This window comes from Oceaniglobus roseus, from assembly GCF_002869745.1.
GTDB classification, from domain to species: Bacteria; Pseudomonadota; Alphaproteobacteria; order Rhodobacterales; family Rhodobacteraceae; genus Oceaniglobus; species Oceaniglobus roseus.
On sequence record NZ_PNOS01000002.1, the window covers coordinates 1 to 57,671 of the forward strand.

Genomic DNA, 57,671 nt, shown 5'->3' on the forward strand with positions numbered 1-57,671 from the left:
CCGCCTACCTGCCGCTCGACCCCGACCACCCAGACGAGCGGCTGGCCTTCATGCTGGCCGACGCCGCCCCCGCGCTCGTCGTCGCCGAGGCGGACCGCCACGCCCGCCTGTCCCGCCTCACCGACGCGCCGCTCCTCACCCCCGACCCCGACCCGACCCTCCCCGCCACGCCGCCCGCCCCCACCGCGACCCCCGACACCCTCGCCTACGTCATCTACACCTCCGGCTCCACCGGCCGACCCAAGGGCGTCATGGTCGGGCACGGGAACGTCGTGCGCCTCTTCACGGCGAGCGAGGCCGCGTTCGGCTTCGGCCCCGAAGATGTCTGGACGCTGTTCCATTCCCACGCCTTCGACTTCTCTGTCTGGGAGATCTTCGGGGCGCTCCTTCACGGCGGCACCCTGGTGATCGTGCCCTGGCTGACCTCGCGCGATCCGCGGAGCTTCCACCGCCTCCTGGTCGAGGAGCGTGTGACCATCCTGAACCAGACGCCGTCGGCCTTCCGCCAGCTGGCCGACGCCCGCCTGTCGCAGCCGGACCCGGCCCCCCTCGCCCTGCGCCGGATCGTCTTCGGGGGCGAGGCGCTGAACATCGCGACGCTGGCGCCCTGGTTCGCGGCCCACGGAACGGCGCGCCCCACACTCGTCAACATGTACGGGATCACCGAGACGACCGTGCATGTCCCCCACCTGGCGCTGGACGAAGGGACGGGGCCGGGCGCCATCGGCGACCCCCTCGCCGATCTGGCGGTGCGCGTGCTCGACGCCGGGATGAACCCGGTCCCGCCGGGGATCACGGGCGAGATGTTCGTCGCGGGGGCGGGGCTGGCGCGCGGCTACCTGAACCGGCCCGACCTGACCGCCGAGCGCTTCGTCCCCGACCCCTACGGCCCGCCGGGCAGCAGGCTCTACCGCACCGGCGACCTGGCGCAGGTCACGGCGGACGGCGGCCTTCGCTATGTCGGGCGGAGCGATGCCCAGGTGAAGGTCCGCGGCTTCCGGATCGAGACGGGCGAGGTGGAGGCCGCGATTCTCGCCGTCGAGGGCGTGGCCGAGGCCGTGGTCGACCTGCGCGACGGGCGGCTGGTCGCATGGCACCGCTCGTCCCGCAGCGACACGGACCTGCGCGAGGCGCTGGCCGCCCGCCTGCCCGGCTACATGGTCCCGGCCGCGTTCGTGGCGGTCGGGACGATCCCGCTGACGCCGAACGGCAAGGCCGATCGCGCCGCCCTGCCCGATCCGGCGCCGGAAACCGACCGTCCCTACACCGCCCCCCGGACCGCGCGGGAGACGACGCTGGCCGCGATCTGGCAGGAGGTGCTGGGACTCCCCCGCGTCGGGATCGACGACAACTTCTTCGCCATCGGCGGCGATTCCATGCGCGCGGTCACCGTCGCCGCGCGGGCACGGGACGAGGGCATTCCGCTCGGTCTCGACGACCTGTTCCGCCACCAGACCATCGCCCGGCTCCCGAGCCCCGGGGCGGAGGCGCCGCAGCGGGACACCGACCTGCCGCCCCTGCCCCCCCTGCCGCCATCCGATGTCGCCCTGCTTCCGCCGGGGATCGAAGCCGCCTGGCCGATGACGCGGCTGCAGCTCGGCATGATCTTCCATGCCGAAGCCGACCCCGACGCGGCGCTCTACCATGACGTCTTCAGCTTCCGCCTGGCGATGGCGTGGGACGAGCCGAGCTTCCGGCAGGCCCTGGCCGTCATCGCCGGGCGTCATCCGATGCTGCGGGCGGAGTTCGACCTCGCGCGGTTCTCCCGCCCGCTGCAACTGATCCACGCGCGTCTCGACCTGCCGCTGACCGTCACCGACATCTCGGCCCTGCCGCCGGAGGCGCAGTCAAGCGCCATCGCCGAGGCGATCGCCGCCGAGAAGGCCACCCCGTTCGAGATGCGAAGGCCGCCCTACCTGCGTCTCATGGTCCACCTGCGCGGGCCCGGCGATGTCCAGATCACGCTCGGCTTCCACCACGCGATCCTCGACGGCTGGAGCGTCGCGTCGTTGCAGGTCGAGCTGCTGGACACATGGGCCCGGCTCAGGGCCGGCGAGGACGCGGGGGCGGCGCCCCTGCGCTCCGATGTCTCGGCCAGCATCGCGGCCGAGCATCACGCGCTTCTCGATCCCGCCCAGTCCGCATGGTGGCAGGCGGCGCTGCGGGACCAGACCCCGTTGCAGCTTCCGAAACCGCTGGACGGCCCGGCCCCGGCCGGGCCGGTCCGGATCGCGCTCGATCCCGATGCCGCGCGCCGCCTGCGCGATCTGGCCGCCGGGATGGGGGTGCCGCTGCGCTCCGTCCTCCTTGCGGCGCATGTGCGGGTCATGGCGGTCTGGGGCGGGACGGCGGACGTGACGACGGGCCTCGTGACCCATACGAGGACCGAGATGCCCGACGCCGAGAAGGTCCTGGGCCTGTTCCTGAACACCCTCCCGCTCCGGATCGGCCTGCGCGCCGAAGGCTGGCGGGATCTCGTCCTGCGCACCTTCGAGGCCGAGAGGCAACTGACGGCGCACCGGTTCTATCCGCTGGCGCAGATCGTCGAGGACCTGGGCCACGAGGCGCCCTTCGACGTCGTCTTCAACCACATCGACTTCCACGTGCACGAGATGGTGCAGGACCGGGCGACACGGGTGCTGGAAGTCGAGGCGTTCGAGGCGACGAACTTCGCCTTCGGCGTGACCGCCGTCACGGCCGGGGGCGGGCTGGTGCTGACCTTCGCGCATGATCCGGCACGGGTCGACGGCGGCGTGGTGCGGCGCATCGCGGCGGATTATGCGCGGGCACTGGAGCGGATCGCAGAGGACCCGCAGGCCCCGGCCCGGCTGCCCCTGGACCCGGGAGAGCTGGCCGAGCAGGCGGGCTGGAATGCCACCGGCCGTGCCTTTGCCGAGGCGGGCCAGACGCTCCACGGTCTTGTCGAGGCGATGGCCGCGCGGCATCCGGGCCGCGTCGCGCTGCGCTTCGAGGGGCGGAGCCTCCGCTACGCCGCCCTCGAGGCCGAGGCGAACCGGCTGGCCCACGGGCTGATCGCGCAGGGCGCGGGCCCCGAGCGCGCCGTCGGCATCTGCACCGCGCGCGGTCCCGGCATGATCGTGGCAATCCTCGCCGTGCTGAAGGCCGGCGCCGCCTACCTGCCGCTCGACCCCGACCACCCGGACGAGCGGCTGGCCTTCATGCTGGCCGACGCCGCCCCCGCGCTCGTCGTCGCCGAGGCGGACCGCCACGCCCGCCTGTCCCGCCTCACCGACGCACCGCTCCTCACCCCCGAGCCCGACCCGGCGCTGCCCGCCACGCCGCCCCCGCCCACCGCCACGCCGGGCAGCCTCGCCTATGTCATCTACACCTCCGGCTCCACGGGAAAGCCGAAGGGCGTCATGGTCGGGCACCGCGCCATCGTGAACCGGATGCTCTGGCAGAGGGAAGCGCTGGCGATCGCCCCGGCCGACCGGATCGTGCAGAAGACGCCCTGCGGCTTCGATGTCTCGGTCAGCGAGATCTTCCTGCCGCTGATCGCCGGGGCGGCGCTGGTCATCGCACGGCCCGGCGGTCACCTGGACGTCGGCTACCTCTCCGGCCTGGTCCGCGCCGAGGGCGTCACCGTGGCGCATTTCGTGCCGCCGATGCTGGACACCGCGCTGGCCCTCGCCGATCCCGCCGATCTTGCCGGTCTGCGCGTCGTCATGTGTTCGGGCCAGGCGCTTGCGCGGTCCACGCAGGACCGCCTCGAACGCATCCTGCCGGGCATCGCGCTGCACAACCTCTACGGCCCGACCGAGGCCGCGGTCGACGTGACGCACTGGCCCTGCCACGCCGACGATCCGCGCACCGGGCCGGGCGTGCCGATCGGGCGGCCGATCGACAACGTCGCGATCTACATCCTCGACGACGCGCTTAACCCGGTGCCGCTGGGGGTGGCCGGGCACCTCTACATCGGCGGCGTCGCCCTGGCGCGCGGCTACCTGAACCGGCCCGACCTGACGGCGGAGGCCTTCGTGCCGGATCCGTTCGGGCCACCCGGCGCGCGGATGTACCGCTCGGGCGACCGGGCGCGGTATCTGCCGAACGGCGCGATCGACTACCTCGGCCGTAGCGACGACCAGATCAAGGTGCGCGGAGTCCGCATCGAACCGGGCGAGATCGAGGCCGCGATCCGCGCCTGCGGGATCGCCGAGACCGTCGTCATGGCGCCGCCGGACGCCAACGGCGAACCCGCGCTCACCGCCTGGCTGGTCGGCTGGAACGGCGACGCGGCGGGGCTGCGGGCCGCCCTGGCGCGGCGTCTTCCCGCCCAGCTGGTGCCGCAGCATCTCGTGACCCTGCCCGCCCTGCCGCTGACGCCGAACGGCAAGGTGGATCGCAGGGCCCTGCCCTCGCCGGACCGCCGCCCCTCCGCCGCGCAGCCGCCGCGGACCGCGACCGAGGTGGCGCTGGCGCGGCTCTGGGCCGAGCTTCTGGGGGTGGAGCAGGTGGGCCGCGACGACAACTTCTTCCGCCTCGGCGGCCATTCCCTGTCGCTGCTGCGGATGCTGGCGCGGGTCCAGCGCGATCTCGGGGTGACGGTATCGCTCCGCACCTTCATGGCGGTGCCCGACCTGGCCGGCCTCGCGATGGCCATCGACGGTATCCGCGAGATGATCGAGGCTCCGCCCGAAGGAGCCTCACCCGACAACGACACCGACAGCGAAACGGAAACCATCCTGCTATGACCATTTCGGATATCCTCCAGGACGCCCGGCAGAGCGGTGTCCGACTGTCGCTGAAGGGCGGAAGGCTGGCGCTTGACTCCAGGGGGCCGGTGCCGCCCGCGCTGCTCGACCGGATCCGGAGCGAACGCGACGCGATCGTGGCGTGGCTGGCGCAGCTGGCCGAGGACGCCCGCGCCAAGGGCGATCCGATCCTCCCCGCCCCGCCGTCCGACGCCGAACCGCTGTCCTTCTCGCAGTCGCGGCTGTGGATCATCGACCGGATGGAGACCGCGGGAGCGATGTACAACGTCCCGATCTCGGTCCGGCTGACCGGCCCCCTGGACGTCGCGGCGCTGGAGCGGGCGCTGGACGGAATCGTGGCGCGCCATGCCATCCTGCGCACGGTCTATGTCGCGACGGATGACGGCGGCGAGGCGGGCGGCGTGGTGCAGAAGGTCCTGCCGCCCGTTCCGCTGCACCTGCCGCTCACCGACCTGTCGGGCGCCGCGGACGCCGCCGGACAGCTCGACGCCGCCCGGATCGAGGAGGCGCGGACGCCCTTCGACCTTGCCACCGGGCCGGTCCTGCGGGCGCGGCTGCTGAAGATCGCGCCGACCGAGCACCACCTCCTCCTGACGCTCCACCACATCGCCACCGACGGCTGGTCCTGCGGCGTGCTTCTGGGCGAGCTTGTCGCGCTCTACGAGGGGGCCGACCTGCCGCCCCCCGCCCTGCAGTTCACCGACTTCGCCCGCTGGCAGCGCCGCACGCTGGAACGGCAGGGTCCCGCGCTTGGCGACTGGTGGGCCGAAACCCTGAAGGGCGCGCCGGAACTGCATGACCTTCCGCTCGACCGTCCCCGCTCTCCGGTTCGCGGGGTCGAGGGCGGACGGCTGGCCGGCACCGTGCCGCAGGCGACGGCGGACAGGCTGCGCGGGATGGCCAGGGACCGCGGGGTCACGCTCTTCGTGCTGCTCTATGCCGCCTACGCGGCCCTGGTCCACCGCCTGTCCGGACAGGACGATGTCGTCATCGGAACGCCTGTCGCCGGACGCCACCGCGACGAGCTGAAGCAGGTCGTCGGGTTCCTGGTCAACACGCTGCCGCTCCGGTCGCGCCTTTCGCAAGAGGAGCGCTTTTCCGATTTCCTCGCCGCCTGCGCCGAGGCGGTCGCGCAGGGCATGGCCCACCAGGACCTGCCGTTCGAGGCCATCGTGGAGCGCGTCAATCCGCGCCGCAGCCTTTCGCATGCGCCGATCGTCCAGCTGACCTTCCTGATGACACGCCCGGACGAGGGCACCGGCGGCCAGACGGTGCGCGGCGTGCGCTTCGAGCCGCGGGAAAGCCCGCTCGACACCGTCAAGTTCGAGCTGTCCCTGGGCGTGGCCGACATTCCCGGCGCGCTGCCGCTCGACTGGAACTATGCCACGGACCTGTTCGAGGACGACACCGTCGCGCGCTTCAACCGGGCCTTCCTCGCGATGCTCGACGCCATCGCCGCCGACCCGGAGCGGCGCATCGCGGACCTGCCGCTGCTGTCGGCGGCGGAGGTCGAGACGCTGCTGGCGCTCGGCACCGGGACCCCGCGCGACGACGGGCCGGCCCCCCCCGCGCCGCACCGGATGGTCGAGGCGCGGGTGGCCGAGACGCCGGACAGGACCGCGGTGATGTGGCAGGACCGGTCCTGGACCTATGCCACGCTCAACGCGCGGGCCAACCGGCTGGCGCGCCACCTGCAGGCGCTCGGCGTGTCGCCCGGCGACCGCGTCGCCCTCGCGACCGGGCGCAACCGGCACCTGATCGAGGCGATGCTGGCCACGACCAAGGCAGGGGCGGCCTATGTCCTCGTACCGGTCGACATCCCCGCGGCCCGGATCGCCGCCATCCTCGATGACAGCGGCGCGCGGGTCACGCTGACGGTCGACGCGCTGGAAGAGGTGGCGGCCCTGCCCGGCGCGATCGCCATCGACGACGACGCGCCGTGGCGAAGCCTTCCCGACACGAACCTTCCCGCGACGGCCCACGACGTCTATTCCATCGCCTATACCTCGGGCACGACCGGCCTGCCCAAGGGCATCCCGAACACCGCGCTCGGCCTGACGAACATGGTCCGCTGGCAGGTCGAGGACAACCGCCGCGGCCCGGACTGCATCCAGACGGTCCTCTCCAACCCGGGCTTCGACGCGATCCAGTGGGAGTTCTGGCCGACGCTCGGCGCGGGCGGTACCGTCGCGATCCTCGAGCAGGACGAGGTGCTGGACCCCGCGCGCATGCAGGCGGCGCTCGACCGGATCCGGCCCACCCACTTCTACGCGCCGACGGGGCTGCTGGAGGCACTGTTCGCCTCCGGGCTGAAACCGCCGACCAGCCTGCGCTACGCCTTCACCGCGGGCGACCGGCTTCAGGGCTATTGCCTGCCGCGCGACTGCGGCGTGCCGCTGGTCAACCTCTACGGCCCGACCGAGGCCTCGTGCATCACCATCGGCACGACGATCGCCCCGGACGAAGAGGCGCCGATCCCCATCGGGCGGCCCGCGCCGAACACCAACGCCTACATCCTCGATCCCGCCGGGCATCTGGTTCCGCGCGGGGCGGTCGGCGAACTGTGCCTGTCGGGACCGTTCGTCAGCCCCGGCTACCTCAACCGGCCCGAGGAGACCGCCCGGAAATTCGTCCCCAATCCCTATCCCCGGCCCGGCCACGAGACGATCTACCGGACCGGAGACCTTGCCCGCTGGCGCAGCGACGGGCGGATCCAGTGCCTGGGCCGGAACGACGCGCAGGTGAAGATCCGCGGCTTCCGGATCGAGCCGCAGGAGGTCGCGGCGGCGATCCTGGCGCAGCCCGGCGTGCGCAACGCCTTCGTCGACGTGGCCGAGGGGCCCGCCGCGCACCTCGTCGCCTATGTCGCGGCCGAGAGCGGCCGGAGTGTGCCGCCGCTGGAGGAGGCCGTCCGCGCCGCCCTCGCCCGGGCCATGCCCGCCTACATGATGCCGCAGCGCTTCGTCTGGATCGACGACCTGCCGCTGACCGATCGTGGCAAGATCGACCGGCGCGCCCTCGCCGCGCTCGCGCCCGGGGGGCCCGTCCAGGTCAATACCGCAAGCCCGCGCGACGACATCGAACACCGGCTCTACGACATCTGGACGGGCGTGCTTCTGCATCCCGACATCGGGCTGCGCGACAACTTCTTCGCCGTGGGCGGCACGTCGCTGTCCGCGATCAAGATCATGCACCGGATCAACGCGGCCTTCGGCACCGCGCTGCCCGTCACCCACATCGTCGCGCACCCCACGATCGAGGCGCTCGGGGGCGTCCTGCGGTCCGGCGGCAGGGGCGGCAAGCCGCAGAACCCCATCGTGTTCCGCAAGGGCGCGGGGGACGTGAACGTCATCTGCATCCATCCCGGCGGCGGCACCGCCTTCGCCTACCTGTCGCTCGCCCGGAAACTGCCGGACCGCTTCGGCGTCTATGGGGTGCAGTCCGTCGGCGTCCACGAAGGCGAAACGCCGCTGCCGGATATCGGCGCGATGGCCGATCACTACATCGGCCTCGTCCGCCCCCTGCTTGACCGGCCCTGCGTCATCACCGGCGCCTCGTTCGGCGGCTTCGTCGCCTACGAGATGGTCCGGCGGCTGAAGCTCGAGGGCAACGACAACGCGACAGCCGTGGTGCTCGACGCGATGGGCTCGGACGATCCGGCGATCACCGCCGACGACAAGGTCTCGGACGCGGCCGAGTTCCGCGCGAAGCTGGTGACCTACAACGGCATGTACCCCGGCATCGACGACGCGCAGATCGAACGCTATCACCGGCTCTACAACCACAACACCCTGTGTTCCCGGCGCTGGACCTTCCGGCGGACCGATGGCCGGGTCCTGCTGGTGCAGGCGATCCGGGGCCGCGACCGGGACCAGCTGCGCTACCTGCGGCTGTTCTGGCAATTGCGGGCGAAGGGTGCGTTCCTGTTCAAGGTGGTGGGCGGGGACCATTCGACCACGCTCGAGGATCCGGACGTCGGCCGCGTCGCGCGGATCATCGCCGGCGTGCTGGACGGACGGCTGATGCCGCGGGAGGCGCGGTGATGGAGGGTCTGCTGTCGCTCTTCGCCGCACAGGTCGCGCGTGCCCCCGACCATCCCGCCATCCACGGCGGGCCGGATTACCGCGGGCTCGACCGCGACAGCGACCGCATGGCGCGCGCGCTCGTCGCCGGGGGCGTCGGGCCGGGCACGGTCGTGGCCCTGCGGATGGACCGGTCGCCCCGGCTGATCGCGGCGCTTCTGGCGGTGCTGAAGGCCGGCGGCACCGCCTTCATGGCCGGCACGTCCCAGCCCGCCCCGCGCCTTGCCGACATGCTGACCCGCAGCGGCGCGGGATACGTGCTGGGCGATGCCGGTCTGCCGCCGCTGCCCGAGGGCCCCTGGACCGTGCTCGGCGCGCTGACGGACGGCCCGGGCCCATTGCCGCGGCCGGACCCCGCCCGCCCCGCCTGCATCTTCCACACCTCCGGCACCACCGGGCGGCCCAAGCTGATGCGGATCGGCCAGGCGGGGATCATCCGCATGGCCCATCGGCCCGACTATGTGCCGATCGCGCCGACGACCCGCATCGCGCACATGGCGAACCCCGCCTTCGATGCCTTCAGCTTCGAGGTCTGGGGCGCGCTGCTGAACGGGGCGACGCTGGTCATCGTCGACCGCGACAATGCGCTGGACCCCGCGCGGCTCTCTGCGCGGCTCCGCGACAGCGGCACCGGCGGGGCGTTCCTGACCACGAGCCTCTTCAACCTGCTGGTCGACCTCGACCCCGGAACCCTGCACCGGCTCGACTGGATCGTGGCGGGCGGCGAGGCAGCGAGTCCCACCCACGTCCACCGCCTTTTCGCGGCCCGGCCGGACAGCGGCCTGCTGCTGGTGAACGGTTACGGGCCGACCGAGTGCACGACCTTCGCCGTCTGCCACCGGATGCGCGCCGCCGAATGGGCGGGCGCGGACCACCCCCCGCGCGTGCCCATCGGCACGCCGCTGCGCGACACGCCGGTCGTCCTCTTGTCCGGCGACGCTCCTGCGGCCGAGGGCGACTGGGGCGAGATCCTGATCGGCGGCAGCGGCGTCAGCGACGGCTATCTCGGGCAGCCCGACGAGACCGCCGCGCGGTTCGTGACGCTGCCGGGCCACGGCGACGCGCGGTTCTACCGCACCGGCGACCTGGGGCGCTGGCGCGACGGCGTGCTCGAATGCGGCGGGCGGCGCGACCGGCAGGTCAAGCTGCGCGGCCACCGGATCGAGCTGGCCGAGGTCGAGGCGCGGCTCCTGTCCCATCCCGGCGTCGCGCAGGCCGCGGCCGAGGTCGGCGCCGACGGTCGGCTACGTGCCTTCGTGGTGGGCGACGCGCGGGACGAACCCGCGCTGCGCGCGCATCTGGCGCAGGCGCTGCCGGACTACATGCTGCCGCAGGTGTTTGTATCACTGCCCTCCCTGCCGCTCACGGCGAACGGAAAGCTCGACCGCGCCGCGCTTCGCGCCCACGGGCCCGCCCCGTGGGACGGCAAGGACATGGACCCCACCCGCAGCTTCCTGCAACTTGGCGGAGATTCCCTGGCCGCCGCCCGGCTCGCGGCCGAATGGCACGCGCGGGGCAAGGCTGTCGCGATCGCCGATATCCTGTCCGACCGGCCGCTGGCCGAGGTGCTGGCGGCGGCCGGTCGCGCCGTGCCACGGCCGCGCGTGGCTCCGGGCGACCGCCATCCCGCGGCGTCCGAGCAGCAGCGCCTCTGGCTTGCCCAGCAGCTTCAGCCGCGCTCCACCGCCTACACGATCCAGCTCAGGTTCGACCTCGACGCCGCCCCCGATGCCGACCGGATGACCGCCGCGCTCGGCGTGCTGGTCGCACGGCACGGGGCACTGCGCTCGGCCTTCGTTCCGACCGAAAGCGGCCTGATGGTGGACACCCTCGCCCCCTGGCCTGTCGCACTGGAAAATCCCGTCGACGAGGAAAGCTTCTTCGCGCGGCCCTTCGACCTTGCCGAGGGGCGGTTGCTGCGTGCCGGGCTGATCGGATCGACCCTGCTTGTCGCCTGTCACCATGTCACCGTCGACGGCGCCTCGCTGAACCTTCTCCTGGCCGATCTCGCGGCGCTCTACCGGGGCGAGACGCCGCCCCCACCGGGCAGTTACGCGCCCTATCCCGCGTTGCAGGCAGAGCTTTTCGAAAGCGCCGATTACCGGGCCCGCCGCGGCAGGCGCGCCCGACACGTCGCAAGCCTGCCCGTGCCCCTGGCCGACCAGACGTACCTGCCCGCCCCGGGATCGGGGCGCATCCGTCACGCCCTGGTTCCGCGCCCGGTGCTGGACGCGCTGGGCGACCTCGCGCGCGCAGGGAGGCGGCCGCTGTTTCCGGTCCTCCTTGGCATCTACGCACTGACGCTCTGGCGGTCGGGCCACGGCACCCGCCTCTCGGTCGGCGTGCCGGTCGGGCTGCGTCCGCCGGGCTTCGACGACACGGTCGGCATGTTCGTGAACACCCAGCTCTGCCGCTTCGAGATCGACCCGGACTCGACGCTCGACACCTGGCTCGCGGAGGCGGAGGCCGAGGCCGCCCGGATGCGCAACGAACACGACGTGGCCTTCGAGCACATCCTCGCCGATCTGCGCGAGGCGGGCCAGCACGGACTGCCGTTCGAGACGATGTTCGTCCTCGAGAACACCGACTACCGGCTGCCGGGCCTCTCTGCCACCTTCCGCCACCCCGAGCGCGTCGATCCGCGCTTCCCCCTGACGCTGTTCGCGACGGTCACGCCGGAGGGCCTGAGGTGCGAGGTCGAACACGACCTGGCGCAGTTCCCCGAGAATGAGGCCGCGACGCTGGCCAAACTCTTCGTCGCCACGGCATCGGACGTGGCCACCGGGGCGACCACCCTGTCGGACCTCCGGCCCCAGCCCGACCTGCTGCGCCGCATCGACCGCCACGTCAGGGAGACCCCCGACGCGCCCGCCGTCCTCTGCGGGGCCGAGACGGTCAGCTTCGCGGCGCTCGACCGGAAGGCGGCTGCCCTCGCCTCGGCCCTGCGCGCCCGGGGCGCCGGGCCGGGCGACCACATCGGGCTTGCCCTGCCTCCCTCGTTCGGGATGCTGGCGGGGCTCCTGGCGATCCTGCGGATCGGGGCGGCCTATGTGCCGCTCGACCCGGACGATCCGGCGGCCCGTCTTGCCCGCCTTGCCACGAATGCCGGGATCAGGCTGGCGGTCGGCGACGGCCGCGCGGCGCTCCCGCCCGAGGTGGGCGTCCTGCTCCCCGACGGCCATGCCGGCACCTGCCCGCTCCCGCTGCACGATCCCGATGCGACGGCCTATCTCATCCATACCTCCGGCTCCTCCGGGGACCCGAAGGCGGTCAGGGTTCCGCATCGCGCGCTCTCGAACTACCTCGACCACGTCTGCGCGGCCTATCTCGGCGACACCGGCCGGTCGGGCGGCCTGTCGGGCGGCCTGTCGGGCGGCGTGGTCAGCACCGCGCTCGGCTTCGACGCGACGGTGACGAGCCTTCTTGGACCCCTCTGCATGGGCCTGCCCGCCCGGCTTCTGCGGAAGGGCGACATCGAGGCGCTGGCGGCCGAGGCCCTGGCCGACGCGCCGCGGCTGTTCAAGCTGACGCCCGCCCAGCTTGGCGCGATGCTCGCCTATCTCGGCGACCGCCAGGGCACGGCGCCGCATCTCCTGGTGGTCGGCGGCGAACAGCTGCCCACCGCGCTGGTCCGCGCAACGCTGAAGGCCCTGCCACGCGCCCGGATCGTCAACGAATACGGCCCGACCGAGGCGACCGTCGGTTGCACGACCGCCTGGGCGGGCGGTCCGCACGGCGTGCCCGACTGGCGCGGCGCAATGCCCATCGGGCGGCCCATCCGGGGCGCGCGGATCATCCTTCTGAACCCCGACGGCACCCGTACCCGGCCCGGCGAGACCGGAGAGGTCACGATCCTCGGCACCGGTCTCGCCGCCGGGTATCTCGGCGGCGGCGATGGCGCGGCCGCGCGCTTCGCGCCGTTCGAGGGTGTGCCGGCCTACCGCACCGGGGACCTCGCCCTGCGCCTTCCGGACGGAGAGCTGGTCTATCGCGGGCGGGCCGACGACCAGCTCAAGCTCAACGGCTATCGCATCGAGCCCGGCGAGATCGAGGCGGCGATGCTGGCCGTCGCAGGCGTGAGCTCCGCGGCGGTGGCAGGGACGGACCAGCTCGTCGCCTTCTACACCGGCACGGCCGGGGTCGACCGGGTGACGGCGGCGCTGGCCGAGGCGCTGCCGCGGCACATGCGCCCGACCCGCTGCATCCGGACGCAGTCCCTGCCCCTGACCGCGAACGGCAAGATCGACCGCAAGGCGCTGCTTGCCGGGCTCCCAGGTCCGGGCGTCCAGCCGCCTGCGGCCAGCCCGGCGACAGCGCATGCGGTGGCGGACGAGACGGCAGGCGGCACCGCGGGCGAGACGGCGACGCTGGACGCCCTCTCGGCGATCTTCGAGGAGGTGCTGGGATACCGGATCTCCCCGGATCAGCACTTCTTCGACGCCGGTGCGGGCTCTCTCGCGTTGATGAAGGTGCATGCGGCCCTGCGACGCGGGGTTGCACCGGCGCTGGAGCTGGTCGACCTCTTCCGCCTGCCGACGCTTTCGCAACTGACCGCCCACATCGCGCCCGGCGCCGACGACGTGGGCCGGTCCGGCCCGCAGCCGGACACGGCGGCCGCCGACACCGCCATCGCCATCGTCGGCATGGCCGTGGACCTGCCGGGGGCGCCCGACCTCGCGGCCTTCTGGGACATGATCCGCACCGGGGCCTCGGCGATCAGGGTCGGCCCACCGGCACCGGACGGGCGCATCAACGCCGTCTCGGCCCTGACGGGACCCACCGATTTCGACCCCGAGGCGTTCGGCATCACCCATCGCGATGCCCGCCTGATGGACCCGCAGCAGCGCCACCTGATGATGGGGACCGCGCAGGCGCTGGATCACGCGGGGCTCGACCCCGCGCGCCTGCGCATCGGGCTGATCGCGGGCAGCAGCGAGAACACCTATCACCGCGCGCTGGTCAGGCACGGCGCGGGCGACCTGTCGGACTATGCGCTCGCCACGCTGCACGAGAAGGATTTCCTCGTCACCCGGATTGCCCACCACCTGAACCTGCGGGGCCCGGCGCTGACCGTCCAGACGGCCTGCTCCAGCTCGCTCGTCGCCGTGCACCAGGCGTGCCGGCTGCTGCGCGCGGGCGAGGCGGACGCCATCGTCGCGGGCGGGGTCTGCATCGATCTGGGCACGCTCGACGGCTATGCCTACCGCGAGGGGCACATCTTCTCGGCCGACGGGCGCTGCGCGCCGTTCTCGGCCGATGCCTCGGGGACGGTGCCCGCGAACGGCTGGGGTCTGGTCGTGCTGCGCCCGCTGGCCGCGGCGCTGGCCGCGGGCGACCGGGTGATGGCGGTCGTCGCGGGGTCCGCCGTCAACAACGACGGCGCGAACAAGGTCGGCTTCACCGCCCCGTCCGAGGACGGCCAGGCGGCGGTGATCGCCGAGGCGCTGGCGCGGGCCGGTATCGCGCCCGCGGACCTCGGCTATGTCGAGGCGCACGGCACCGCGACGGCGCTCGGCGATCCGATCGAGGTCGCGGCGCTGGCGCGCGCCTGCACGGGCGAGGCGCCCGGCGCCATCGCCCTCGGCTCGGTCAAGAGCCAGATCGGCCATCTTGGCGCGGGGGCCGGGGTGGCCGGGCTGATCCGCGCGGTGCTGGGCCTTCACCACGGCACCCTGCCGCCGACACCCGGCTTCGACGCACCGAGCCCCGCGATCGACTTCGGCGCCGTGCCCTTCGCGGTCCACGTCCAGGCCCGGCCCTGGCCCGCCGGACGCCCTTTCTGCGGCGTGTCGAGTTTCGGCATGGGGGGCACCAACGCACACGTCGTCCTGGCCCCGCCGCCCGCCGCGCCCGCACCGTCGTCCGTGGCGACACCCGTGCTTCTCCTGGCCGAGCGCAGCGCCGAGCTGCTCCGCCGCCGCGCCGCGGCTCTTGCCGAGCGGATCGAGGCGGGCAGCAGCCTTGCCGGGCTCGCCGCCGCGCTGAGGCGCGCCGCACGCGACCTGCCCTTCCGTGCGGCGGTGCCCTGCGGCGACCCGGACGAGACCGCGGCCCTCCTCAGGTCGGTCACGCCGCGCGCGGCCGTCATCCACCGGGGCGCGGCCCCGCAACGCGCCGCCGACCTGGCCGAGGCGTGGTGCAGCGGCCTTTCGGCCAGCGACCTGCCGCCCCCCGGCAGCATGCCACCCGCCTGGGACCTGCCGCCGCGCCCCTTCGACCGCCGGCCGTTCCTCCATCCCTCGGTCGCGGGCGGTCCTAAGGCCCCCGCCGCATCGGACATGACCCGACTGCTGCCCGCCGACTGGTACAGCGTGCCGGTCTGGCACCGCATCCATCCCGACCGGGCGACGCCACGGCCGAGGATCGGTCCGCGCGACCTGAATAGCGGGACGCTGCCGCCGGACGCCGACCTCGTCGTGCCGGTCGGCACCGACTGGCCCGCGACGCTCCTTCCCCTGCTGGCGCGCCACGGGGCCGCGCTGAACCGCGCCCGCATCCGGCTCTGCGTGGTCGCGGCCGGGGGGCCGGGGCCGGAGGGGCCGGGCGCATCAGGGCTTGCGATGCTCGGGGGATATCTGCGCGCGGTCGCCGCCGAACTGCCGGGCCTTTCGCCGCGCCTGATCTCGACCGACGGCGACGCCGGCGCGCTTCCCGATGTCGCGGACGAGGGCTTCGTCCAGCTTGCGCTGCGCGGCGGCCGCCTCTGGCGATGCCGGACGGCGCCCGCCGCGCCGCCCGATGTTGCGGCCTTCGCCATCCGCGCGGGCCGATACCTCATCACCGGCGGGAGCGGCGGCATCGCGCAGGCGCTGGCCCGTCGCATCCTCGCGGTGCCCGGCACCGAGGTCATCCTCGTATCCCGCAGCGGCGCGGGCGTGCCCGGCGCACAGGCGATCGCGGCGGACGTCACCGACCCCGGGGCCATGGCGCGACTGGCCGGATCGCTTGGCGACCGGCCGCTTGCCGGTATCGTCCATGCCGCGGGAGTGCCCGGCGGCAGCAGCGCCCAGCTGCTGACAGAGGCGCGGCTTCGCGAAACCCTTGCGCCGAAACAGCAGGGCACCCTTGCCGTGCTGGAACATCTCGCGCCCCTGACCGAGGATTTCATCCTGCTCTGCTCTTCGCTCTCCGCCGTCGTCGGCGTGGCGGGCCAGCCCGACTACGGCGCGGCCAATGCCGCCCTCGACGCCTGCGCCCAGGCCCATGCGGGGCCCGGCCCGCGCGTCATCTCGGTCAACTGGCCCGCCTGGCGCGGAACGGGGATGTCGGCGCGGCTGGCCGAGACCGGCGGGCGCATGGCCGACGCCGCGCGCGCCCTCGACGCCGGGGCGCTGTCCGAGGAGGAGGCCTGGGGCGCCTTCCGCCACGCGCTCGCACTGGGTCTGCCGCAGGTAATCGTCTCGCCGCTGCCGCTCGGGGCGCTGGCGCGGCCCGCTCCGCCCCCCGTCGCCCCGCGGGACAGTTCGATCGCAGAGCTCTTCGCGCAGATGCTGGGTCAGGCGGAAGTCGATCCGCAGGCTTCCTTCTACGACCTGGGCGGGGACTCCCTGCTGGGGCTCGACCTTCTGGAGGCGCTGTCCACGCGCGGCATCGACCTGCCGGCCTCGACCCTGTCGGGGGACTTCAGCATCCGGACGCTCGAAGCGCTGCTGGACGCCGCGCCGTCGCCGACCGGTCCCGTGGTCAGCCTGCGCGACGGGATCGGCCCGCCCATCGTGCTCGTGCATCCCATCGGCGGCGACGTCGCCTCCTACCGCGTGCTGGCGCAACGGCTGGCGCCGGGCCGCCCGGTGCTGGGCCTGCAGGATCCGGGCCTCCTCGACCCCGAGGCGCCGCCCGCCGACATCGAGCGGCGGGCGCGCGACTGCCTCGCCCTGGTCGACGGGCCGATGTCGCTGGCGGGCTGGTCCTTCGGCGCCTGCATCGCCTTCACCATGGCGCAGATCGACCCGGAGCGGATCCTCGACCTCGTCCTCATCGACCCGCCCGCGCCGGGCGCGTCCGCCGGGGAGCCGACCCGGGCGACCGACTTCGTGGCCGAGGTCGCGCACCGCACGATGCTGGGGGTGCTGCCCACCGAGGCGCCGCGAAGCCACCCCTATTTCGAGGGCCTGAGCCGGGCCTGGGAGCGCAACACCGGCGCGCTCGCCCGCTGGCGGCCGGAGCCCGGGGTACGGGTGCCGACGCGGCTGTTCGTGGCCGAGGCCCATCCCGGCGCCGCAGCCCGCCTGGCCGACTGGCAGGCGCTTTGCCCGCAGGCGGTCGTCGCCACGGTCCGCGCCGACCATTTCGGCATCCTCCAGCCGCCGGCGGTGGAGGCTGTCGCGCGGGCGATCGGGGCGGCGCGCACGTCGCAGAGGGTCGCGGGATGACGGATTTCCAGTCCTTCAACGCGGCACCGGACATGGACGCGGCCGAGATCGACCGGGTGAACGCCGCGTTCTACGGCCGCTTCAACTATCCCTGGCCGCCCATGGTCATGCCGGCACTGGACGACCCCGCCTTCATGCCGCGATTCACCTGCCAGGAGGTGGGCGACTTCTCCCACGGCCGCGTGCCGCAGGATGCGACGATCTGGGTCGCCGGCTGCGGCACCAACCAGGCGGTCCTGACCGCGCTGCGCTTTCCGGGCGCGCGGGTGATCGGCACCGACATCTCGCCCCGGTCGCTTGCGGTCGCGCAGTCCAGCGCCGAGCAGATCGGGCTCACCAACCTGACGCTGGAGGAAGCCAGCCTGAACTCCCCGCACCACCGGGGGGCCTTCGACATGGTGATCTGCACCGGCGTGATCCACCACACGGCCGATCCGCAGGCGGCCCTGGGCGCGCTGGCCGGAGCGCTGAAGCCCCGCGGCGTGCTCGAACTCATGGTCTACAACTACTACCACCGGACCCAGACGACCGCCTACCAGAAGGCGATCCGCCTGCTGACGGGGGCCACCGGGCGCGGCGGGCTCCTGGAAGCCGGGCTGGAGATGACGGCCGAGCTGATCGCGGCGGACGGGCTGCCGGGCAGCATGGCCCCATTCCTTGCCGCGCAACGCGACCTGCCCGAGGCCGCCGTCGCGGACTCGCTTTTGCAGCCGGTCGAATACAGCTATACCGTCGAGACCCTGGCCGCGCTCTGCAAGAAGGCGGGCCTTGCGCTTCTGCAACCCTGCATCAACCAGTTCGACCGCCTGTCGCAGCGCTTCAGCTGGGACCCGCCGCTGCCTGCGGGCCCGGTGGCGCGGGCGTTCGACGCGTTGGACGACGTCGCCCGGTGGCAGGTCGCCAACCTCCTGATGCTGGAAACCTCGCCGATGCTCTGGTTCTACGCCGGCTCCGAAGCCGGACCGTCGCGCGCCGAGATCAACGCTGACTTCCTGACCCGGCGATTCCGCCGCGCCTCGGCCCCCCTTGGCCGGTTCCAGCGCAATGCCGAGGGGCGCTACGAACGGTCCGACAGCCGTGCGACCCTGCCCCAGCCGGGCGATCCGACGGATGCCGCGGCCCGCGCGGTCCACGCCGCCTGCGACGGCACCCGCCCGATGGGCGAGATCGTCGCGCAGCTGGGCCTAGCCACCGATCCGGCCAGCCTGACCCGTCTGCGGGTCTTGCTGACCACCCCCGCTTTCCCCTACCTGCTGGCGACATGATCGAGGGCGAACTGATCACGCGGAATCCTTTCGGCCTGCCGTCCCTCGCCTGGCGCGAAGGCAGGTTCAGCCGCCGTGACGCCACCACCATGACCCACGACGGCGATCCCTCTGGCCCGGTGACGGTCACGCTTCCGCCCGACCTTCTGGCGGCCGTGCCGAAACGGCGCAGCGAGTTCCTGGCCGGGCGCATCTGCGCGGCCCTGGCCCTGCGCGAGGCCGGCCTGCCCGAGACCGTGACCCGCGCGGGCCGCGCGCCGATCTGGCCCGCGGGCGCCGCCGGGTCGATAAGCCATACCGACACCCGCGTCGTCGCCGCCGTCTCGCGCGATCTCGCGGGGCTCGGCGTCGATTGCGAGGACATCATGAGCGAGCGACAGGCGCACGAGCTTCGGGCGATGATCGTGACCCCCGCCGAAGCCGCGCAGCGACCCGCCGCCCTGCCCTTCCCCGCCTTCCTGACTCTGGTCTTCTCGGCGAAGGAGGCGCTCTACAAGGCGCTGTCGCACCGGCTGGACAGGATCCTGGAGTTCCACGACGTCACCGTGACGGGCCTGTCCCCCGACCGGCTGCACCTGTCGCAGGGCGGCCTGCCCTACGACGCGCTCTACCGGCTGGACGGGGCCGGGTGCCTGACGCTTGTCCGGGTGCCGCGATGATCGCGCTGATCCGGCATCTCTTCCGGGCCGAGCCGCGGCGCGCGCTCTGGGCGATCCTTCTGGGCGTCGGCAGCGGGGCCAGCGCCGCGGCGATGGCCATCGTCGTCAGCCGGGCGCTCCAGACCGACGACCGCACGATCTGGATGGCGGTCCTGTTCTTCGCCGCGACGGTGGGGCATGCCGCGCTGCGGGTGATGTCGGGCACGCAGCTGATCCGGCTGACCCAGAGCATCGCGCTCGCCCTTCGCATCCGGCTGGGCCACCGAGTGCTGGCCACGCCGCAGCACCGGCTTCGGGCCATCGGCCGGCAGCCGCTCCTCACGATCCAGACCCGGGACGTCGATGCCTTTTCCGGGTCGGTCCAGCTGATCCCGCTGATCATCGGCAATCTCCTGATGATGCTGGGATGTTTCGCCTACATGGCGATCGAGAACTGGCGGATCTGCGCGGCGGTGCTCGCCTGCCTGGTGATCGGGGCGGCCGCCTTCCGCCTGGCCGAACGCGGCCCGCTGATCCGCCTCGCGCAGCTACGCGCCGATATCGACACGCTCTACATCCACCAGCGCGCGGTGATCGAGGGGGCCAAGGAACTGCAACTGAACCAGCAGCGCGGAAAGGCCTTCGTCGACCGCGTGCTCGGCCCCGCCGCCGGGGCCGTGGCCCGCGAGTACGTCGCGGCGACCTCGGCCTACATCTGGGTCACGAACATCGGCAACAGCCTGTTCTACCTGGTGATCGGGGTCGTCCTCTTCGGCCTGTCCGGCGTGTCCTCGACCGACCTGCTGCCGGTGGTCCTGCTGATCCTCTACCTCGTCAAGCCGGTGTCCGAAGTCCTGATCGCCCTGCCGCCGCTGCGCCAGGCCGGTGTCGCGCTCGACCGGATCGAGCAGCTTGGCGCGGATCTCGCCGACGTGGCAGACGCCGCGCCGGCCCGCCCGCTCGATCCGCAGCGCATCGCACTCGAAGGCGTCACCCACAGCTATACCTCGGAGGCCGAGGACGGCGAGTTCACCCTCGGCCCCCTCGACCTGACCGTCTCGCGCGGCGAGATCCTGTTCCTGGTCGGCGGCAACGGCAGCGGCAAGACGACGCTCGCGATGCTGTTGTGCGGGCTCTTCACACCCGACCGGGGACGGATCACCGCCGACCGTCTTTCGATCTCGCCCGAAACACTCGGCGCCTACCGTGGCGCGTTCTCGGCCGTGTTCTCGGACTTCCACCTGTTCGAGCATCTGCCCGGCAGCGACGATCCCGCGATGGAGGAGCACGCGCGCGACCTGATCCGCCGCTTCCGGATGGATCACAAGGTGAGCGTGGCGGAGGGCCGGCTGTCGACCACCGACCTCTCGAGCGGGCAGCGCAAGCGGCTGGCGCTGGTGGCGGCCTACCTGGAGGACCGGCCGTTCTACCTGTTCGACGAATGGGCCGCCGATCAGGACCCGGCGTTCAAGGACGTCTTCTATCGCACCCTGCTGCCGGACCTGAAGGCGCGCGGCAAGGGCGTGATCGTCATCACCCATGACGACGCCTACTTCGACACCGCGGACCGGGTGGTGAAACTGGCCGAGGGCCGGGTCCTGGGGGAGGCGGCGTGACCCGGGACTGGCTCCAGACCGTGAGGAAGCCCGGCGCGCGCACGCGCCTCTACGTGTTTCCCTATGCGGGCGGCAACCCGGCCGCGTTCCTGCCGTGGTCGGCGGGGCTCGGGCCGGATGTCGAGCTGTCCGTCGTGCACCTGCCGGGGCGCGGATGGCGCCACGGGGAACCCGCCCTGACCGACATGCGCGAGGCGGCGATGTCGATCGCCGCCGCGATCGCCGCCGACGGGGCGGCACGCCCGGCCTTCTTCGGCCATTCGATGGGCGCGGTGCTGATGCTGGAGGTGGCGCGGATCGCCACCCTCATGCACCTGCGCCTGCCCGAGGTCATGGTCGCCTCCGGCTGCCGCTGGCCGGGAATGCTGGAGCCCGAGCCGCTTCACGATCTGCCCGATCCGGAGCTTGTCGCCCGGCTGGGCGAGATGGGCGGGACGCCCGCCGAGATCCTCGCCGATCCCGAGATCATGGCCATCGCGCTGCCCTCCCTGCGCAGCGACTTCGAGATGCTGCACCGCTACCGCTTCCGCCCCGGCATCGCGCTTCGCCCGCCGCTCCATGTCTTCGCCGGCCGCGCGGACCCGCATGTCGGGGCCGAGCATCTGGAGGGCTGGCTGCGCGAGACCCGGTCGCCGGGGAAGGTGCACTGGTTCGACGGCGGACATTTCTTCCTCCACGGGGAGCAGGCGCAATTCCTTGCCGCGCTGCGGGGGGTGCTGGCATGAGCAACCTGGCCGCTCTGGCCGCGGAGGCGCGCGGGGCGGGCGACCGGCTGCTGCATGCCCGTCGCCTGGCGGGATCGGGAGCGATGGCGGAGGCCCGGCGGCTGAACGCCATCGTCACCCCGGCACCGGGGGCGCCCGAGGGGCCCGACGGTCCGCTCTTCGGCGTTCCCGTGACGGTCAAGGATGCCTTCGAGACAGCCGGGCTCAGGACGACGGCAAGCCACCCGCCGCTTTCCGGTCACGTCCCGCAAACCGACGCCGCGATGGTCACCCGGCTGCGCGACACCGGGGCGGTCCTGATCGGAAAGACGAACCTGGCCGAGCTCTGCGGCGACATCCAGACCCGCAGCCCCATCTTCGGAGACACGCCGAACCCGTGGGACGAGACGCGCACCGCCGGGGGCAGCGGGGGCGGCGGTGCGGTCGCGGTCGCCCTCGGGGCATCGCGGCTGGACCTCGGCAGCGACCTGGGCGGATCGGTCAGGATCCCCGCGGCCTTCACCGGGGTCTGCGCGCTCAAGACATCGAAGGACCTGTGGCCCCTCGGCGGACACATTCCGCCCCTTCCGGGCGGCACGCCCGCGCCGTTCCAGGCGCTCGGGCTGACGGCGCGGGATATTGCCGACCTTTCGCAGGGCTTCGCCGCCCTTTCCGGGGGCCCCGTGCCCACGCCCGCCGCCGCGCCGCTCGGGCTGGCGATGCTGGCGGACTTCGGCCTGCCGCTCTGCCCGAGGACCGAGGCCGCGCTTGCCCTGGCGCGCGACCGGCTGGAACGGGCGGGGCACGGGGTGTCGCGGGCCGAGGGGATCGACGTCCCCGCCGCCCTCGCCTCCTACGGGGCGACGCTGGGTGCGCCCTCGGCACCGCATGTCAGACCGTGGCAGCGTCCCCTCCTGCGCGGTCTCGCCGCGGGTGCGCCGCACCGGACGATCCGCGCCGCGATGCTGCGGGCCATGGCGGACGGCGACACGGCCCATGCGGAGAGCAGCCTTCGGGCCGTCACAGCGCAGCTCGACGCCGTGCTGGCGGATCGCGACGCGCTGATCTGCCCGGTCACGCCGACCGCCGCCTTCGTCCATGCCCCGCCGCCGCGCCTGCCCCTTGCCTCGCGCCGCATCGCCTCCGGCGACAAGTCGCTTCCCTACCTCGAGGGCTCGATCGGCTGCTGCGTCCTCGCGTCCCTCACCGGGTGTCCCGCGGTCGTGCTGCCGATCGACGTGGTCGACGGGCTGCCCGTGGGGCTGCAGATCATCGCCCGCGCGGGGGCCGAGCGCCGCCTGCTGGCCATTGCCGCGGCGGTCGAGGCGGCCTTCGCGCCGCATCGCCCCGCCCCTTACTTGACGCTCGCCGAACGCGGCGCGACATAGTCCCAGCCCACAAGGAAAACGCCATGACCACCGAAGCCACCTACCGCGTCGTGAAGAACCACGAAGACCAGTATTCGATATGGCCCGAAGGCAAGGACATTCCCGACGGCTGGGAAGCCGAGGGGACGCAGGGCACGAAGGATGCCTGTCTCGAACATATCAAGACGGTCTGGACCGACATGCGCCCCCGGTCCCTGCGCGAGGCGATGGACAAGGGCTGAGGGCCGGCAGTCGCAGGACCGTCCTCCGCCCCCGGCGCCCCCCCGGCGCCCTTGGCGCCCAGAAAGATGAACGACCCGCCCGACGGGACTGAAAGGACTTCCATGGATCGGACCAACCGCATCACCGAGGCCATCCGGCAGGAGATCGGCGCCGCGGCCGCCCAGGTCGCCGCCGCCATCAGGCTTCTCGACGAAGGTGCCACCGTCCCCTTCATCGCGCGCTACCGCAAGGAGGCCACCGGCGGCCTCGACGACACCCAGCTGCGCACCCTCGCCGAGCGGCTGACCTACCTGCGCGAACTCGACGCCCGCCGGGACGCCATCCTCAGGTCCATCCGCGAGCAGGACAAGCTCACTCCCGACCTCACACGGGCCATCGAAGCCGCCGAGACCAAGTCCCGGCTCGAGGACATCTACCTCCCCTTCAAGCCGAAGCGGCGCACCAGGGCGATGATCGCCCGCGAGAAGGGGCTCGGACCCCTGCGGGACGCCATCCTGGCGAACCGGGGCAAGGACCCCGAGGCGCTGGCGAAGGCCTTCGTCGGACAGGACGTGGCCGACACGAACGAGGCGCTCGACGGCGCCCGCGACATCCTGATCGAGGAACTCGCCGAAACGGCCGACCTGATCGGCGATCTGCGCAAGTACCTCGAGAAGGAGGCGGTCGTCTCGGCCAGGGTCGTGAAGGGCAAGGAGGAGGAAGGCGCGAAGTTCGCCGACTACTTCGACCGCACGGAATCGCTCGCCAGGCTGCCGGCGCACCGCGCGCTGGCGCTGATGCGGGCCGTCGGCGAAGGCATCGTCCGGTTCGACATCGGCCCGGACCCGGAGGTCGGGAAGCCCCGCTGCGAAAGCATGGTGGCCGCGCGACTCAGGCCCTCGGGCAACGGTCCGGGGGACGCCTGGCTGCGCGACGTGGCACGCCACGCGTGGAAGACGAAGATCTCGACGGCGATGACGATCGACCTTCTGGCCGACCTGCGCGCCCGCGCCCACGAGGAGGCCATCGCGGTCTTCGCGCGCAATCTCAAGGACCTGCTGCTCGCCGCGCCGGCCGGCGCCCGCCCGACGCTGGGCCTCGATCCGGGCATCCGGACCGGCGTGAAGGCCGCGGTGATCGACGCCACGGGCAAGGTGCTGCAGACCGCCACGCTCTACCCGTTCCAGCCGCGGATGGACCTGCGCGGCGCGCAGGCGAAGATCGTCGAGCTGGTGCGGCGCCACGGCATCGAACTCATCGCCATCGGCAACGGCACCGCCTCCCGCGAGACCGAGCGGATGGTCGAGGAGACGCTGAAGGCCCTGCCCGGGGGCACCGCCCAGCCGACGAAGGTCATCGTGAGCGAGGCCGGCGCCTCGGTCTACTCCGCCTCCGAACTCGCGGCGAAGGAGTTTCCCGACCTCGACGTCTCGCTGCGCGGCGCGGTCTCGATCGCGCGGCGCCTCCAGGACCCGCTCTCCGAGCTGGTCAAGATCGAGCCGAACGCCATCGGCGTGGGGCAATACCAGCACGACGTCGACCAGAGGCGTCTCGCCAAGGCCCTAGAAGCCGTGGTCGAGGATGCCGTGAACGCCGTCGGCGTCGATCTCAACACCGCCTCCGCCGCCCTGCTGTCGCATGTCGCCGGCCTGACCCCGACCCTCGCCGCGAACATCGTCGCGCACCGCGACGGGAACGGTCCCTTCCGCGCCCGCAAGGAACTCCTGAAGGTCAAGGGGCTCGGCCCGAAGGCCTTCGAGCAATGTGCGGGCTTCCTGCGCATCCGCGACGGAAAGGAGCCGCTCGATGCCTCGAGCGTCCACCCCGAGGCCTATGACCTCGCCCGCAGGATCGTCATTGCCTGCGGCCGCGACCTGCGCGCCATCCAGTCGAACCCGGACTCGCTGAGGCGGGGGAAGCCCGAGACCTTCGTCACCGACACCTTCGGCCTGCCGACCGTGCGGGACATTCTCCAGGAACTCGAGAAGCCGGGCCGCGACCCGCGCCCGAGCTTCAGGACCGCGACCTTCGCCGAGGGCGTCAACGAGATCACCGACCTGCGGGAGGGCATGCGGCTCGAGGGCACGGTGACGAACGTGGCCGCCTTCGGCGCCTTCGTCGACATCGGCGTGCACCAGGACGGCCTCGTCCACGTCAGCCAGCTTGCGGACCGGTTCGTGAAGGACCCCCACGAGGTGGTCAAGGCCGGCGACGTGGTGCAGGTCCGGGTGACCGAGGTCGATGTGGCGCGCAAGCGCATCGGCCTCTCGATGCGCGCCGACGGCGGCGCCTCCGCGAAGCAGGAGCGGGCCGCCCGGGCGCCCACGGGCGCGAACCCGCGCCGGGAGCGCCCCCCGAAACAGCCGTCCGCGCCCCGGGGCGGCAAGCCGGAAGCTCCCGGCAAGAGCGGGGACGCGCCGGGTGCCTTGGGGTCTGCCCTGCTCGAAGCCATGAAGAAGCGCTGAGGGACAGGTCCGAAGGGCGCCGCCGGACCACGCCCGCGGCCGGCGCGGCCCTCGAATGGCCGGGATATGGAGGCGCCAGGGTTCGCGACCGTGTCCGTCGACGGAAACCTCCCCCCGGCCCTCCATGCGGCCGGGATGTGTCCGCCTGTTAGCACCACAAGAAACCAATAGCCCTTACGGCATTTTCAGCCTGCCCGCTGACGATCCGAATTGTCTTGGAGAGAAGTGGCGCGCTGGGGAGGATTCGAACCCCCGACCCCTTGATTCGTAGTCAAGTGCTCTATCCAACTGAGCTACCAGCGCGCGGGGTGAGGCGGACTTAACGGCCCAGGCCGGACATTGCAAGCGGCGAAATGACGATCCGCGGGGGTTTTCTGCGGCCCGCCCCGTCAGGCCGCTCCGGGCTCGAGGCTCATCACCGCCTTCGGGAGCCGCACCGCGAAGGCGGTGCCGCCGGGCCCCGTCTCCACCAGCTCCAGCCGCCCGCCGTGGCCGCGGACCAGTTCCGCGGCGATGGTCAGCCCCAGCCCCGATCCGCCCTTGCGCGCCCCGCCCTGGAAGGCGGTGAACAGGTGGTCGCGGGCGCGGGGCGGCAGGCCGGGGCCGGTGTCGCGCACCTCGATCACCCAGTGCTCCTCGGTCTCGGTCGCGCGGACCAGGATCTCGCCGGGGTCCCCGGAGGCGAGGATCGCCTGCCGGGCGTTGCGGATCAGGTTGCTCAGCACCCGGTAGAGCTGCTCGGGGTCGGCGCGCACCATCATGCCGGCGGGCACGTCCTCGGAAAAGCTGATGTCGTGCTCGCCGCAGGCCAGCCGCTCGCCGTCGACCACGTCGTTGATGATCGGCGCCACCAGCACGCGCGACAGCGCCGGCGGCGGCTCTTCGGCCTTGCCGAAGGCCAGGGTCGATTCGCAGAGGTTCACCGCCCGGGTGATCGAGTTCACGAGCTTGGGCGCCATCCGCCGCACCATCGGATCCTCGCTGGCGTCCAGCCGGTCGGTGAAGAGCTGGGCCGTGGTCAGGATGTTCCTCAGGTCGTGGCTGACCTTCGCCACCGCGCCGCCGAGCTGGGCCAGGCGGTCCTTCTGGCGCAGGGCGCCGGTCAGCTGGGTCTGCATCGACTGCAGCGCCACCTCGGCCTGGCGCAGTTCGTCGACGCTGGCGGTGGGGGTGATGATCCGGCGCGTGTCCTCGGGGGCGGCGGCATAGCTCGTCATCGCGGCGACGACGCCCTCGATCGGCTTCACCAGCAGGCGGCGCACGGCGAAGAAGAGAAGGCTCGCCGTCAGGACGGAGATCACCGCCGACAGCGCGAGGATCCGCAGCCCGTAGTCGATCATCGCCGCCTGCAGGGGCGCCACGGGCAGCGTGATCTCGATCTGCAACCCCGCCTCGCGCACCGGATCGCCGATCACCCGGACCACCCGGTCGGGCGCGCCCAGAAGGTCCAGCGCGGCGTCGCGCACCAGGGTGAAGGGCATCGCGTGGCGCAGGTCGTAGGTGCTGTCGATCGGGTGCGGCAGGGGCGAGGACAGCACCAGCTGGCGCACCTCGTTGCGGAGCAGCACGACGTTGTAGACCTCGGCGTTGCGCAACAGCTCCTGTTCGAGCTGCGGATCGATCATGTCGTTCGCCAGCAGCGCGAGCGAGGCGATCTGCGCCCGCTCGAGCCGCGACATCAGGTAATCCTCGCGGAACCGGGCGACGGAGGGCACGAAGATCAGGATCTCCGCCAGCATGACGAAGACGGTGGTCAGAACCAGGAACCGTCCCGAAAGCGAATTCACCTGCGCCCTCATCCCCTGTGCCGCGGCCGGGCGCGGTGCCCCGCCGTCCCCCTTGAGATAGCAGGATATTCACCCGGTACAAAGGGAGGCCCCTGCGCCGCGCAAGCTCCAGCACGCCGGGGTGGAGGGGAACCATTTTCCTTGAGGAAAATGGACCGGTTTCCTTCAGGAAACCGGTGCCCCGCCGGATGCCGGGCGCGGGCCACTGCAGGGCGGAGGACGCCGCCCTGTCCGGCGGCCGGGGCGGCGCCATTTTCCTTGAGGAAAATGGTCCGGTTTCCTCGAGGAAACTGGGGCCCGGCGCGGCTCAGGGCAGGTACTTCTGGATCAGCCGCACCGCCGTCTTCAGCCAGTCGTTATCGAACAGGCGGGACGAGAAATAGGCCCCCGCCGCGCGCTTGTTGATCTCGGAGAGCGTCGGGTAGGGCAGGACCGTGTTGGCGATGGCGCTCATCTTCTGCCTGTTGGCGATGGCCGTGGCCCACATGGCGATCAGATCCCCGGCCCGGTCGCCGGCGATGGTGGCGCCCACGGGCCGCCCCCTGGCCACCATGACCTTGATCAGCCCCGTGGTCCGGCCCTCGGCCACCGCGCGGTCGTTCTCGTCGTAGGGGAAGCGGACGACCTCCAGGTGGATGCCGTGCTCTTTCCTGGCCTGCGCCTCGGTCAGGCCGACATGGGCCAGCTCGGGGTCGGTATAGGTGGCCCAGGGGATGTGCCGTGTCGTCGCCTTGCTGAACCACAGCCCCAGCACGGCCGCGCGCACCACGATCCCGGCGTGGTATCCCGCGACATGGGTGAACTGGAGCCCGCCCGCGCAGTCGCCCACCGCGTACACCCGCCGGTTGCTGACCGAGCGCAGGTGCCGGTCAACCTTCACCGCCCGGTCGTGGGCCACGTTGCCCGCCTTCAGGTCCAGCCTTTCGAGGTTCACCTTCCGCCCCACGGCGATCAGCAGGTGCGAGCCGGTGAAGCGGCCTTCCGAGGTCTCGACCGTGATCTCCCCTGCCCCACCGCCGACCTTTTCGGCCTTGGCGCGCTCGACGATCTCGATGCCTTCGCCGCGCAGCCGATCCAGCACGATCGCGGCCATCTCGGGGTCGTCCTTGCCCATGGCGCGGTCGCCCTCGATCACCGTCACCTTGCAGCCGAGCCGCCGGTGCGCCTGCGCCATCTCCATCCCGATCGGCCCGCCGCCGACGATCAGGAGGTGATCGGGGCGTTCGCGCAGGTCGAACAGCGTCTCGTTGGTCAGGTAGGGCACCGTGTCGAGCCCCGGGATCGGCGGCACGAAGGGGGAGGAGCCGGTGGCGATCACGAAGCGGCGCGCCTCGATCCGCCGGTCTCCGGCCATCACCGCGTCCGGAGAGACGAAGCGCGCCCAGTCGCGGATCACGGTGCAGCCGAGCTTCTCGAACCGCTCCTGGCTGTCGACGGGGGCGATGGTCCCGATCACCCGCGCGACATGGTCCTTGGCGGCGGCGTAATCGACCTCGGGCGTCACCGGCGCGACGCCGAAGGGGGCGCCGTCGGTCATGGCGTGGGCGTGTTTCGCCGCCGCGATCAGCGCCTTCGAGGGCACGCAGCCGTAGTTCAGGCAGTCGCCGCCCATCCGGTGCCCCTCGATCAGCACCACCTTCGCGCCCATCTGCACCGCGCCCGCGGCCACCGACAGCCCGCCCGAACCTGCGCCGATCACGCAGATGTCCGTCCTGATCCGTTCCATCGTCACAATCCCTTCCTGCCGCGCACCAGTTTCAGCACCATCGGCAGCGCCGCAAGGGCGCAGAGCCCGAGGATCGGCAGCAGGATCCGCGGCTCGAAGATGATCCCGAGGTCCGGAGTCTCGCCCCTCGCAAAGACCTCGCCAAGGCCCGCTCCGACCGAGGTATATACCACCGCCCCCGGCACGATGCCGAGAAAGGTCGTCACCGCGAAGCGGAACAGCGGCACGCCCACCAGCGCGGGCACGAGGTTCGCCACGAAGAACGGCACCGCGGGCACCAGCCGGATCAGGAACAGCATCGACCACTGGTTGTCGTCGATCCCGGCCTTGATCCTCTTCACCAGCCCTTCGCCCGCATCCATCCGCGCCGCCAGCCGCGCGCCGAGGCCCCAGCGGGCGGCGAGGAAGATGCAGACCGCCCCTGTTCCCGCCGCCGCGACGTTGTAGAGCACGCCGGGGAAGGCGCCGAACAGGAAGCCGCCGGTCAGCGTCGCGATGGTGGCGCCGGGCAGCGAGAAGGCGACGATGGCGACATAGGCCGCGATGAAGCCCAGCACGCTCGGCAGGTAGTGCGAATCGCGGAAGGCGAGCAGGTTCTCGCGGTTCTCGGCCAGGGTCTCGAAACTCAGCGTGTCGCGCAGGAAGATGGCGCCGAACAGGGCGGCCAAGGCCACGGCGATCAGGGGCAGCCGCCGCAGGAGCGGGTGTTGCGGCGCCGCTTTCCCGCGGATGCCCTGCTCGGCCGTGCCGTTGCCCATGTCGCCCGCTCCGTGATCCGCCGGTTCTCCGCCCTGTAACATGCACCTTCGCTGCGGCGGAAACAGGCCTCTCACCGTCCCGTGATCCGCATGTCGCCGGGGCCGCCCGCGCTGGCTCCGGCAGGGCCGCCGCTGTAACAATCGGACGGGAGGCACGCCAAATGTTGCATCCCCTCGAAGGGCCCCGCCCTGTTGACTTGCCGCGGCAAGCCCCCTAAAGACCGGGCTTCGAACGAAGGCGGCCCTCGAGTCGGCGATCCGGCACCGCCCGGCGCGGGCCGCGGCACAGAACAGATGCCGCACAGAACAGATACGGAGACACGGCGATGACCAAGCGCACCTTCCAGCCCTCGAACCTCGTGCGCAAGCACCGTCACGGGTTCCGCGCCCGCATGGCGACCAAGGCCGGGCGCAAGATCCTGAACGCCCGCCGCGCCCGCGGCCGCAAGGTGCTGAGCGCGTAAGCGCTCGCCCGAGGCTCTGCCATGACACCGCCGGAGGACACACCGTCCGGCCAGACCGCCAGCGGCCCCGCCGTTCTGGCGGTTTCCGCACGTCCCGAGGTGCTGAAGAAGCGCGCCGATTTCCTGCGCGCCGCCCGCGCAAGGTACCGCCCCGGCCCCGGCTTCGTGCTCCAGGCGCGACAGCGTGCGCCCGGGGAAGAGGCCAGCGGCATCCGCGTCGGCTTCACCTGTTCCAAGAAGGTCGGCAACGCCATCGCCCGCAACCGCGCCAAGCGCCGCCTGCGCGAGATCGCGCGGCTGGTCCTGCCCGAGGCGGGGCGCGACGGCTGGGACTATGTCCTGATCGGCCGCAAGAACGACACCGCCACGCGCGACTTCGCCGCCCTCCAGGACGACCTGCGCACGGCCCTCGCCCAGATCCACGGATGACCCCCCTCGCCCGCGTCCTGTCGCTGCCGGTGCTGGCCTACCGCGCGGTCCTGTCGCCTTGGGTCGGCCACAACTGCCGCTATCACCCCACCTGCTCGGCCTATGCGCTGGAAGCCCTCGGCAAACACGGCGGGCTCAGGGGCGGCTGGCTGGCGCTGCGGCGGATCCTGCGCTGCAATCCCTGGGGCGGGTCGGGGATCGACAACGTCCCCGACTAGGCCGCTCAGTCCAGCACGATGATGCCCGAGTGCTTCTGCTTGTGCTCGGGCTCGACATGAATGGTGATGCGCGCGCCCTCGATGGCGTCGCGCAGGGCGTTCTCGATCCGGTCGCAGATCTCGTGGGCGTCGAATACCGTGGTCTCGCCCGGCACGACCAGGTGGAACTCGATGAAGGTCGCCTGCCCGGCGTGGCGCGTGCGCAGGTCGTGCGCCTCGACCGCGCCGCCCGCCTCGCGCGAGATCACCTCGCGCACCGTGGCCAGCGTCGCCTGCGGCACCGCCTCGTCCATCAGGCCGCTGAGCGATTCCTGCACCACCCTCGAGCCCGACCAGAGGATGTTGACCGCCACCAGCGCGGCCATGACCGGATCGAGGATCCACCAGCCGGTGACGATGGCGAGCAGCACGCCGATCGCCACGCCGCCCGAGGTGACGACGTCGGTCAGCAGGTGCCGACCGTCCGCCACCAGCGCGGGCGACTTCAGGCTCCGGCCCCGGCGGATCAGCACGAAGGCCCAGAGCGCGTTAACCGCCGTCGCCGCCCCGTTGATCAGCAGCCCCTCAATCGGCAGGTCCAGCGCCACGGGGTTCAGGAAGCCGGAATAGGCCTCGCGCAGGATCAGCAGGGCGGCGACGACAATCATCACCCCCTCCAGCACGGCGCTGAAATATTCCGCCTTGTGGTGACCGAAGGGGTGGGTGGCGTCCGCCGGGCGCGCCGCGACGCGGATCGCGATCAGCGCCGCGATGGCCGTCGCCACGTTCACGGTGCTCTCCAGCGCGTCCGACAGCAGCGCGACGGATCCCGTCACCCACCAGGCCAGCGCCTTCAGTCCAAGGACGAAGGCGCCGATGAAGACGCTGCCGATGGCAAGGCGGATGGGGGTCGACATGGCTGTCTCCCGAGTCGTGAAAAGGCGTACCGTCTAGCGTCGGCGCCGCGTTGCGGCAAGCGCCCTGCCGGACCTCGGGGAGAATCCGGCGGACCTGTGTCCGGTCGCCGGCAAATGCGAGCGCTTCTCAGGTTCCGCGCCGTTCCCCGTTCCCCGCTCCGGGCGTCAGAGCTTCTCGAACGCGATGGTCACGTCGCCGACGTCCACGCCATAGCGCTTCATGTAGGCCCGGTTCAGCAGCCGCTTGCCTCCGGTCAGCCACATCCAGTCGTCGAAGCTGACGCGCACCGTCTCGATCTTGCCGGTGGCATCGGGCACCGGCAGGTCGATGGTGTATCGCCAGTTGAAGGTATCGCCCCGCTCCACCCCCGTCGCGCGGCCGATGACGCCGGGCGCGGTGCCGGTCCAGCTGTCGGGACCCGTCTTCGTCAGCGTCCAGACCCGCTGTTCGGTCGATCCGTCCTCGTAGACGAAATCCTCGACCAGCCGCAGCCGCCGGCCGTCCCAGTCGCCGCGGATCTTCACCTCGAACCGGCGGCGCACGGTGCCGAGGATGTCTTGGAACTGGCCGCGGGCAACGAGGCGGCCGTCGAAGAACTCCTCAAGGTTCAGCCTGCGGTCCGACAGCAGCGGATCGTCCGCGTTCGGCTTCCCGGTGCAGGCGGCAAGCAGCAGCAGCAGCAGGGCGGCGAGGAACAGGCGCATGGGTCTCTCCGGCAGGGACTTGGCGCAGAGATAGGCCGCGGCGCCGGGCTGTCGCGTCGCGGCGGCCGGAAAATCGTCGCACCCGTCGCGCAGGGCTTTCGCCCCCGCGCCCCTTGCCCGGCGTCCGGCGGGGCGATAAAGCCACCCCATGCTGGACGAGCCCGACGACATACATCCCCTCTTCTTCGGCGCCCCCGCGACGACCGAGTTCCGCAAGCTGCGCAAGCGGCTGGTCCGGGACACCCGCGAGGCGATCGAGACCTACGGGATGATCCAGCCCGGTGCGCGCTGGCTGGTCTGCCTCTCGGGCGGCAAGGACAGCTATACCCTGCTCGCCATCCTGCACGAGTTGCAATGGCGCGGCCTTCTGCCGATCGAGCTTCTGGCCTGCAACCTCGACCAGGGCCAGCCGGGCTTTCCGGCGACGGTGCTGCCCGAGTTCCTGCAATCGCGGGGCGTTCCCCACCGGATCGAATACCAGGACACCTATTCCATCGTGATGGACAAGGTGCCCGCGGGCCGCACCATGTGCGCCCTCTGCTCGCGCCTGCGCCGCGGCAACCTCTACCGCATCGCGCGCGAGGAAGGCTGCTCGGCCGTTGTCCTCGGGCATCACCGCGACGACATCCTGGAAACCTTCTTCCTGAACCTCTTCCACGGCGGCAAGATCGCCACCATGCCGCCGAAGCTGCTGAACGACGAGGGCGACCTCTTCGTCCTTCGCCCCCTCGCCCATGTCGCCGAGGAGGATTGCGACCGCTTCGCCCGGGCGCTGAACTATCCGATCATCCCCTGCGACCTCTGCGGTTCGCAGGACGGGCTGCAACGCCAGCAGATCAAGGCGCTGCTCGACGGCTGGGAAAGGAACAGCCCCGGGCGCAAGCAGAAGATCTTCCGCGCGCTGACCACCGTGCGCCCTTCGCACCTGCTCGACACCGGGCTGTTCGACTTCGCCGGGCTGATGCGGGATGCCGACAAGTCGATGTAACTTCTCTGCGGGGCGCGGGGCGGGATTAAGCCTCTGACAGGACTCCGCGGATAACCCTCTTTCCGTCACCTCGGGAAGAAGGACACACCCCATGCGGCCTCGTCTGCGCAGACCCCGGATCGGGCACATGCTGCCGCTGCTCGGCTTCTGCCTGCTGCTGGCGGTCGCGCTGGCCGCCTCGGCCCAGACCGGCGGAGTGGAAGGGCTGGCCTTCACCGGCGCCATCGCCCTCGCCTTCCTTCTCGGCTCCATCGACCGGCGCGATCCGTTCCGCCTGCGCGCCGCCCGCCTGCCCGATGCCCTCTCGGCCCGCGCGGTGCTGGAAACGGACCTGATGGACCGCGACGGCGCGCTGTTCATCGCGCTCGAGATCGACGATGTGCGCCAGGTCGGCAAGCGGCTCGGCGCCCGGGCCCTCGGCGACATGACCGACCAGCTGGCCCAGCGGCTCAGGGCGCGGGTTCGCGGCGGCGACGGCTTCTCGGTGCTGGCGCCGGGCCGCTTCGGCGTGCGGCTGCAACAGGCCGGGCCCGTCGACCTCGAACTCGGGATCCGCGCCGGCCAGCGGCTGATGGCCTGCGCGAACGATCCGCTGCGCGTCGACGGCATGGCCGTGCACTGCGCCCTCAGCGCGGGCTTCGCCCACGCGGGCCAGCTTCGGGGGCTCTCGCCGGTCCCGGGGCTGCTGGACGCGGCGGAGCGGGCGCTCGCGGCCGCACAGGACGCAGGGCCGCGCAGCCTGGTTTCGTTCGAACCGGCGATGATGACCGCGCCGCCGCGCAAGGGCAGCGGCGATCGCCACCGGGCCGCCGAACTGCGCCGCGCCATCGCCGGGGGCGGGATCGTGGCCTGGTTCCAGCCGCAGATCGCCACCGACACCGGCGCCCTTGCGGGGGTCGAGGCGCTGGCCCGCTGGGCGCACCCCGAACATGGCCTGCTGCCCCCGGGAGAATTCCTCGAGCTTGCCCGCAGCGCAGGCTGCACCGCGAAGCTGACCGACGCGATGCTCGCCGCCGCCCTCGGGCAGCTGGCAGCCTGGCGGCGGGCGGGGCTGGAGGTGCCGCGGATCTCGGTCAATTTCGGCGCCGCCGACCTGGCCGACCCGACTCTCGTGGACCGCGTCCTCTGGGCGCTCGACGCGGCGGGCCTGGCCCCCTCCGACATCGGGATCGAGATCCTCGAATCCGTCGTCGCCTCCGCCGATCCCGACGACATGGTCTGCCGCAACGTCCTGGCCCTCGGCGCCCGGGGCTGCTGGGTCGAGCTCGACGATTTCGGCACCGGCAGCACCTCCATCGCCGGGATCCGCCGGTTCGGCGTCCGGCGGATCAAGCTCGACCGCAGCCTCGTCACCGCGCTCGACCGCGATGCGGGCCAGCTGGCCACGGTCGCGGCCGTGCTCACCATGGCCGACCAGCTCGGGGTCGAGGTTCTGGCCGAAGGCGTTGAAACCCCGGCCGAACACCACGCCCTCGCCCAGCTCGGCGTCCCCCATGTCCAGGGCCACGCCGTCGCCCGCCCCATGGCCGCCGCGGACGCCACCGCCTGGATCGCCCGTCGGGCCCGGATCCTGGCCGAGTCGCCGGCGCCCGCCCGGCCCGCCCGCCCGCAGCGCACGAACGGTGCCGTGGCGGCGAAAGGGCGCGGCAGCCCCATCGGGGGCGAAACGGCTTGACCTTTCCAGCCATGGCCTGTTGAACCTGCCTGACCTTTGACCCCACACAGGCGGTGGTTCCGAATGGACGATCAAAACAAGAATCTCATTCTTGCGACGGCTCTCAGCTTCCTCGTGATCCTGGTCTGGTTCCTGATCTTCCCGCCACAGGAACAGGCACCGAACCCGACACCGGAACAGCCCGGCGTCACGCAGATCACCGAGGGCGCGACGCCCCCCGCCGCCACGGACAGCACCGCGTCGCCGTCCGGCACGCTGCCCGAGACGGCCGGCGTCAACCCCGCGGACGCCCCCACCATCGCCGTCGACACGCCCAGCCTCACCGGCTCGATCTCGCTGCTCGGCGGGCGGCTGAACGAGCTGTCGCTGAAGGGCTACCACGTCACCCTCGACCAGAGCTCGCCCCTGGTCGAGCTGCTGTCGCCCGTCGGCACCGCCAACCCCTATTACGCCTTCTTCGGCTGGGCCCCCGGCGGCGACCTGAGCTTCGAGGCCGTGCCTGGCGCCAACACGCTCTGGACCCAGAGCGGCGGCGGCACCCTTAGCCCCGACAGCCCCGTGACCCTGACCTGGGACAATGGCCAAGGCCTGATCTTCACCCGCGAGATCTCGGTCGACGACAAATACATGTTCCGCGTCACCCAGAGCGTGCAGAACACCACCGGCGCGCCGGTCCGCTTGGCGCCCTACGGCCTGATCACGCGGGACGGCACGCCGCCGAACCTGTCGAATTTCTTCATCCTCCACGAAGGCGTCGTGCGCATGTCCGACGGCACGCTGCAGGAGGTGAAGTACAAGAACATGCCCGATTTCGAAGCCGACGACCGCTGGGGCGCCAATGCCGACGTGGTCCAGGTGGAACACGACGGCTGGGTCGGCTTCACCGACAAGTACTGGATGACCTCGCTGATCCCCGAGCCCGGCACCGGCTTCACCTCCGTCGCCAAGTACGTGGCGGGCAGCAACGTCTACCAGACCGAGGCACGCCTCGGCACCATGGAGGTGGCGGCGGGCGCCAGCGCCTCGACCTCGACCCGCGTCTTCGCCGGCGCGAAGGAGTGGGAGACGATCCGCGCCTACCAGAACCGCGACGGCATCAAGGGCTTCCTCGACTCGATCGACTGGGGCTGGTTCTTCTTCCTGACCAAGCCGATCTTCTTCGTGCTGCACTGGCTGAACGGCGTCATCGGCAACATGGGCTGGTCGATCATCGCGCTGACCTTCCTCCTGAAGGCGCTGCTCTTCCCGCTGGCCTACAAGTCCTACATCTCGATGGCGAAGATGAAGGAGCTCCAGCCCGAGATGGAGGCCCTGAAGGAGCGTGCAGGCGACGACCGCCAGAAGCTCCAGCAGGGGATGATGGAGCTCTACAAGAAGAACAAGGTGAACCCGGCCTCGGGCTGCCTGCCGATCCTGCTGCAGATCCCGATCTTCTTCTCGCTCTACAAGGTGATCTTCGTCACCATCGAACTGCGTCACGCCCCCTGGATCGGCTGGATCCGCGACCTCTCGGCCCCCGACCCCAGCTCGATCCTGAACCTCTTCGGCCTGCTGCCCTGGGGGACGCCGGACCCGACGTCGTTCATCCACATCATCAGCCTCGGCGTGCTGCCGATCCTGCTCGGCATCTCGATGTGGCTCCAGCAGAAGCTGAACCCGGCGCCCGCCGATCCGACGCAGAAGATGATCTTCGCCTGGATGCCCTGGGTGTTCATGTTCATGCTTGGCCGGTTCGCGAGCGGCCTGGTGCTGTACTGGATCACGAACAACACGATCACCTTCACCCAGCAGTACCTGATCATGCGCTCGCAGGGCTACAAGCCCGACGTCTTCGGCAACATCAAGGGCGGCTTCAAGAAGACACCCAAGACAGCCGGGGCCGGGAACAGCAAGTCGAAGCCGAAGTGAGCGCCGCGCCTTCCCTGACGAGGGCGCCGCGCAACGCCGCGGCGCGCGCGCATCGCCCCGCCGGACGGAGAGCGACGCCATGAGCCTGTCCTTCGACATCACCGAGGTCGACGACGCGGCGCGCGAGGCCGGGCGCAAGCTCTTCGCCGGGCCGACCGAGTTCCTGAAAGGCGTCGTCGCGATGGACGGGCTGCCCCCGGCGGACCGGATCGAGGTCTGCTTCGCCGGCCGATCGAACGTCGGCAAGTCGACGCTGATCAACGCGGTGACGGGCCGCAAGGCCCTGGCGCGGGCGTCGAACACGCCGGGGCGGACCCAGGAGATCAACTTCTTCACGGCCGGGGATGCGCATTACCTGGTGGACCTGCCCGGCTACGGCTTCGCCAACGCGCCGGTGAAGGTGGTGGAGAAGTGGCAGCGGCTGATGAAGGCCTACCTTTCGGGGCGGCAGACGCTCAGGCGGGTGTTCCTGCTGATCGACAGCCGCCACGGGGCCAAGGCGGTGGACGAGGAGATCATGACGGTCCTCGACCAGTCCGCCGTGACCTTCCAGTGCGTCCTGACGAAGGCCGACAAGCCCGGCGGGCGCGATTTCGAGGCCGCCCTCGCCGTGACGCGCGCGGCGCTCGCACGCCACCCGGCCGCCTTTCCGGAAATCGTCGTGACCTCGTCGGAAAAGGGCGAGGGCATCGACGTGCTGCGCGGGATCATCGCGACCCTGGACTGACACTTCCGGACAGGCGGACCGCGGACGTAGGATGGGTCATATGACCCATCCTACCGCCCCTCAATGCGGGCGCTCGGGGCCGCTCGTGGGGGCACGGTCGGCGTCGTCCATGTCGTCGGCGTCGTCCGCGGGAATCGCATAGGCGCCGGTCAGCCACTTGCCGAGATCGATGTCGGCACAGCGGCGCGAGCAGAAGGGGCGGTACTTCCGGTCGCTCTCGCGCTGGCAGATCGGACAGGGCATGGTCTCTCCTTCAGAGCAGGGGAAGGCGGTCGCGTTTCCTCTGCAACTCGTAGAGGCCGAGCGGGGTCCAGCCCGCGAGGGTGGTTTCCACCGCGTCGGCCTTCAGCGCGGCGCGCAGCACCTGTTCGAAGCCACGGCGGTCCTTCTTCGGCATCGGCGCGAGGTCCAGCACGATCTGCCCGCCGAGGCCGCGGCACCTGAGTTGCGCGGGCAGCGCGCGCGCGGCCGCGATGTTGGCCTTGAGCCCCGCGGCAAGCGAGGTGTCGGCGCCGGTGTTCACGTCCACCGCCACCAGCGCGCGGGTCGGCTCGACGAACATGCTCCCGCCCGCGGGCAGGGGCACCTCGGGGCGGCGCAGGGCGGAAATCATCGCGTCGATGCCGTGCTCGGCAAAGCCGCCGTCCTTGGTCGCGATCGTGTCGGGCTCGGGCCATTCCCTCCAGGCGAGGGTGTGGGGGTCGGGGCCGTCGGCCAGAAGCTCGGGGTCGCGACCCTCATCGCCCATCACCTTCGCGGCGAGGTCGGTCATGGCGAGGATGTCCTCGGCCAGCGCCTCGTCCGAGGCATGTTCGGCGGCCGAGCGCAGGATCAGCCCCATGTCGAGGCCGTCCATCACCTCGCGCGCCAGCAGCTGGAGTTCGTCTCGCCGGGCATCGTCGCGGACCCTGCGCGAGACGTTGATGCCGGGCTTGCCGGGGGTCGCGATGGCATAGCGGCTCTTGAATAGCACGCCCGTCGTCACCGGCACCGCCTTGCCCTCGGTGGCATAGCCCGTGACCTGCACCAGCAGCGGGGTGCCGGGGGCCAGCACCTTGGCGTTCTTCAGATAGGCGCGCCCCTCGGGCAGCTTCAGGATCGCGCCCCCCTGCCCCTTCAGCGGACGGTCGGCCACGGCGCGGTAGATGGCGCCCGGCACCGGCACGTCGTCCGGAGCGGCGATCAGCAGGTCCTCGAGCCGACCGTCCTCCACCAGCGCGGCGGCAAGGCGGCCGTCGAGACGGTCGAGCACGATCAGACGGCCCTTCATGCCGCACCTCCGAAAACGGGAAAGCCCGCGGCGGCGAGCAGCGTGGCGGTCTCGGCCACGGGCAGGCCCACGACCGCGGTGAACGAGCCCTGGATCCACGGGATGAAGGCCCCGGCGGGGCCCTGGATCGCATAGGCGCCGGCCTTGCCCCGCCAGTCGTTCGTGGCGAGATAGCCGTTCACCTCGACATCGGACAGGCGCTTCATCTTCACGGCGGTCACCACCTCGCGCTCCCAGAGCCTGTCGCCGCGTCGCACCGCGACCGCGGTGACGACCCGGTGGCGGCGACCGGACAGGGCGTACAGGAACTCGGCCGCCTGCCCCGCATCCTCGGGCTTTCCGAGGATCCGGCGGCCAAGGGCCACGGTGGTGTCGGCGCAGAGCAGCACCTCGCCCTCTTCAAGCGGCACCGCGGCGGCCTTCTCCCGCGCCATGCGGGCGCAGTAGGGGCGCGGCAGTTCGCCCTTGCCGGGCGTCTCGTCGATGTCGGGGGCGCGGATTTCGTGCGGGGTCAGGCCCAGCTGCGCCAGCAGTTCCAGCCGCCGGGGCGAGCCCGAGCCGAGGATCAGTCGGGGTCTGGGGCCGGTCATGGGGTCCGCCGGGGTGCCGAGGAAACGGGTCCGCGACGCACCGTCCTACTTGAAGCGGTAATTGATCCGGCCCTTGGTCAGATCGTAGGGGGTCATCTCGACCTGCACCTTGTCGCCCGCGAGGACACGGATGCGGTTCTTGCGCATCTTGCCTGCCGTGTGCGCGATGATCTCATGGCCGTTTTCCAGCTCGACCCTGAATGTCGCGTTCGGCAGGAGTTCCTTCACGACACCGGGAAATTCGAGCAGTTCTTCCTTGGCCATGTTCACTCCAGATTGACTCGCCCGCCGATTTCCGCGGACGCCGCACTAAATGCGCCTGTTCGCGCGGCTTTTCAAGGTCAGTTTTACGTTCCGCGCGGTCGCAGGGCCCGGATTTCGGGCGTTTCCGGCGCGCGCGACTGTTCCTCCCAGTGCGCCGGAACGTCGACTCCGCCGGGCGGGCGCAGGCCGGTGTCGTGCTCCCAGACGACCCAGCCGGGCACGTTCAGCGGGCTCTCGTCCAGAAGCCCCTCTTCGCTGAAACCGATGTCGGCGGGGGCGTAATGGCCTGCCCTTCCCGCGTTCGCGTCGAGGAAGACGCAGTCGGCGACCGCGCCCAGGGTCGCCGAGGTGATGACCGCGCGCCGCCCTTCCAGCGCACGGGCCATGGCGGCGATGCGGATGCGACTGGCGCCGCGGATCGTCTCGGTGCAGCTTGGCACCAGCAGCACCTCGCCGGGCACGCGACGCGCCAGCAGGGGAAACTCGCTGTCGTAGCAGATGAGGATGGCAAGACGGCCGAGCGCCGTGTCGTAGAGCGCGGGCGGATCGCCCGGCACCAGCGGCGTCTCGCTCCGCTCCCAGGGGGTGAGCATCTGCTTGTCGACATGGGCGGCGGTGCCGTCGGGGGCATGCAGCCAGGCGCGGTTGACGAAGCGTCCCTCGGCCGCGCAGGGGCCGCTGCCCGCCAGGATGTGCACGTCGTAGCGTCGCGCCAGCTCGGCGTGGAGCGCGTCGTTCCCGGGGTTGGCGGCGACGCAGCGGTCGATCCATTGCGTGGTGGAAAGCCCCTGCGGGATCTCGCCGCAGAAGGCGGCCTCCATCGCCGCGTATTCCGGGAACATCAGCAGGTCGGCGCCCTGCTGGGCGGCGTCCTTCACCCAGCGTTCGAGCTTCGCGGCATAGGCGGCCCGGTCGGCGTGGGTCTCGAGGGGCCAGGCGGCGGCGGCGATCTTCATAGCTTTCTTGCCCAGAGCTGGAGGGGTTTGGCGGTCTGCACCGAGTCGCCCACGTCGCGCCATTCGAACGAGGCGAAGGCGTCGGCCACGGGTGCATAGCCGCGCTTCGTCCAGAAAGCGTCGTTGGTGCGGGCGTTCGCGGGACGCAGCGGGTGGTCGTCGGGCCGCTTGACCGAGCAGAAGACGGCATGGCTGCGGCCAAGGGCGCGGGCATGGGCCTCGCGCAGGTCGAAGAAGGTGTGGCCCGCGCCCTGCCCGCGATACTCCGGCAGCAGCACGCTCTCGGCGCAGTAGAACACCGTTTCCGGGACCAGCCCCGCCTTGGCGAGGGGGGCGGCGAAGGCTTCGGCGTGGTCCTCCATCGGGGTGCCGGTGGCGGCGCCGACGATGCGGCCCCCGGCCCGCGCAGCGACGAGGATCGCGCCGGGGCTGTCGCGGTAGGTGGCCATGTACGCGCGCTCGTACTCGGGATCGCCGTCGTAGAGGTAGGGCCAGTCGCGGAACACGGTGATGCGCAGGGCGGCGAGATCGTCCAGCGCCTCCTCGAGGGCCGCGCCGGAGAGGGTTTCGAAGGTCAGGCTCATGCGACCTGGGCCATCCAGTCGGTCATGTTGTAGAAGGTGGTCACGCGGGCGATCCGGCCGTCCCTCAGGGTGAAGAACGAACCGACCGGCAGGACATAGCCCTGGCCGCGGGCCGGCGGGCAGCCCTCCTGCGTGGCAAGGTAGGTGCCGTGGATCGTGAACTCGGCCGCGGCGCGGGTGCCGTTCTCGCCGGTGAAGATCACCAGGTCCTCCGCCCGCTCGCGATAGGCCCCTTCCATCATCGCCAGGAAGTCGGCGAAGGCCGCCTTGCCGCGGCGGATCTCGCCCTGGTTGACGTGGTGTTCGACGTCGTCGGTGACGAGGTCCAGCATCCCGGCGGAGTCCCCGGCGTTGAAGGCGGCGAAATAGGCGGCGACGGTGTCGCGGGCGTCGGTGTCGGTCATTGTCCCTCCGTTGGCGGACCGAAGCGGTTCAGCATCCGGCCCTTGATCTGATCGCGCGTCTGGCGGTAGCTGTCCAGCTTGTCTTCCCGCCCCTGCCCCAGACCCGTCGGATCGAGGATCGGCCAGTACTCGACATCGAGGTGGAAGAACCGCGTCAGCTCCAGCGCCCGCCGCTGCGAGGCGGGCGAAAGCGCGATTACCAGGTCGAAGCCCGACAGGTCGTCCCCCCACTGCTCCATCTCGTCGAAGGAGCGGGTGCGGTGGCGCTCCAGCTCCACCCCCAGCTCGCGGCAGACGGCGATGGAGAAGCCGTCGATCTCCATGTCGCTCTTCACCCCCGCGGACTGGACGTAGGTGCGGGTGCCGTAGAGCTTCTTCATCAGCCCCTCGGCCATGGGCGAGCGGACGGCGTTGTGGTCGCAGCAGAAGAGCACCGACTGTGGCAGGGCGCCCACCTGTCCCTAGGCCCCGAAGTGCAGCACGCAGATCAGCGTGAACAGGCGGCGGGCGGTGTCGATGTCGACCTCGGCCTTGCCCTCCAGCCGCTCCTGCAGCACCCGGGCGCCTTCCATGTGGATGCCGCGCCGCGCCATGTCGATGGTCTCGATCTGGGCGGGCGGCAGGGTCTTCACCGCGTCGAAATAGCCTTCGCAGATCTGGAAGTAATCCTTCACCACCTGCCGGAACGGACCCAGCGACAGGTGGAACTCGGCCACCTTCCGCGCTTCGGGCGTGGTCAGGTCGAAGACCAGCCGCCCCTCGCGGATCGCCAGCAGCAGATGCAGCCCGTCGAGGCCCCCCTTCTCGTGGGCGGGCAGGATGAAGGTGTTGTCCTCCAGCAGGTCGAAGATCGCCACCCGCCGCTCCTGCTCGATCTCGGGCGTGGGGGGCGGCAGGCCGGTGTCGTCGATCGCGATGAAGGCGAGGCGGGGCATGGGCGATCCGTCGGTTCTGCGCCGACTGTCCTAGCCCAGAGGCGGGCGCGTGACAATTGCGCCCATGCTCAGCCGTTCAGCCTGTCGAGCCGCGCGCGCACCGACAGCCCGTGCGCCTCGAGCGATTCCGAGGTGGCGAGGCGCTCGGCGGCGGGGCCGATGGCCTTGAGCGATGCCGGGGTCATCCGGGCCATGGTGGTACGCTTCAGGAAATCCATCACCGACAGGCCCGAGGAGAAGCGGGCCGAGCGGGCCGTCGGCAGGACGTGGTTCGGCCCGCCGATATAGTCGCCGATGGCCTCGGGCGTCCACTTGCCAAGGAACATGGCCCCCGCGTGGGCGATGTTGGCGGCCAGCGCCTCGGGCGCGTCGACGCAGAGTTCCAGGTGTTCGGGCGCGATCCGGTCGGCCAGCGCCGCGGCTTCGCCGAGGTCGCGCACGATCACGATGGCGCCGAAGTCGCGCCAGCTGGCCCCGGCGATGGCGCGCCGTTCGAGGGTCTGAAGGCGCTTGTCCACCGCCTCGGCCACCGCCGCGCCGAGGGCGGGGTCGGTGGTGATGAGGATGCTCTGCGCGCTTTCGTCGTGTTCGGCCTGCGACAGCAGATCCACTGCGATCCAGTCGGGATCGTTGTCGCGGTCGGCGATCACGAGGATCTCGGACGGCCCCGCGATCATGTCGATGCCGACGCGCCCGAAGACCCGGCGCTTGGCGGCGGCGACGTAGGCGTTGCCGGGGCCGGTGATCTTGTCGACCGCGCGCACCGTCCCGGTGCCGTAGGCGAGCGCCGCGATGGCCTGGGCGCCGCCGATGCGGTAGACCGTCTCGATGCCCGAGAGGCGGGCGGCGAGCAGCACCAGCGGGTTCACCTTTCCGTCGGGCGTCGGCGCGGTCATCACGATGTTCTCGACCCCCGCCACCGCGGCCGGGATGGCGTTCATCAGCACCGAGGAGGGATAGGAGGCGAGACCGCCCGGAACATAGAGCCCCGCCGCCGAAACCGGGCCCCACCGCCAGCCGAGCGTCGCGCCGGTGTCGTCGGTCCAGCTTTCGTCCTTCGGCATCTGCCGCGCGTGATAGGCGCGGATCCGCGTCGCGGCGAGTTCCAGCGCATCGCGGTCCTCGCGCGACACCTGCTCGCAGGCGGCGTCGATCTCGGCCCGGCTGAAGGCGAGCGTCTCGGGCGTGAGGTCCAGCCGGTCGTATTTCGCGGTAAGCTCGATCAGGGCGGCATCGCCGCGGGCGCGCACGTCGGCGATGATCGCCGCGACGGCGTCGTCCACGTCGGGGCTGTCCTCGCGCTTCAGGGTCAGGAGCGCGGCGAAGCGGTCCTCGAAATCGGCATCGGTGGTGGACAGGAACTGGGGCATGGGAAACCTCTTCGGGGCGCAGGCGGCCGCCTGCGCCGGCCTGTCGCGGGCTGGTCAGTCGGGGTGATGGGGGGCCTTGCCGGAGACGGCCGGGTAGGGCCGGGTCACGTCGCGCAGGGTGACGTCGAGCGCGGACATCTGCACCGCCACGCCGCCGTCCCCGGCAAGGGTCAGGACCACGCGATCGGCGTTGCCCTCTTCCAGCGTGATGGACAGAAGCGACAATATCTGGTCCATGTCCCGGCGGTCGATGCCCTGGGTTTGCACTTTTGCGACATTCTCGAAGCTCAGGACCGACTGCACCCGCTCCACCTCGTGCGCGCTCTTCTTCTCCCAGCGGACCCGGTTCAGCAGGATCGCGAAGCGGCGCGCGGGGCGGTCGAGGCTCATCTCGGTGATCGGGAACACCGCGTCCTGCACCAGCGCCGAGATCACGCCCAGGTCCTCCGCGGTCAGCGCCTGCAGGCGCAGCGGGCGGGGTGCGCCATCCTCGAACCTTGCGTCGGTCATGCGCGGATCCTCTCGATGCTGGCGCCGCAGGCGCCGAGCTTCTCCTCGACCCGCTCGTAGCCGCGGTCGAGGTGGTAGACGCGGTTGACCACGGTCTCGCCCTCCGCCGCGAGACCGGCGAGGATCAGCGAGACCGAGGCGCGCAGGTCGGTCGCCATGACCGGCGCGCCCTTCAGCCGCTCGACCCCGGTTACGGTGGCGTGGCCGCCGTGGACGTCGATCCTCGCGCCCATGCGGATCAGCTCGGGCGCGTGCATGAAGCGGTTCTCGAAGATCTTCTCCTCCAGCCGCGACGTGCCCTCGGCGGTGCAGAGCAGCGCCATCATCTGCGCCTGGAGGTCGGTCGGGAAACCCGGGAAGGGTTCGGTGGTGACGTCGACGGCGTGGATGCGGCCGTTCTTGCGGGAAACCTTGAGGCCGCGCGGCGTCTCCTCCACGCTGATCCCGGCCGCGTCCAGCTTCTCGCAGAAGGCGCCGACGAGGTCGATCCGGCCGCCGAGGCATTCCACCTCGCCGCCGCAGAAGGCGGGGGCCAGCATGTAGGTGCCAAGTTCGATCCGGTCGGTGACGACGGGATGGGTCGCGCCGTGCAGCGCATCGACGCCCTGCACCGTGATCGTCGACGTCCCCTCGCCCTCGATCTCGGCCCCCATGCGGCGGAGGCACTGGGCCAGGTCCACGATCTCGGGCTCGCGGGCGGCGTTGTTGATGACGGTCGTGCCCTTCGCCAGCGTCGCGGCCATCAGCACGTTCTCGGTCGCGCCGACCGAGACCAGCGGGAAATCGACGGTGCCGCCCTTCAGGCCCCCCGGCGCCGTGGCGTGGACGTAACCGTCGCGCAGGTCCAGTTCGGCGCCAAGCGCCTCGAGCCCCTTCAGGTGCAGGTCCACGGGCCGTGCGCCGATGGCGCAGCCCCCGGGCAGCGACACCTCGGCGCGGCCGAACCGGGCCAGCAGCGGGCCCAGCACCAGGATCGAGGCGCGCATCTTGCGCACGATGTCGTAGTCGGCGTGCTGGTTGGTGATGTCGTGGGACGACATGGCCAGCACCTGCCCCTTCTGCAGGCTCGACACCTCGGCGCCGAGGGACTGCAGCAGCAGGGTCATGGTGGCGATGTCCGACAGGCGCGGCGCATTGGTCAGCGTCAGCGGCTCGTCCGACAGCAGCGTCGCGGGCATCAGCGTCAGGCAGGCGTTCTTCGCGCCCGCGATCGGAATTTCGCCATTGAGCGGGCCGCCGCCCCTGACCACGATCGAATCCATCTGCCTGCCTCTTTCCTCAGTCCGGCGCCGGTCCGCTGCCGGTCGCCTCGTCCTTGTCCGTCCCGTCGTCTTCGGTCTCGTCGTCTTCGGTCTCGTCGGCCTGCCGGGCCCGGCTTTGCGCCTTGCGCCGGGCGAGGTTCGCCTTCAGCGCGGCCTTGAGGCGCTGTTCTCGCGCCTCGGCCTCGGTTCTTGCGGCAGGGTGTTCCGAACGCTTGCCCATGGTGGTGTCTCTAGCGCAGGCGGGGGCGGCGGTCCAGATCAGCCGCGCCCTTCCGGCGGGCGCAGGCAGGGCGCCAGAACGGCGATGGCGGCGGCGAGGACGGCGAGCAGCGTGAAGGCCGTCCGGAGGCTGGTCGCATCCGCGAGGAAGCCGATCAGCGGCGGACCCATGAGCATCCCGCCGTAACCCAGCGTCGCCACCGAGGCGATGGCGCGGCCGGGCCGGACATGGGGATCGGCCGCGGCGCGGGAGAAGGCGAGCGGCGCGATCAGCGCATAGCCGAAGCCCATCAGCACGAAGCCCGGCACCGCCACGGCGAGCGAGGGCGCGGCGAGCAGCGTCGAGACGCCAAGGAAGGCCGAGACGCCCGAAAGCCGCGCCGCCCGCGCCGCGCCAAGCCGGGTGACGACCGCGCTGCCGAGCAGGCGCGCGGTGACCATGGCGGCGGAGAAGACGGTGTAGCCCAGCGTCGCCTTCGCCTCGCTCGCGCCGGTCTCCGAGACGAGGAACACCGCGCTCCAGTCCGCCATCGCGCCCTCTCCCACCGCGGCGCAGAGCGCGATGAGGCCGACGAGGGCCAGCACGCCCTTCGGGATGGCGAAGACGCTGCCGCCGGGAACGTCCGAGCGGTCGCTGTCCCAGGCGAGGGTGGCGAAGCCCAGGCAGATGACGGTGACGAGCGTTCCGGCGATGGCGAAATGCGGCAGCACCGGCAGCCCGGCGTGGATCGCGCCATAGCCCGAGGCGGCACCGATCCCGGCACCGAGGCTCCACATCGCGTGGAAGACGGGCATGATCGGCCGGGCGAGGTGGCGCTCGACCTCGGCCGCCCAGGCGTTCATCGTCACGTCCATCGCCCCGTGGGCGGCCCCGAAGAACAGCAGCGCGACCGCCAGAAGCCCGACGTTCGGCGCGAGGCCGAGCAGCACCAGGCCGATCCCGTAGGCCAGCGCGATCCAGCGGGTGATCTGCGCCGCGCCAAGCCGGTCCGAAAGCCGACCGGCCATCGGGAACGACAGGATCGCCCCGCCCCCGAGGCACAGCAGCAGCAGCCCGAGCGCGTCCGACGACAGCCCGAAACGGTCGACGAAGGCCGGGATCCGCGAGGCCCAGATGCCGAACAGCGCCCCGTTCAGCACGAACATCGCCGTCACGGCGCGGCGGGGCGTTCGCCAGCCTGCCCCGAGCTCAGCCATGGTGCACGCGGACCCCGGCGGCGGCGAAGGCGGCGGTGCGCGCCTCGGGCGCGTCGGTGACGAGGTCGGCGAACTGGTCGCAGCCGATGACCCGGTGACGCGCCCTGCGCCCCACCTTGCCCTCGCCGGTCAGCACCATCGTGCGCACCGCGGCCTGCGCCATGACGCGCTTCACTCCCGCCTCGGCCAGGTCGTCGGCGCCAAGGCCGAACTCGGCCTCCAGCCCGCAGGCCCCGAGAACGGCGATGTCGGCGGCGATGCCGGTCAGCTGATCCTCGGTGCCGGGCCCCGTGGCGATGCCGCCCCTCGGCGAGAGGGTGCCGCCCAGAAGGACGACCTCGATCCCGCGGCGCTGGCAGGCCAGAGCCACCCGCGGCGCCGGGGTGACGACGAGGCGTCCCGGATCCGGCGGAAGCGCTTCAGCCAGCGCAAGCACGGTCGTCCCGCCGTCCAGCAGCAGCGTCGGCGCATCGCCGATGACGGACAGCGCCGCCGCGACCAGCCCCGGCGGCACCTCGGTTTCCAGCCGCTCCTCCAGCGGCGCGGCGGGCCGGGCGACGGGGACGGCGCCGCCGCGGACGCGGCGCGCCTGCCCCGCCCGCTCCAGCGCGATCAGGTCGCGGCGCACGGTGTCGGGCGAAACCTCGAACTCCAGCGCGATATGGGCGGCGTTCAGCGGCTGGCCGCGCGAAAGCCGCGCCTGAAGCTGCATCTGGCGGGTGTCGGGAGAGTTGAGATCCATGTCTCGAATCCTGCAATTTCCTGCAAGACACCGCATAAACCCGCACGACAACCGGCGCAAGGCGCGCACGGATCACGAGAACGACAGTTGACCGGGCGCGGGCTCCGCGTAGCCTCGGGTCAGCCCCAGGAAGTCCGCCCATGCGCCTGCCAGCCCTCGCCGCCCTGCTCGCCTCTCTCGCGGTCTCGCCCGCCGCGTCGCAGGACCGCCCCTTCGCCAGCTTCGACGCGGCCAGCGCGGCCGTGCTGCACGACCCCCACGACCTCGCCTTCGGACCCGACGGGCGGCTCTACGTCGCCGACAAGTTCGCCGACGCCATCGCCGTCTTCGATCCCGACACGCTGGAACAGGTAGCGGTGCTGGGCGCCGGGCGGTTCCCGAACGTCCACGACATTTCCTTCGGCCGCGACGGGCGGGTGGCGGTGGCGGTGACGGGCAGCTCGCTGGTGGCGGTGTTTTCGGGTGCGGATGCGCTGGAGGGCGAGCCTCTCTTCGCCGTGCACGCGGCCCGGAGCGAAGGGGCCCTGCTCCACTCCAACGGCCGCCTCTATGCCATGGCCAGCGGCAGCGGTCGGATCGGCGCCTTCGACGACAGCGGGCTGGTCGCGGTGGCCGAGGGACATTACGGGGCCCACGACCTGGCCGAGGGGCCGGGCGGCAGCGTCTGGGTCGCCGACACGAACAACCGCCGCGTGGTGCGCTATTCCGCCGACCTGCGACGGGAACTGGTGCTGGAGGGGCCGGAGTTCGGCTTCGCCGGTCCGCGCTATCTCGACGTGACGCCGGACGGGCGGCTGGTCGTCGCGGACCAGGACGCCCACCGGGTACTGCTGATCGAGCCCGATGCGCCGGAGGGCCTGCGCCTGGTCGGCGTCCTCGGGACCGGGGCGCCGGGCCTCGGCGCGAATCTGTTCGACGACCCCGAGGGCGTGGCCTTCCAGGGCGGGCGCTACTTCATCTCGGATTCCGACAACAACCGGATCGTCCGCTATGTCGTGCTGCTGAACTGAGCCCCGCGTGACGCCACCGCGGCGGCCCCGACGGCAGCCGAGAAATCTGTCCCGGAACCCCTTGCACGGCGGCGCGTCTGCGTCTATTCACCCGCCCACGACGCGCCGCCCCGCACCGTCTTGCACGGAACACCGGGCGCGGCACATCGGGATGCTGTGGTAGCTCAGTGGTAGAGCACACCCTTGGTAAGGGTGAGGTCGAGAGTTCAATCCTCTCTCACAGCACCATCCCCCTTGCCCCGCTCGACAGCCCTTAGTGCTCGCGGACCGCGCGACCCCGCGTGCCTTGCGGAGCGTCGCAGGAGTTTTCCAACCCGTCAGAAAGCCGTACGAACCCCGCAGAGGGGAATCGCCGTCTGTTCATGCCATCTGCTGCGGAATGCGGCACGAAGGCGTGAGGCGCGTTCCGGAGGCACCATCTGCGACTGGCCCGCAGGCGCCTGCCGCGCCCCGGGTTGGCCGCGCTATTCACCCGGTCGTCCGGGGGTGCTACACCGTCGGGACACCGCGGCAGGGACATCGCCGCCCCACCGTGGCCCCGGGCGACGCGCCGCCCGTCGCGCCAGAAGCAGGAACAGCACATGCCCGAAACACCCATCGTCATCACCATGGGCGATCCCTCCGGCGTCGGCGCGGAAGTGACCGTCAAGGCTCTGGCGAGCCTCTCCGCCGAGCGGCGCGCCCGCTATGGCGTCATCGGCGACCGCGACACGCTGGCGCGGGCCATGAAGACCTGCGGTCTGGATCTTCCCCTCGCCGACCTCGGGGCGAACGCCGCGGACGATGCCATACGCGTCATCCACATTCCCGTGGACGGCCTGCCGGGCACCTTCGGCACGCTGTCGGAAGCCTGCGGCGAGGCGTCGTTCCGCTATATCGAGCGCGCGGTCGAGATGTGCCGCGGCGGCGAGGCCGGCTGCATCGTGACCGCGCCGATCAACAAGGCGGCGCTGAACGCCGCCGGGCACCATTACGACGGGCACACCGGGATGCTCGCCCATCTCACCGGCTCGAAATCCAGCTGGATGCTCCTCGCCTCGCCGACCCTGAACGTGCTGCACGTCTCGACCCACGTCTCGCTGAAGGACGCCATCGGCCGCGCCACCCCCGAGCGGGTGCTGGAGACGATCCGCACCGGACACCGGCACTTCAGGCGGCTCGGGCTGGACCATCCGCGCATCGCCGTTGCCGGGATCAACCCGCATTGCGGCGAGGGCGGGCTGTTCGGCAGCGAGGACGACGCCCAGATCGCCCCCGCGGTCGAGATGGCGCGGGCCGAGGGGATCGACGTCGCCGGACCGATCCCCGCCGACACCGTGTACCACCGGGCCAACACCGGCGCCTTCGACCTCGTGATCGCGCAGTACCACGACCAGGGCCACATCCCGATCAAGCTGATCGCCTTCGACACCGCGGTGAACGTGTCGCTCGGGCTGCCCATCGACCGCTGCTCGGTCGATCACGGCACCGCCTTCGACATCGCCGGGACCGGCCGGGCGAACCACGTCAACATGCTGGCCGCGCTCGACTATGCCGGGCGGCTGACCGCCCGCGGCCGCCAGCACGCCCCGGCCTAGTCCGACAGCCGCCGGGCGACCTCGCGCAGCGTGTCGGGCGCGCCGAAGCCGCCCGACTTGGTGACAAGCGCGAGGCCCGGCATGCCGTCGACCATCCGCGACAGCGGCAGGCCCGGCAGGACTTCGGCCCGGACCTCCAGCATCGTGCAGCCGATGGCGTCGAGGATTGCCGCCGTCGTCTCGCCGCCGCAGGAGAGAAGGGTCGCGGGCCGCCGCGCGACAAGCCAGTTCCGCAGGCCCGTGGCGAAGTTGCGGGCCGCCGTACCGGCCGGGACAGGCGCGCCGCCGGGCGCGATTCGCACCAACCGCAGCGATGGGCCGTCGGTGGGCGGTGAGGGCAGCACCCCGCCCGGAGCGGCAACCGCGTCGAACCCGTCGAGCTGCGCCAGCGTCACGGGATCCTGCGAACCGATGGCGAAAAGGGCCGGGCGCCCGATCCGTGGCGGTCCGCCCTCCGCGGCCGTCGGCGCCAGCCGCCGCGCCAGCGCCTCGGCCAGACCGGCGGCCCCGACGAACAGCGTCGCCGGATCGGCCTCCCGCACCGCGGCGTCCAGATCCGCCTGATCGCGCGCGTCCGGCGCGGCGAAGGGCATCCCCGACACCTTCGCGGCCACCGGGATCGGCGTCGCGATGCCGGCACCGCAGACCGCACCATCCCGCACCACCCGGCCGAGGCGCGGGACCGCCGGGCAGACGAGCGCCCGGTCGCGACACGCGGCAAGCACCTCCATCTCGGCCGCGATGTGGCCCTTGAGACGGCTGTCGATCTTCTTGAACAGGATCGTAGCCGGCGGCAGGACGGCGGCTGCCAGCACCGCGGCAAGCCGCCGCGCGGCCTCCGTCCCCGTCAGCTCGCGGCTGTTGGTCGACACCGCGACCACGTCGGGACCGCGCGCGACGGCCGCACCGGCCGCCTCCGGCGTGCAGGCGCACAGCACCGTCATGCCGCGCTCGGCAAAGGCCACGGAGGCGTCGAGCGCACCCGTCAGATCGTCGGCGATCAGCAGAACCCGCATCGGTCTTCCCGTTCCGGCTTCGGGACGAAGGGCCGTCCCGCACATCGGCTCCGCTCTTATACGCAGCCCGCGGCCGCGCCAAGGCGGGCCGCCGCGTGTCCTGTTGCCGAATCCTTCCGTCCTCCGGTCAAGGCCCGTGGGTCAACTTGCCGGGCGCATCGGCGTGAAGGGGGTTGGAGCGCGGCGCGGGACGTGGTCTTTGGCGTCCGACGCGTGCTGGACGCCCCTCCGGACGCGCGTGACCCGCGGGAAGAGGAGTGCTGCGCCATGAGACTGACCGATCTCGACATCATCACCACGGCGCCCCCTGCCCCGGGCTGGGGCGGGCGGTACTGGACGCTGGTGAAAGTCACGACCGACACCGGCATCACGGGCTGGGGCGAATGCTATGCCTCGACCGTCGGCCCGACGGCGATGGAGCATGTCATCCGCGACGTCTTCTCTCGCCACATGGCGGGCGAGAACCCCGAGAACATCGAGCTGATGTTCCGCCGCGTCTATTCCTCGGGCTTCACCCAGCGGCCCGATCCGACCGTGATGGGCGCGTTCTCGGGGCTCGAGATCGCCTGCTGGGACATCCTCGGCAAGGACCGCGACCGCCCCGTCTGGGCGCTGATCGGCGGGCTGATGAACGAGAGGATCCGCGCCTATACCTACCTCTATCCCCTGCCCCACCACGAGATGCCGGCCTTCTGGGTGGACCCGGACCAGAACGCCGAGGCCGCGCTGGCGCTGGTCGAGAAGGGCTATACCGCGCTGAAGTTCGACCCCGCAGGCCCCTACACCATCCGCACCGGCCACCAGCCCGCGCGCTCCGACATCTCGCGCTCCGCCGCCTTCTGCCGCGCGATCCGCGAGGCGGTGGGCGACCGCGCCGACCTGCTGTTCGGCACCCACGGCCAGTTCAACACCCATGGCGCGATCCGCATGGGGGCGGCGATCGAGCCCTACGACCCGCTCTGGTACGAAGAGCCGATCCCGCCCGACAACATCGCCGAGTTCGCGCGTGTCGCCGAGGCGGTGCGCATCCCCGTGGCGACCGGCGAGCGGATGACGACGAAGGCCGAATTCGCCGCCGCCCTGCGCGCCGGGGTGAAGATCCTGCAACCCGCGCTCGGCCGGGCGGGCGGCATCTGGGAGGCGAAGAAGATCGCGGCGATTGCCGAGCCCTGGAACGCCGAGATCGCGCCCCACCTCTATGCCGGGCCGGTGGAATGGGCCGCGAACCTGCACCTTGCCGCCTCGATCCCGAACCTGCTGATGGCCGAGACCATCGAGACGCCGTTCCACGACGCCCTCATCAAGGGGGCGATCAGGGTCGAGAACGGCTTCGTCGCCCCGCCGAAAGGCGCGGGCCTCGGCATCGAGGTGGACGAGGCGCTGGCCCGTGCCCATCCCTATACCGGCGAGGGGCTGCATCTGCAGATGCAGGAGGCGCCCTGCGACTACCAGGGGATCAACGTGTTCGAGGGGGGCGCACCCGCTCCGCGCGACTGAGGACGGGGCGACGCTGAAAAACCGGGCACTGGCGCGGGATTGGGCAGGAAATGCGCCCGCGCCGCCGATCACGGGTCGCACATCCCGCGCGCCGCTCCTATCGTGACGGCGAATCCTGCCCGACTCTTCCGGACCCCTCCATGCCCGATCTGATCGTCACGAACGCCGCCCTGCCCGATGGCCGACAGGGCATGGACATCGCCATCGTGGAAGGCCGGATCGAACGCATCGCCCCCGGCATCGCCGCCGAACGCCCCGGCATCCCCACCCTCGACGCCGCGGGCTATCTCGTCAGCCCGCCCTTCGTGGATGCGCATTTCCACATGGACGCGACCCTGTCGCTGGGGATGCCGCGGATGAACGTCTCGGGCACGCTGCTGGAGGGCATCGCGCTCTGGGGCGAGCTGAAGCCGCAGCTGACCCACGAGGGGCTGGTCGAGCGCGCCATGCGCTACTGCGACCTTGCCGTGTCGAAGGGGCTGCTGGCGATCCGCTCGCACGTCGACGTCTCGGACCCGCGGCTTCTGACGGCCGAGGCGATGCTGGACGTGCAGGCGCGGGTAAGCGGATACATCGACCTGCAACTGGTGGCCTTCCCGCAGGACGGCTATCTCCGCTCGCCCGGCGCGGTGGAGCTGCTGGAACGCAGCCTCGACATGGGGCTGAACATCGTCGGCGGCATCCCGCATTTCGAGCGCACCATGGCCGACGGCGCCGACTCGGTGGAACGGCTGTGCCGGATCGCCGCCGACCGCGGCCTGCCGGTGGACATGCACTGCGACGAAAGCGACGATCCGCTGTCCCGCCACGTCGAAAGCCTGGCCCAGCAGACGGTGCGCTTCGGGCTTCAGGGCCGCGTGGCGGGGTCGCACCTGACCTCGATGCACTCGATGGACAACTACTATGTCTCGAAGCTGATCCCGCTGATGGCGGAGGCGCAGATGCACGTCATCGCCAACCCGCTGATCAACATCACCCTTCAGGGCCGCCACGACACCTATCCGAAGCGGCGCGGCCTGACCCGGGTGCCCGAGCTGATGGCGGCGGGGCTGAACGTGGTCTTCGGGCAGGACTGCATGATGGACCCGTGGTACGGGCTCGGCACCGCCGACATGACGGGCGTCGCCTCGATGGGCCTCCACGTCGCGCAGATGACCTCGCGCGCCGCGATCCGGCAGTGCTTCGATGCGGTGACGGTGAACGCGGCGAAGGCCATGGGGCTGGAGGGGTACGGGCTGGAGGAAGGCTGCAGGGGCGACCTCGTGATCCTGCAAGCCGCCGACCCGGCCGAGGCGATCCGCCTGTCGCCGGCCCGCCTCGCCGTCGTGAAGGGCGGCAAGGTGATCTCGACCACGCTGCCGCAGATTTCCCGGCTGGACCTGCCCGGCCGGCCGAACCGAATCGACCCGGCGGAGTATGCTCCCGCCCAAAAGCACTGACCCCACCAGAGAGGATGACCCAGATGAGACTGAGACGCCGCACGTTCCTGCAGGGCACCGCCGCCGCCACGGCCGCGGGCCTCTATGCCCCCGCCGTCCTGGCGCAGGCCAAGTTCAAGGTGGCGGGCATCCATGCCTCCCCGGTGGAAAACGCCTGGAACTCGCGCCTGCACGGCGCGATGCAGGAGGCCGCGGCGGAAGGCAAGATCGACTATGTCTTCTCGGAAGGCGTCAGCGGCACCGACTATGGCCGCGCCATGCGGGACTATTGCGAGCAGGGCGTCGACCTGGTGGTGGGCGAGGCCTATGCCGTGGAGAGCGAGGCGCGCGAGATCGCGGGGCAGTATCCCGACGTTGGCTTCCTCATGGGCTCCTCCTCGGGGCCCGCGGGCGAGAATTTCGGCACCTTCGGCACCTGGAACCACGAGGCGGCCTATCTTGCCGGGATGCTCGCCGCGCCGATGTCGCAGTCGGGCGTCTTCGGCGCGGTCGGCGCGATCCCGATCCCCGAGGTCAACATGCTGATCAACGGCTTCCGCGCGGGCGTCACCCGCGTGCGGCCCGACGCCAAGCACCTGATCGGCTTCATCGGCACCTTCTTCGACCCGCCCAAGGCCCGCGAGGCCGGCCTGGCCCAGATCGACGCGGGCGCTGACATCCTGTTCGGCGAGCGCATCGGCACCGCCGACGCCGCGAAGGAGCGCGGGATCAAGGCCATCGGCTCGCTCATCGACTACACCCCCCGCTATCCCGAGACGGTCTTCGCCAACGCGATGTGGTACTTCTCGCCCCTGCTGATGGCGGCGGTGGCCGACAAGCAGGCGGGCACGCCGACGGGCCGCGACTATACCCCCTACTGCCTGATGAAGGAGGGCGGCAACGACATCGAGTTCGCGCCGGACATGGTGCCCGAGGATGCCATCGGCCCGATGGAGGAGGTGCGCGCGGCGATCAAGGCGGGCACCTTCGAGGTGCCGGTCGACATGAGCGAGCCGACCTGAGCGGCAGGGGCGGGGGACGCGTGGCGCCTTCCGCCCCTGCCCCACGGGGCACCGGTCGGACGGTCGCGTGGGGACTTCGAACTGGAAAGAGGCTGGGAAGGTTTGTTGACGGACGCAGTGACGCCTGCCCTGTCGATGGAGGGCATCAGCAAGCGCTTCGGCACACTGCTGGCCAACGACGACATCTCGCTCCGCCTCGGGCGGGGCGAGGTGCTTGCGCTGCTCGGCGAGAACGGGGCGGGCAAGACCACCCTGATGAACGTGCTCTTCGGCCACTACATGCCCGATTCCGGCAGCGTGACAGTCGACGGCCGCCCCCTGCCCCTCGGCCGTCCCCGCGCCGCGATCCGCGCCGGGGTGGGGATGGTGCACCAGCACTTCACGCTCGCAGGCAACCTGACGGTGCTGGAAAACGTCATGGCCGGGACCGAGAGCCTGCTGCGCCCCGCCAGCCGCACCGCCGCCGCCCGCGCGAAGCTTGCCGCGCTGGCCGACCGCTTCGGCCTGCCCGCCGATCCCGACGCGCGCACGGGCGACCTATCGGTGGGACAGCAGCAGCGGGTCGAGATCCTGAAGGCACTCTACAACGAGGCGCGGATCCTGATCCTGGACGAACCCACCGCCGTCCTGACCGGCCCCGAGGCGGAGGGCCTGTTCGCCGCGCTGCGGGGCATGGCGGCGGAGGGGCTGTCGGTGATCTTCATCTCCCACAAGCTCCAGGAGGTGATGAGCGCCAGCGACCGCGTCGTGGTGCTGCGCGCCGGGCGCGTGGCGGCCGAGCGGGTGACGGCGCGGACCAGCAAGGCGGAACTGGCCGAGCTGATGGTCGGCCGCAGGGTCGAGCGGCCCAGGAAGGGCGACACCGCGCGCGGCGCGAAGCGGCTGGAGGCGCGGGGCCTGCGGCTGGCGCGCGACGGGCGGCAGGTGCTCGACGGGGCCGAGTTCGCCGTCCACAGGGGCGAGGTGCTGGGGATCATCGGCGTTTCCGGCAACGGCCAGGGGGCGCTCGCCGATCTGCTGAGCGGGCTCGGACGGCCCGATGCGGGGGCGATCCTGCTGGAAGGCACCAGCATCCGCGGCCTCGGACCCCGGGCGCTGCGCCGCCTCGGCGTGGGACGGATCCCCGAGGACCGAAACCGCGACGGCGCCATCGGCGACCTCTCCCTCTGGGAGAACGCGGTGCTGGAGCGGATCGACGACCCCCGCTTCTCGCGCCGCGGCGTGGTCCGCGCGGGCGCGGCGCGGGCGTTCTGCAAGGCGGTGATCGAGCGTTTCGACGTCCGCGGCGGCACCCCGGACAGCCCGACGCGCCTCTTGTCGGGCGGCAACATGCAGAAGCTGATCTTCGGGCGCACCCTGTCCGACGCCCCGAAGCTGCTGCTCGCCGCGCAGCCGACCCGCGGCCTGGACGAGGGCGCCATCGCGGCCGTCCACGGCGAGATCCTGGCCGCCCGCAACGGCGGCGCCGCGGTGCTGCTGATCTCCGAGGACCTGGACGAGGTGCTGGCGCTCGCCGACCGGGTGCAGGCGATCTTCCGCGGCCGCCTGTCGCCCCCGGTGGCGGCCGAGGGGCTGGACGCCCGGCGACTGGGGCTGATGATGGCCGGGGAATGGGAGCGGCAGGATGCGGTTTGAACGGCGTGCCACGCGGTCGTGGGGCCTGACGCTGCTCGCCCCGCTCATGGCGGTGGCCGTGGCCTTCGTGGTGGCGGGGGGCCTGATCGCGCTCTCGGGCGCGCCGGTCATCGAGGCCGGGCGCAGGATCCTCGAGAACGCCTTCGGCTCCCGCCTCGCCCTCACCGAGACGCTGACCCGCACGACGCCGCTGATCCTGACCGGCCTCGCCGCCGCCGTGGCCTTCCGCGCCCGGGTCTGGAACATCGGCGCCGAGGGGCAGTTCTATGGCGGGGCGCTGGCCACCGCCGCCATGGCGCAGGTCGTGCCCGGGCCGCTGGCGATCCCGGCGCTGATGCTGGCCGGGGCGGTGGCCGGGGTCGTCCTGCTGGTGGTTCCCGTCGCCCTGCGCCTGCGCTTCGGCGTCGACGAGGTGGTGACGACGCTGCTCCTGAACTTCATCGTCCTG

At 71.6% G+C, this 57,671-nt stretch carries 45 protein-coding genes and 2 tRNA genes (1 of these 47 running past the window's edge); 25 read left to right on the forward strand and 22 right to left on the reverse strand.

All coding sequences use genetic code 11. The annotated features are described in order from the left end of the window. The 10 genes from A7B20_RS01845 to A7B20_RS01890 all read left to right on the forward strand — a co-directional run. A partial coding sequence (locus tag A7B20_RS01845) for a non-ribosomal peptide synthetase (protein WP_157937577.1) occupies positions 1–4,712 on the forward strand: 4,712 nt, incomplete at its 5' end. Then, positions 4,709–8,776 carry a non-ribosomal peptide synthetase gene (locus tag A7B20_RS01850; RefSeq protein WP_102106854.1) on the forward strand — a complete coding sequence of 1,356 codons (4,068 nt, stop codon included), beginning with the start codon at positions 4,709–4,711 and terminating at the stop codon, positions 8,774–8,776. The genes A7B20_RS01845 and A7B20_RS01850, both read left to right, overlap by 4 nt. After that, positions 8,776–17,187: an SDR family NAD(P)-dependent oxidoreductase gene (locus tag A7B20_RS01855; RefSeq protein WP_102106855.1), complete on the forward strand. Its 8,412-nt coding sequence runs from the start codon at positions 8,776–8,778 to the stop codon at positions 17,185–17,187. The genes A7B20_RS01850 and A7B20_RS01855 overlap by 1 nt, the downstream gene beginning before the upstream one ends. Beyond that, positions 17,184–18,452 (forward strand): class I SAM-dependent methyltransferase, encoded by a 1,269-nt coding sequence (locus A7B20_RS01860; protein WP_102106856.1) that lies wholly within the window; start codon positions 17,184–17,186, stop codon positions 18,450–18,452. The genes A7B20_RS01855 and A7B20_RS01860 overlap by 4 nt, the downstream gene beginning before the upstream one ends. Continuing rightward, positions 18,449–19,111, forward strand: coding sequence for a 4'-phosphopantetheinyl transferase family protein (locus tag A7B20_RS01865; protein WP_102106857.1), 663 nt, complete (start codon positions 18,449–18,451; stop codon positions 19,109–19,111). Before A7B20_RS01860 ends, A7B20_RS01865 begins: the two co-directional genes overlap by 4 nt. Then, on the forward strand, positions 19,108–20,706 hold the full coding sequence (locus A7B20_RS01870) for a cyclic peptide export ABC transporter (protein ID WP_102106858.1): 1,599 nt from the start codon (positions 19,108–19,110) through the stop codon (positions 20,704–20,706). Before A7B20_RS01865 ends, A7B20_RS01870 begins: the two co-directional genes overlap by 4 nt. Then, positions 20,703–21,431: a thioesterase II family protein gene (locus A7B20_RS01875; protein ID WP_102106859.1), complete on the forward strand. Its 729-nt coding sequence runs from the start codon at positions 20,703–20,705 to the stop codon at positions 21,429–21,431. The genes A7B20_RS01870 and A7B20_RS01875 overlap by 4 nt, the downstream gene beginning before the upstream one ends. Next, complete coding sequence (locus tag A7B20_RS01880; RefSeq protein ID WP_102106860.1) at positions 21,428–22,798, forward strand: amidase; 1,371 nt, start codon at positions 21,428–21,430, stop codon at positions 22,796–22,798. Before A7B20_RS01875 ends, A7B20_RS01880 begins: the two co-directional genes overlap by 4 nt. Positions 22,799–22,821: 23 nt before the next feature. Beyond that, positions 22,822–23,019 carry an MbtH family protein gene (locus tag A7B20_RS01885; RefSeq protein WP_102106861.1) on the forward strand — a complete coding sequence of 66 codons (198 nt, stop codon included), beginning with the start codon at positions 22,822–22,824 and terminating at the stop codon, positions 23,017–23,019. Positions 23,020–23,121: 102 nt separating this feature from the next. Continuing rightward, positions 23,122–25,464 carry a Tex family protein gene (locus A7B20_RS01890; protein WP_102106862.1) on the forward strand — a complete coding sequence of 781 codons (2,343 nt, stop codon included), beginning with the start codon at positions 23,122–23,124 and terminating at the stop codon, positions 25,462–25,464. Between the two features lie 226 nt (positions 25,465–25,690). Here A7B20_RS01890 and A7B20_RS01895 read toward each other — a convergent pair. The 4 genes from A7B20_RS01895 to A7B20_RS01910 form a co-directional block, all read right to left on the reverse strand. Next, positions 25,691–25,767: transfer RNA gene (locus A7B20_RS01895), tRNA-Arg, on the reverse strand. A gap of 86 nt (positions 25,768–25,853) precedes the next feature. Beyond that, positions 25,854–27,263 (reverse strand): sensor histidine kinase, encoded by a 1,410-nt coding sequence (locus tag A7B20_RS01900; RefSeq protein WP_102106863.1) that lies wholly within the window; start codon positions 27,261–27,263, stop codon positions 25,854–25,856. Positions 27,264–27,558: 295 nt separating this feature from the next. Then, the gene (locus A7B20_RS01905) at positions 27,559–28,977 is read right to left on the reverse strand and encodes a dihydrolipoyl dehydrogenase family protein (RefSeq protein ID WP_102106864.1); all 1,419 of its coding nucleotides are present in this window, start codon (positions 28,975–28,977) and stop codon (positions 27,559–27,561) included. 2 nt (positions 28,978–28,979) lie between these two features. Further along, complete coding sequence (locus tag A7B20_RS01910; RefSeq protein ID WP_102106865.1) at positions 28,980–29,735, reverse strand: TVP38/TMEM64 family protein; 756 nt, start codon at positions 29,733–29,735, stop codon at positions 28,980–28,982. Positions 29,736–30,061: 326 nt separating this feature from the next. Here A7B20_RS01910 and rpmH point away from each other — a divergent pair, with 326 nt between their 5' ends. Genes rpmH through yidD form a run of 3 tightly spaced genes read left to right on the forward strand, consistent with a single transcriptional unit; the run spans position 30,062 to position 30,846 of the window. Beyond that, a complete protein-coding gene (gene rpmH / locus A7B20_RS01915) occupies positions 30,062–30,199 on the forward strand; it encodes a 50S ribosomal protein L34 (protein WP_102106866.1) in 138 nt (45 codons plus the stop codon). A gap of 21 nt (positions 30,200–30,220) precedes the next feature. Further along, complete coding sequence (rnpA, locus tag A7B20_RS01920) at positions 30,221–30,628, forward strand: ribonuclease P protein component (protein ID WP_102106867.1); 408 nt, start codon at positions 30,221–30,223, stop codon at positions 30,626–30,628. Beyond that, positions 30,625–30,846, forward strand: coding sequence for a membrane protein insertion efficiency factor YidD (gene yidD, locus A7B20_RS01925; RefSeq protein WP_102106868.1), 222 nt, complete (start codon positions 30,625–30,627; stop codon positions 30,844–30,846). Before rnpA ends, yidD begins: the two co-directional genes overlap by 4 nt. 5 nt (positions 30,847–30,851) lie before the next feature. On the opposite strand, the gene A7B20_RS01930 is transcribed toward yidD, so the two are convergent. Together A7B20_RS01930 and A7B20_RS01935 are read right to left on the reverse strand one after the other, a co-directional pair. After that, the gene (locus tag A7B20_RS01930; RefSeq protein ID WP_102106869.1) at positions 30,852–31,742 is read right to left on the reverse strand and encodes a cation diffusion facilitator family transporter; all 891 of its coding nucleotides are present in this window, start codon (positions 31,740–31,742) and stop codon (positions 30,852–30,854) included. A 165-nt stretch (positions 31,743–31,907) separates the two neighbouring features. Beyond that, positions 31,908–32,447: a DUF3833 family protein gene (locus A7B20_RS01935; protein WP_102106870.1), complete on the reverse strand. Its 540-nt coding sequence runs from the start codon at positions 32,445–32,447 to the stop codon at positions 31,908–31,910. A 148-nt stretch (positions 32,448–32,595) separates the two neighbouring features. On the opposite strand from A7B20_RS01935, the gene ttcA reads away from it, so the two are divergent. From ttcA to yihA, 4 genes are all read left to right on the forward strand, one after another. Then, entirely contained in the window at positions 32,596–33,435 is an 840-nt protein-coding gene (gene ttcA, locus A7B20_RS01940) for a tRNA 2-thiocytidine(32) synthetase TtcA (RefSeq protein WP_102106871.1), read from the forward strand. A 127-nt stretch (positions 33,436–33,562) separates the two neighbouring features. Then, complete coding sequence (locus A7B20_RS01945) at positions 33,563–35,110, forward strand: EAL domain-containing protein (RefSeq protein ID WP_157937578.1); 1,548 nt, start codon at positions 33,563–33,565, stop codon at positions 35,108–35,110. Between the two features lie 63 nt (positions 35,111–35,173). After that, positions 35,174–37,018, forward strand: coding sequence for a membrane protein insertase YidC (yidC, locus tag A7B20_RS01950; protein WP_102106873.1), 1,845 nt, complete (start codon positions 35,174–35,176; stop codon positions 37,016–37,018). A gap of 79 nt (positions 37,019–37,097) precedes the next feature. Continuing rightward, positions 37,098–37,745, forward strand: coding sequence for a ribosome biogenesis GTP-binding protein YihA/YsxC (yihA, locus tag A7B20_RS01955; protein ID WP_102106874.1), 648 nt, complete (start codon positions 37,098–37,100; stop codon positions 37,743–37,745). A gap of 60 nt (positions 37,746–37,805) precedes the next feature. On the opposite strand, the gene A7B20_RS01960 is transcribed toward yihA, so the two are convergent. The 15 genes from A7B20_RS01960 to A7B20_RS02030 form a co-directional block, all read right to left on the reverse strand. Next, positions 37,806–37,988, reverse strand: coding sequence for a DNA gyrase inhibitor YacG (locus A7B20_RS01960; protein ID WP_102106875.1), 183 nt, complete (start codon positions 37,986–37,988; stop codon positions 37,806–37,808). A 10-nt stretch (positions 37,989–37,998) separates the two neighbouring features. Further along, positions 37,999–39,015 carry a ribonuclease E/G gene (locus A7B20_RS01965; RefSeq protein WP_102106876.1) on the reverse strand — a complete coding sequence of 339 codons (1,017 nt, stop codon included), beginning with the start codon at positions 39,013–39,015 and terminating at the stop codon, positions 37,999–38,001. Beyond that, entirely contained in the window at positions 39,012–39,605 is a 594-nt protein-coding gene (locus A7B20_RS01970) for a Maf family protein (protein ID WP_102106877.1), read from the reverse strand. Before A7B20_RS01970 ends, A7B20_RS01965 begins: the two co-directional genes overlap by 4 nt. Positions 39,606–39,650: 45 nt before the next feature. Continuing rightward, the gene (gene infA, locus A7B20_RS01975) at positions 39,651–39,869 is read right to left on the reverse strand and encodes a translation initiation factor IF-1 (protein ID WP_007205486.1); all 219 of its coding nucleotides are present in this window, start codon (positions 39,867–39,869) and stop codon (positions 39,651–39,653) included. 83 nt (positions 39,870–39,952) lie between these two features. Beyond that, the gene (locus A7B20_RS01980) at positions 39,953–40,825 is read right to left on the reverse strand and encodes a nitrilase-related carbon-nitrogen hydrolase (RefSeq protein WP_157937579.1); all 873 of its coding nucleotides are present in this window, start codon (positions 40,823–40,825) and stop codon (positions 39,953–39,955) included. Continuing rightward, on the reverse strand, positions 40,822–41,409 hold the full coding sequence (locus A7B20_RS01985) for a GNAT family N-acetyltransferase (protein WP_102106879.1): 588 nt from the start codon (positions 41,407–41,409) through the stop codon (positions 40,822–40,824). Before A7B20_RS01985 ends, A7B20_RS01980 begins: the two co-directional genes overlap by 4 nt. Next, complete coding sequence (locus A7B20_RS01990) at positions 41,406–41,813, reverse strand: ketosteroid isomerase-related protein (RefSeq protein WP_102106880.1); 408 nt, start codon at positions 41,811–41,813, stop codon at positions 41,406–41,408. The genes A7B20_RS01985 and A7B20_RS01990 overlap by 4 nt, the downstream gene beginning before the upstream one ends. Next, on the reverse strand, positions 41,810–42,268 hold the full coding sequence (locus A7B20_RS01995) for an arsenate-mycothiol transferase ArsC (RefSeq protein ID WP_102106881.1): 459 nt from the start codon (positions 42,266–42,268) through the stop codon (positions 41,810–41,812). Before A7B20_RS01995 ends, A7B20_RS01990 begins: the two co-directional genes overlap by 4 nt. 6 nt (positions 42,269–42,274) lie before the next feature. Continuing rightward, the gene (locus A7B20_RS02000) at positions 42,275–42,748 is read right to left on the reverse strand and encodes a UPF0262 family protein (RefSeq protein ID WP_102106882.1); all 474 of its coding nucleotides are present in this window, start codon (positions 42,746–42,748) and stop codon (positions 42,275–42,277) included. Positions 42,749–42,816: 68 nt separating this feature from the next. After that, on the reverse strand, positions 42,817–44,118 hold the full coding sequence (hisD, locus tag A7B20_RS02005) for a histidinol dehydrogenase (protein ID WP_102106883.1): 1,302 nt from the start codon (positions 44,116–44,118) through the stop codon (positions 42,817–42,819). A gap of 54 nt (positions 44,119–44,172) precedes the next feature. Next, positions 44,173–44,628 carry a DUF2948 family protein gene (locus A7B20_RS02010; RefSeq protein ID WP_102106884.1) on the reverse strand — a complete coding sequence of 152 codons (456 nt, stop codon included), beginning with the start codon at positions 44,626–44,628 and terminating at the stop codon, positions 44,173–44,175. Next, on the reverse strand, positions 44,625–45,890 hold the full coding sequence (murA, locus tag A7B20_RS02015) for a UDP-N-acetylglucosamine 1-carboxyvinyltransferase (protein WP_102106885.1): 1,266 nt from the start codon (positions 45,888–45,890) through the stop codon (positions 44,625–44,627). Before murA ends, A7B20_RS02010 begins: the two co-directional genes overlap by 4 nt. A gap of 16 nt (positions 45,891–45,906) precedes the next feature. Next, positions 45,907–46,110, reverse strand: a complete 204-nt coding sequence (locus A7B20_RS02020) for a hypothetical protein (protein ID WP_102106886.1) — start codon at positions 46,108–46,110, stop codon at positions 45,907–45,909. Between the two features lie 38 nt (positions 46,111–46,148). Next, positions 46,149–47,306: an MFS transporter gene (locus A7B20_RS02025; RefSeq protein WP_245866469.1), complete on the reverse strand. Its 1,158-nt coding sequence runs from the start codon at positions 47,304–47,306 to the stop codon at positions 46,149–46,151. Beyond that, positions 47,299–48,048 carry a DeoR/GlpR family DNA-binding transcription regulator gene (locus A7B20_RS02030; RefSeq protein ID WP_157937580.1) on the reverse strand — a complete coding sequence of 250 codons (750 nt, stop codon included), beginning with the start codon at positions 48,046–48,048 and terminating at the stop codon, positions 47,299–47,301. The genes A7B20_RS02025 and A7B20_RS02030 overlap by 8 nt, the downstream gene beginning before the upstream one ends. 140 nt (positions 48,049–48,188) lie before the next feature. On the opposite strand from A7B20_RS02030, the gene A7B20_RS02035 reads away from it, so the two are divergent. The 3 genes from A7B20_RS02035 to pdxA all read left to right on the forward strand — a co-directional run bounded on the left by A7B20_RS02035 (position 48,189) and on the right by pdxA (position 50,635). Beyond that, positions 48,189–49,058: a Vgb family protein gene (locus tag A7B20_RS02035; RefSeq protein WP_102106889.1), complete on the forward strand. Its 870-nt coding sequence runs from the start codon at positions 48,189–48,191 to the stop codon at positions 49,056–49,058. A 153-nt stretch (positions 49,059–49,211) separates the two neighbouring features. Next, a tRNA-Thr gene (locus A7B20_RS02040) sits at positions 49,212–49,286 on the forward strand. Between the two features lie 353 nt (positions 49,287–49,639). Further along, positions 49,640–50,635, forward strand: a complete 996-nt coding sequence (pdxA, locus tag A7B20_RS02045; protein WP_102106890.1) for a 4-hydroxythreonine-4-phosphate dehydrogenase PdxA — start codon at positions 49,640–49,642, stop codon at positions 50,633–50,635. Here pdxA and A7B20_RS02050 read toward each other — a convergent pair. Beyond that, positions 50,632–51,651: a four-carbon acid sugar kinase family protein gene (locus A7B20_RS02050; protein WP_172960947.1), complete on the reverse strand. Its 1,020-nt coding sequence runs from the start codon at positions 51,649–51,651 to the stop codon at positions 50,632–50,634. The genes pdxA and A7B20_RS02050 overlap by 4 nt on opposite strands. Positions 51,652–51,918: 267 nt before the next feature. Between A7B20_RS02050 and A7B20_RS02055 the strand changes: the two genes are divergently transcribed. The 5 genes from A7B20_RS02055 to A7B20_RS02075 form a co-directional block, all read left to right on the forward strand. After that, entirely contained in the window at positions 51,919–53,148 is a 1,230-nt protein-coding gene (locus tag A7B20_RS02055; RefSeq protein ID WP_102106892.1) for a mandelate racemase/muconate lactonizing enzyme family protein, read from the forward strand. 140 nt (positions 53,149–53,288) lie between these two features. Next, positions 53,289–54,587: an amidohydrolase family protein gene (locus tag A7B20_RS02060; RefSeq protein WP_102106893.1), complete on the forward strand. Its 1,299-nt coding sequence runs from the start codon at positions 53,289–53,291 to the stop codon at positions 54,585–54,587. A 23-nt stretch (positions 54,588–54,610) separates the two neighbouring features. Further along, the gene (locus tag A7B20_RS02065; RefSeq protein ID WP_245866471.1) at positions 54,611–55,588 is read left to right on the forward strand and encodes a BMP family protein; all 978 of its coding nucleotides are present in this window, start codon (positions 54,611–54,613) and stop codon (positions 55,586–55,588) included. A 105-nt stretch (positions 55,589–55,693) separates the two neighbouring features. Then, positions 55,694–57,223 (forward strand): ABC transporter ATP-binding protein, encoded by a 1,530-nt coding sequence (locus tag A7B20_RS02070; RefSeq protein WP_245866473.1) that lies wholly within the window; start codon positions 55,694–55,696, stop codon positions 57,221–57,223. After that, positions 57,213–57,671, forward strand: the 5' portion of a protein-coding gene (locus A7B20_RS02075; protein ID WP_102106896.1) for an ABC transporter permease. Its footprint extends 579 nt past the window's final position; only the first 459 of its 1,038 coding nucleotides appear in the window; its start codon is at positions 57,213–57,215; its stop codon lies off the right edge, out of view. Before A7B20_RS02070 ends, A7B20_RS02075 begins: the two co-directional genes overlap by 11 nt.

Bases quoted from the DNA above. Each gene is read 5' to 3' on its own strand.
- A7B20_RS01850 (WP_102106854.1), top strand. From the start codon at position 4,709: ATGACCATTTCGGATATCCTCCAGGACGCCCGGCAGAGCGGTGTCCGA.
- A7B20_RS01855 (WP_102106855.1), top strand. From the start codon at position 8,776: ATGGAGGGTCTGCTGTCGCTCTTCGCCGCACAGGTCGCGCGTGCCCCC.
- A7B20_RS01860 (WP_102106856.1), top strand. From the start codon at position 17,184: ATGACGGATTTCCAGTCCTTCAACGCGGCACCGGACATGGACGCGGCC.
- A7B20_RS01865 (WP_102106857.1), top strand. From the start codon at position 18,449: ATGATCGAGGGCGAACTGATCACGCGGAATCCTTTCGGCCTGCCGTCC.
- A7B20_RS01870 (WP_102106858.1), top strand. From the start codon at position 19,108: ATGATCGCGCTGATCCGGCATCTCTTCCGGGCCGAGCCGCGGCGCGCG.
- A7B20_RS01880 (WP_102106860.1), top strand. From the start codon at position 21,428: ATGAGCAACCTGGCCGCTCTGGCCGCGGAGGCGCGCGGGGCGGGCGAC.
- A7B20_RS01885 (WP_102106861.1), top strand. From the start codon at position 22,822: ATGACCACCGAAGCCACCTACCGCGTCGTGAAGAACCACGAAGACCAG.
- A7B20_RS01890 (WP_102106862.1), top strand. From the start codon at position 23,122: ATGGATCGGACCAACCGCATCACCGAGGCCATCCGGCAGGAGATCGGC.
- A7B20_RS01900 (WP_102106863.1), bottom strand. From the start codon at position 27,263: ATGAGGGCGCAGGTGAATTCGCTTTCGGGACGGTTCCTGGTTCTGACC.
- A7B20_RS01905 (WP_102106864.1), bottom strand. From the start codon at position 28,977: ATGGAACGGATCAGGACGGACATCTGCGTGATCGGCGCAGGTTCGGGC.
- A7B20_RS01910 (WP_102106865.1), bottom strand. From the start codon at position 29,735: ATGGGCAACGGCACGGCCGAGCAGGGCATCCGCGGGAAAGCGGCGCCG.
- rpmH (WP_102106866.1), top strand. From the start codon at position 30,062: ATGACCAAGCGCACCTTCCAGCCCTCGAACCTCGTGCGCAAGCACCGT.
- rnpA (WP_102106867.1), top strand. From the start codon at position 30,221: ATGACACCGCCGGAGGACACACCGTCCGGCCAGACCGCCAGCGGCCCC.
- yidD (WP_102106868.1), top strand. From the start codon at position 30,625: ATGACCCCCCTCGCCCGCGTCCTGTCGCTGCCGGTGCTGGCCTACCGC.
- A7B20_RS01930 (WP_102106869.1), bottom strand. From the start codon at position 31,742: ATGTCGACCCCCATCCGCCTTGCCATCGGCAGCGTCTTCATCGGCGCC.
- A7B20_RS01935 (WP_102106870.1), bottom strand. From the start codon at position 32,447: ATGCGCCTGTTCCTCGCCGCCCTGCTGCTGCTGCTGCTTGCCGCCTGC.
- ttcA (WP_102106871.1), top strand. From the start codon at position 32,596: ATGCTGGACGAGCCCGACGACATACATCCCCTCTTCTTCGGCGCCCCC.
- A7B20_RS01945 (WP_157937578.1), top strand. From the start codon at position 33,563: ATGCTGCCGCTGCTCGGCTTCTGCCTGCTGCTGGCGGTCGCGCTGGCC.
- yidC (WP_102106873.1), top strand. From the start codon at position 35,174: ATGGACGATCAAAACAAGAATCTCATTCTTGCGACGGCTCTCAGCTTC.
- yihA (WP_102106874.1), top strand. From the start codon at position 37,098: ATGAGCCTGTCCTTCGACATCACCGAGGTCGACGACGCGGCGCGCGAG.
- A7B20_RS01960 (WP_102106875.1), bottom strand. From the start codon at position 37,988: ATGCCCTGTCCGATCTGCCAGCGCGAGAGCGACCGGAAGTACCGCCCC.
- A7B20_RS01965 (WP_102106876.1), bottom strand. From the start codon at position 39,015: ATGAAGGGCCGTCTGATCGTGCTCGACCGTCTCGACGGCCGCCTTGCC.
- A7B20_RS01970 (WP_102106877.1), bottom strand. From the start codon at position 39,605: ATGACCGGCCCCAGACCCCGACTGATCCTCGGCTCGGGCTCGCCCCGG.
- infA (WP_007205486.1), bottom strand. From the start codon at position 39,869: ATGGCCAAGGAAGAACTGCTCGAATTTCCCGGTGTCGTGAAGGAACTC.
- A7B20_RS01980 (WP_157937579.1), bottom strand. From the start codon at position 40,825: ATGAAGATCGCCGCCGCCGCCTGGCCCCTCGAGACCCACGCCGACCGG.
- A7B20_RS01985 (WP_102106879.1), bottom strand. From the start codon at position 41,409: ATGAGCCTGACCTTCGAAACCCTCTCCGGCGCGGCCCTCGAGGAGGCG.
- A7B20_RS01990 (WP_102106880.1), bottom strand. From the start codon at position 41,813: ATGACCGACACCGACGCCCGCGACACCGTCGCCGCCTATTTCGCCGCC.
- A7B20_RS02000 (WP_102106882.1), bottom strand. From the start codon at position 42,748: ATGCCCCGCCTCGCCTTCATCGCGATCGACGACACCGGCCTGCCGCCC.
- hisD (WP_102106883.1), bottom strand. From the start codon at position 44,118: ATGCCCCAGTTCCTGTCCACCACCGATGCCGATTTCGAGGACCGCTTC.
- A7B20_RS02010 (WP_102106884.1), bottom strand. From the start codon at position 44,628: ATGACCGACGCAAGGTTCGAGGATGGCGCACCCCGCCCGCTGCGCCTG.
- murA (WP_102106885.1), bottom strand. From the start codon at position 45,890: ATGGATTCGATCGTGGTCAGGGGCGGCGGCCCGCTCAATGGCGAAATT.
- A7B20_RS02020 (WP_102106886.1), bottom strand. From the start codon at position 46,110: ATGGGCAAGCGTTCGGAACACCCTGCCGCAAGAACCGAGGCCGAGGCG.
- A7B20_RS02025 (WP_245866469.1), bottom strand. From the start codon at position 47,306: ATGGCTGAGCTCGGGGCAGGCTGGCGAACGCCCCGCCGCGCCGTGACG.
- A7B20_RS02030 (WP_157937580.1), bottom strand. From the start codon at position 48,048: ATGGATCTCAACTCTCCCGACACCCGCCAGATGCAGCTTCAGGCGCGG.
- A7B20_RS02035 (WP_102106889.1), top strand. From the start codon at position 48,189: ATGCGCCTGCCAGCCCTCGCCGCCCTGCTCGCCTCTCTCGCGGTCTCG.
- pdxA (WP_102106890.1), top strand. From the start codon at position 49,640: ATGCCCGAAACACCCATCGTCATCACCATGGGCGATCCCTCCGGCGTC.
- A7B20_RS02050 (WP_172960947.1), bottom strand. From the start codon at position 51,651: ATGCGGGTTCTGCTGATCGCCGACGATCTGACGGGTGCGCTCGACGCC.
- A7B20_RS02055 (WP_102106892.1), top strand. From the start codon at position 51,919: ATGAGACTGACCGATCTCGACATCATCACCACGGCGCCCCCTGCCCCG.
- A7B20_RS02060 (WP_102106893.1), top strand. From the start codon at position 53,289: ATGCCCGATCTGATCGTCACGAACGCCGCCCTGCCCGATGGCCGACAG.
- A7B20_RS02065 (WP_245866471.1), top strand. From the start codon at position 54,611: ATGAGACTGAGACGCCGCACGTTCCTGCAGGGCACCGCCGCCGCCACG.